The following is a 57,671-nucleotide window of genomic DNA, read 5'->3' on the forward strand; positions in this document are numbered from 1 at the left end:
ATGTATTTTTATACGTCAATGGATATAGTAATAATCAGATTATAGAGAAGAGTTTGTGATTAAAAGTAAGAGGGATTGTTATGTGATATTTGAATTTTCGTAATATAATACATGTTATTAGCGCTAGATGATTGAAAAGGGGATGAAGTAAATGTCTGTATGTCATAAACATTCAGTAATAGGTGTGCTAGATTCGGGAGTTGGGGGATTAACAGTTGCGAGCGAAATTATAAGACAATTGCCTAAAGAAAGCATTTATTATATTGGTGATAATAAGCGTTGCCCGTATGGGCCAAGAAGTGTAGAGGAGGTGCAATCTTTCGTATTTGAAATGGTTGAGTTCCTCAAACAGTTTCCATTAAAAGCGCTAGTCGTAGCATGTAATACTGCTGCAGCTGCTGCATTGACTGCGCTGCAAGAAGCACTTTCCATTCCAGTTATTGGCGTTATACATCCAGGAGCAAGAGCGGCAATTAAAGTGACAAAGAAAGGAGGAATCGGGGTAATTGGAACTGTAGGTACGATAAAATCTAATATGTATGAAAAAGCATTACACGAGCTGGATACATATTTGGAAGTGCATAGCTATGCTTGCCCGACTTTAGCCACAGTTGTAGAAAATCAATTAGAAGATACAACATATGTCACGCAGCAAGTGAAACAAGCTTTACTTCCATTAACGAAAGAAGATATAGATACGTTAATTCTTGGATGTACGCATTATCCACTTTTAGAGTCCTATATAAAAAAGGAACTAGGAGAAGATATAACGATTATTAGTTCTGCAGAAGAAACGGCGATAGAGTTAAGCACCATTTTACAGCACAAAGGAATTTTGTCTGACAATCTGAATCCGAAACATCGTTTTTTTACAACGGGATCTGTTTTATCATTTGAACATATTGCTGAGCGATGGCTAGGGTATCAAATTTCTGTAGAATGTGTACATTTGCCTATGAAAAATGCGTGTATGCATAATTAAGATTTAGTAAATTACGTTTTTAAATAAATCAGGTTCGTTTCATAAGAAGGAAAGAATAAGCTTTTAATTGAAATGATTAAGGTCATTTTAATTAAAGGAGAGGTTTGGTTATGGAATTATCAAGATCTCAATTATTTGCTTTAGAGTATATTTCAAAATATGCAGAGAACGAAAAACGTGAGGCTAAAGCAACGATTAATCATATACTTAAAATGTCAAATATTACAGATGAAATATTTGAAGAGGCTGTCGCTAATTTAAAATCTCACGCAAGGATTGCTTTACACTTTCATCCAGACAGACTAGATTCGAGTAAGAAAAGTGTTGCTGAAGCACTATTTGAGCAAGGAGTATATAAAAGTCAGTTTGAAACATTGCTATCTAATGGAAGCGTATCTGCGTATCCTGGTGGTGAACGTGACCTTTGGGAAAAGAGAATATTTGGAGGGGCATATCAATTAGAAGGCGTAACGAATGAGCAACGTCCAAAATACGGAGCGTTAAATTTAATGTTACATCCAGATGGGCCGGCTCCGCGTTTTGGTTCCTGTTATTTTCTCTTATCTCCAAAAGTTTCTTCGCGTTCTACATATACATATTTAGATTCGCATCAAGATCCGAAAGAAAAGGGGACTTATGAGGAGTTTGATATGATTTTAGCTGCTCTTTTGGAAGAGACATTCGTAAGAGATTTTGCAATTGGTGAAGGAAATTTGACTCCAACAATATTAATTAATCATTTACTGGCTAATCTGAAAAGGCCGTTTATAGATGTAGTAAGCAAAGAGCCAGCCCGTAATCTTAATCATTATATTGAAGCGCAGATTCATGGAGAGATTTCTCTAAAAGAAGACGTGGAAGCGCTTGTTGCAGATCCTTCATTTAAGGGTACGGATGTAGGAAACGTTTTAGAAGAAATTTGCCTGAAGTATGCTATTGATTTGTATTGGCACATCGGTTTTGTACTTGCGGTAGACGAAGTTCCGATGGATTTTAGAGGTTCAAAAATGCCATCTTTAGCAAGGCGTATTGCACGGAATCATTGTATTGATGCAAATATAATTGGCTCTGCTGTAGTGGATTTGAAGTGCAATCCATTATCTTGGAGTGATCGTGGAACTTATGAAGAAGTGCTTCAGGAATTAAAATTATTATGGCATGTTTTAGTTCGATTTGGAAAACCAAATCAGAAGTAGAATGAAATACTCCGTTTTTCGGAAGTATTTATATAGAAAAGAAGCTGATCTATAAATAGATCAGCTTCTTTTTATAAGATTAAACTAAGTTTAATACAGTTACTTTTTCACGTGTCATAGACTCAAGGCTCTTACGAATACCTTGTGCGCCCATACCTGAACCTTTTACACCGATGAATGGGAAGTGGTCAGGGCCGCGCTCTGTGCGTCCGTTAATTTGAACAGAACCAGTTTCGATTTTGTTAGCAATTGCAAATGCTTTGTTAATGTCTTTAGTGAAGACACTTGCTTGCAGACCGAACTCTGATTTGTTAGCAATTTCAATTGCTTGTTCATCTGAAGAAACACGGATGATTGGAAGGATTGGGCCGAATGGCTCTTCCCAAGCAACTTTCATCTCTTCTGTTACGTGATCGATTAATGTTGGGTAAATTAAGTTACGCTCACGTTTGTTACCGATAACGATTGCAGCACCTTTTTCTACAGCGTCGTCAACTAAACCTTGAACGAAGTCAGCAGACTTGTCGTCGATTAATGGAACGATTGTGCTGTCTTGTTCTGGAGATCCAACTGATAGTTCAGCTACTTGCGCTTTTAATAAGCTAACAAGCTCGTCCGCTACGTTTTCGTGTACAAGTACACGTTTAATAGCTGTACAACGTTGACCAGAGTAAGAGAATGCACCGCTTACGATATGGTTTGCAGCATCTTGCAAGTCAGCATCTTCACGAACGATACCAGGATCTTTACCACCAAGTTCTAATACAAGTGGAATCATTGAAGCTTTTTTCGCTAAATGTTTACCTGTGTTTGTACCACCTGTGAACGATACCATATTGATGCCTTCGTGTTCTACTAAGTAGTCACCAATTACAGAACCGCGTCCTGTAGCTACGTTTACAAGACCTTTTGGAAGGCCAGCTTTATGAAGTGCTTCAACCATTTTAATACCACTAATTGCACCTTGAGTTGCTGGTTTGAAAATAACAGCGTTACCCATAATTAATGCTGGTGCAAGTTTTGCAGCAGATAAGTTTACTGGGTAGTTAAATGGTGCGATTGCTAATACAACACCAAGTGGTGCGCGTTGGATAATCGCAAGCTTAGATTTTGTACCGCCCGGGAAGCTATCGCCCATCATGCTTTCTCCGTGCATATGTAAAGCTTCTTCGATCGTGTAACGAATAAAGTCAGCTGTACGAACAACTTCTTTCTTCGCATCTTTATATCCTTTACCGACTTCTTTCATAATGATATCGGCAATTTCATCCTGCATATTTACGAGCTCATCAGCCCATTTATATAAGTATTTTGCGCGATCCTGTAGGGAAGCTTCGGCCCATGATTTTTGAGCTTCTTTTGCAGATGCAATTGCTTCATCTACTTCTCCGCGAGTAATTGCTTGTACTTGTCCAATTACTTCGTGTAAGTATGGAGATGGAATTTCGATTGTTTCTCCTGAAGAGCTTTCTCTCCATTCTCCGTTTAAATAAAATTTGTACGTATTGCTAGTTGTCATGATTAGTCCTCCTAAAATAGCAACTTGTAAGAGTGAGTATAAGGTGATTGTAGGGGGTTTGATAACATTTTTCAAATGAAATGTTTGTGAAAACGATTTCTTATTCTTTTTTTATTTTGTATGCCCTTTCTTATGGAATATTCCCTTATTTCAAATTAATTTATCGTATCATGCATCCTTATCATTTTTTATGATTGTCGTGTATTTTATATTATTTGTAAAAAAATAATTGACAGAATACTCAATAAAGTTGTAAGATTATAAATGGAAAATAAATGAAAGGGGTGTGCGTAATGATTGTAATCGTAAATGTAATGGGCTTAGCTCTGTTAAATGGCAGAAAACATTCATATCATTACGCAACCCGTACGGATATATAGGGCATCTTTGTCTTATAAAAAGCGTACGTTGCGTATATCGTAACGTACGCTTTTATGCATTCCTGTGCATATCGTCAAGCGGCGGTATGCTTTTTTTTGTTTATTTTCCCTTGTTTAGTTCCGATAAAAAACTTTGGAAGGTGGAAAAATGTGATGAGATTGTATGGGTTACGAAATGTAAATGTGATAGGTCTGGATAGTGGATAAAGAAATGAGAGGTAAACGAGAACGAGAAGGGAGAGGTTACATTGTTATCAGTATTACTAAAGCTAAAATGGTTTTTTAGGGAGCACTGGAAGAGATATAGTATTGCCATTGGAGCTCTTTTAATTGTGAATATAGTTGAAGTGATTCCCCCGAAAGTGTTAGGGGTTACGATAGATAACATAAAAACAGGAACGTTATCGAACGAAGCTATTATACAGTCTATTCTTATTTTAATAGGGGTTACGATCGTTGGATATGGCCTCACTTTCGTATGGCAACATCAATTGTTTGGCGGTGCATTCGTACTTGAGAAAACGATGCGCTCTAAATTTATGGGGCATTTACTTAAGATGACGCCGACTTTTTATCAAAAAAATCGTACTGGTGATTTAATGGCGAGAGCGACAAATGATTTGAAAGCAATCGCTATGACAGCTGGTTTTGGTATATTAACGCTTGTGGATTCTAGTTTATATATGCTTACGATTGTCTTTATGATGGGATTTACAATTAGTTGGGAGCTTACATTTGCAGCGCTTATTCCGCTTCCAATTATGGCGTATGCGATGAATATATATGGAAAGAAATTGCATGAAAGATTTACCGTTGCGCAAGATGCGTTTGGTGATATGAACGATAAAGTGCTTGAATCAATCGCTGGTGTGCGTGTTATTCGTGCATATGTACAAGAGAATGCAGACGAGGAAAGATTTCATCATTTAGGAGATGACGTCTACGAAAAAAATATGAAGGTAGCAAAGATTGATGCATTATTCCAACCAACTGTGAAAATGCTTGTCGGTCTTAGTTATTTAATCGGCTTAGTGTACGGTGCATACCTTGTGTTCCAGTCAAAGGTGACGCTTGGTGAACTCGTTTCTTTTAACGTGTATTTAGGGATGATGATTTGGCCGATGTTTGCAATTGGTGAATTAATTAATGTTATGCAAAGAGGAAATGCTTCGCTTGACCGTGTGAATGAAACGTTAGCGTATGAGCCAGATGTAAAGAATCCGAAACATCCAAAGCTTGTGCAAGAGCCGGATTATATTCAGTTTGATGATGTGTCTTTCTCATATCCTTCATCAACTGAAGAAAATTTAAAAAAGGTTTCTTTCACATTAAAGCAAGGAGAAACGCTAGGGGTTGTCGGAAAAACAGGAAGCGGGAAAACAACGCTTGTACGTCAGCTTCTTCGCCAATATCCGCTTGGAGATGGAGATATTGCAGTTTCTGATGTGACATTAGATAAAATGACGAATGAAAATGTACTCGGCTGGATTGGTTATGTACCGCAGGAGCATATTTTGTTCTCAAAAACAGCGCGAGAAAATATTTTATTCGGAAATAGGGAAGCGACTGAAGAAGAATTAGAGAAAGCAATTGAAATTGCTGCGTTTAAAAAGGATTTAGAGTTTTTACCAGAAGGGTTAGAAACGCTCGTTGGAGAGAAAGGTGTTTCTTTATCAGGAGGGCAAAAACAAAGGATCTCGATTGCACGAGCTGTTATTCAAAATCCAGAAATTTTAATTTTGGATGATTCTTTATCAGCTGTAGATGCTCGTACGGAAGCAGCGATTATTGAAAATATAAGAACGGAAAGAAGTGGAAAGACGACGATTATTACGACGCATCGTTTATCTGCAGTGCAACATGCGGATTGGATTCTCGTTATGGATGAAGGCGCAGTTATAGAAGAAGGTACGCATGCTCAGCTTATCCAGAGCGGAGGCTGGTATGCTGAACAGTTTGAAAGACAACAAGGTGAAAGTGAAAGTGAAAGTGCGGATAGTGGGGTGAAAATATGAGCGTTTCAAAACGGTTGTTTCAATACGCGATGAAAGTGAAAGGGACGATTTTTGCTGCGATGTTAATGTTATTTATTTTCGTCATCGCAGAGCTTGCTGGTCCTTTCGTTGCTAAAACGATGATTGATGATCATATCGTCGGGATAGAGAAACCTTGGTATGAAACAGAAAAGAGTGAAGAAGCTGTTTCGTATAATGGCGCTTTTTATAAGCGAAGTGATCGCTTTGAACAAGGCGAGACAAAAGGTAAAGAAGTACGTGTGATGCAAGTCGGTTTTCAATATTATTTTGTACCGAATAAAGTAAATGCGGAAGGGTCACGGACTGTAAAAGGGGATATGATTACCGTTCAAAATGGTAAGGCGGTGCAAGTTTATAAAGCGAAAGCATTAACAAAGGAAGAAGTATTTGCATTTTATAAGCCAGAAATAAACCGTCTATTATTACTTGGTGGTGGCTATTTCGCTTTATTAGTAGTCGTGTCATTATTTGCATACGGAAAGCAGTTCTTCTTGCAAAAGGCAGCGAACAAAATTATTCAAATTATGAGGGAAGATGTTTTTTCTCATATTCAAACGTTGCCAATTCGGTACTTTGATCATTTACCGGCGGGGAAAATTGTTTCGCGTGTGACGAATGATACAGAGGCCATTCGTGATTTATATGTAACGGTGCTGGCAACATTCGTTTCTAGTATCATCTATATTATTGGGATATTCGCTGCGTTATTTTTATTAGATGTGAAGCTCGCTTCATTATGTTTATTAATTATCCCAATTTTAATTGTTTGGGCGATTCTTTATAGAAAATACGCGTCTGTATACAATCATAAAATGCGCTCTCGTTTATCTGATATTAACGGAACAGTGAATGAATCCATTCAAGGGATGCCAATTATTCAAGCGTTCCGTCAAGAGCGTGAAACGAAAAAAGAATTTGAAGAATTAAATGGCGATTATTTTAAGTATCAAAATAAAATTTTAAATTTAAATGCAGCAACTTCGCATAACTTAGTAGCCGTATTAAGAAATATCGCTTTCACAGGAGTAATTTGGTATTTCGGCGGTGCGTCATTAAGTGCTACAGGTATTATTTCACTTGGGGTACTGTATGCGTTCGTCGATTATTTAACACGATTATTCTCGCCAATTACGAATATGGTGAACCAGCTTGCAAACTTAGAGCAAGCGCGCGTTGCATCAGAACGTGTCTTTGAATTGTTAGAGGAAAAAGGGGAAACGGTAGAAGAAGAACGTATGCCTCGTTTAAAAGGAAATGTAAAATTTGATAATGTATCATTTTCTTATAATGGAAAAGATGAAGTGTTAAAAAATATTTCTTTTGAAGCGAAACAAGGCGAGACAGTGGCACTTGTCGGTCATACTGGATCAGGAAAAAGTTCTATCATGAATGTACTCTTTCAATTTTATGAGTTTGAAAAAGGAAAGCTTACGATTGATGGTCACGATGTAAAAGAGATGCCGAAACAAGCAACTCGTGAGCATATGGGAATCGTACTGCAAGACCCGTTTCTTTTTAGCGGGACGGTCGCTTCCAATGTAAGCTTAGAAAATGAAAAAATTTCAAAAGAGCGCATTGTAAAGGCGTTACGTGATGTTGGTGCTGAAAGATTTGCGAACAATATAAATGAAGAAATTACAGAAAAGGGAAGTACGCTTTCCACTGGAGAACGTCAGCTTATTTCGTTTGCTAGGGCGCTCGCTTTTGATCCAGCTATTTTAATTTTAGATGAAGCAACGTCTAGTATTGATACAGAAACAGAGGCGATGATTCAACAAGCACTAGAAGTTGTAAAAAAAGGAAGAACGACATTTATTATCGCTCACCGCCTTTCAACGATTAAAAGCGCAGATCAAATTATTGTGCTCGATAGAGGAACCATTTTAGAAAAAGGCTCTCATGATGAACTCATGAAAAAGCGCGGGCGTTATTACGATATGTATAAAACGCAAATGGAAGGCAATCAGAGTGCTTAATATGCATGGAGGAGAACTTGTGATTTTCACAAGTTCTTTTTTATTGATGAACATGTCGACTCTTTAGCGAATTACGACAGTTAAATAAGAAGTATTGTTTTACCTTTTTCTCCATAAATGCTATATTAAAAAATGTTACTTATTTTTTGTATGTAGCGTTATTTTTCCCTTTTGTTTGATTATGAAGAAAAAGGATAAACTAAATAAGAACATTTTCATTGAAAAATTGTTCAAGATTGCATACAATCAATATAGTTTTTAAATTCCTATCAGAATACTTGGAGGATTACTATCATGAAGAAATTATTTTCAGTGCTTGCAGTAACTACATTAGCGATCGGGATTGTAGCCGGCTGCGGTAAAGAAGAGAAAAAAGATACAGCTAGTCAAGACGCGTTACAAAAGATTAAACAAAGCGGTGAACTTGTAATTGGTACAGAAGGTACATATCCACCATTTACGTTCCACGATTCAAGCAATAAATTAACTGGATTCGATGTTGAATTAGCAGAAGAAGTTGCAAAACGTTTAGGTGTAAAACCTGTATTTAAAGAAACACAATGGGATAGCTTACTTGCTGGCCTAGATGCAAAACGTTTCGATATGGTTGCAAACGAAGTTGGTATTCGTGAAGATCGTCAAAAGAAATACGATTTCTCTAAACCATATATTTCATCTTCAGCGGCATTAGTTATCGCAAAAGATAAAGATAAGCCTGCTACATTTGCTGATGTAAAAGGGTTAAAAGGAGCACAATCTTTAACGAGTAACTATGCAGATATTGCTAAGAAAAACGGTGCGGAAATTATTGGTGTAGAAGGATTTAGCCAAGCGGCAGAATTATTAGCTTCAGGACGCGTTGATTTTACAATTAATGATAAGTTATCAGCATTAAATTATTTAGAAACGAAAAAAGATGCAAAAATTAAAATTGTAGATACAGAAAAAGAAGCTTCAGAAAGTGGATTCTTATTCCGTAAAGGTAGCGATAAGCTTGTACAAGAAGTAGATAAAGCGTTAGAAGATATGAAAAAAGACGGTACGTATGACAAAATAACGAAAAAATGGTTCGGTGAAAATGTATCTAAGTAGTGCATTAGTTTCAGATCGATTGTCTACTTGGATAGATATTATGCAGACTTCCTTCATGCCTATGCTGAAGGAAGCTGTTTTTACAACAATTCCATTAACGCTTATTACATTTATTATCGGTCTTATACTTGCGACGTTAACAGCGCTCGCACGTATTTCAGGTAGTCGTATTTTACAATGGATTGCTCGTATCTATGTATCTATCATTCGCGGAACGCCACTTCTTGTACAGTTATTTATTATTTTCTATGGTCTTCCAACTCTTAATATTGAAGTTGAGCCATATACAGCAGCAGTTGTTGGATTTTCATTAAATGTCGGTGCATATGCATCTGAAATTATTCGTGCTTCTATCCTTTCCATTCCGAAAGGGCAGTGGGAAGCAGCTTATACAATTGGGATGACATATCCACAAGCATTAAAACGTGTTATTTTACCACAAGCAACGCGCGTATCAATCCCGCCGCTTTCGAATACATTTATTAGCTTAGTGAAGGATACTTCATTAGCATCGTTAATTTTAGTAACAGAAATGTTCCGAAAAGCGCAGGAAATTGCGGCGATGAACTACGAGTTTTTAATTGTTTATTTTGAAGCAGGTCTTATTTATTGGGTTATTTGTTTCTTGTTATCAATCGTACAACAGATGTTAGAAAAGCGTTCAGAACGCTACACATTAAAATAATCCTTTTACAAAAGGAGTTTTTGTTTTTATGATTTCAATTCAGCACTTACAAAAAAGTTTCGGAGATAATACCGTACTAAAGCATATAGATTTAACAGTTGAGAAGGGCGAGGTTGTTGTTATTATTGGGCCGTCTGGATCTGGTAAAACGACATTCTTACGTTGTCTCAATGTATTAGAAACGCCAAACGCTGGTAATATTCGTATCGGTAATAAAGAGCTTAACTTCTCTCAAAAAGTAACGAAGAAAGATATTGTTAATCTTCGTACGCAAACAGGTATGGTATTCCAGCACCATAATTTATTCCCGCATTTAACAGCACTTCAAAATGTAATGGAAGGGCTCGTTACAGTGAAAAAAATGGGGAAAGAAGAAGCGAAGAAAAAAGCAAACTATTTCCTTGAAAAAGTTGGTTTAGCAGATAAAGTGGATTTGTATCCGTTCCAATTATCAGGTGGACAACAACAGCGCGTTGGAATTGCGCGCGCGCTTGCGATGGAGCCGGAAGTGTTACTATTTGATGAGCCGACGTCAGCGCTTGATCCTGAACTCGTTCAAGAAGTTCTGAAAGTAATGAAAGAACTTGCTAAAGAGGGCATGACGATGGTTATTGTAACGCACGAAATGCGTTTTGCACATCAAATTGCGAACCGTGTTATTTTCATGGATGGTGGTGTCGTTGTCGAACAAGGTACACCAGAAGAAGTATTTACAAATCCAAAAGAAGAACGCACGAAGAAGTTTTTACAAATGTTGCAATAAATTAAGGAAGGTCTCAAGGCATATGCCTTGAGACCTTTTTGCCATATATATTTATTTGTGGAATCCGCCAAGGCTTTGCTCAGCCATTGCAACTAGACGTTTTGTGATTTCTCCACCAACTGAACCGTTAGCGCGAGCCGTAGAATCTGCTCCTAATTGTACACCAAATTCTTGAGCGATTTCGTACTTCATTTGATCGATTGCAGCTGTTGCACCTGGTACTACTAATTGATTTGAAGAATTTTGGTTTGCCATAGGAATATATCCTCCTTAGAGTTATAAAAGTTTTTTTGGTTGGACTAGCTGGAGTTGAACCAGATTATCGCCCCGGTTGGCGCTAATCCATCGGTAATTAAGTTTGTACTCATAGTATGGATGTTACCTAGAAAGATATACAAAATAATAATTTGTAAATTTTGTCAAAAAAACGTATTGATTTCGTAAATTATGAAATAAGAGTAATCGTTGTATTTTTAAGAAAACAGGCCAAACTAAGGAGGATATTAAATATAATTTTTTCATTGTAGCCTGCTACTTGTAGGCTAATTATCAGCTTCTTATTTATGATTTATTGAAATGAAATCGGTAGCAACTTCATAGTTCTATTTTTAAGTAGGGATGGAGTGACCGCTCCTATGGCTGGATAGGTTGCTCTCTTCAATCTAAAAAAGAGAGGCTTTAAACGATAACGTATGGAGGAATCATGATGGGGATTTGCCCGCTTTGCAACGCATTAGAATCACAAACATATTCTTGTCAAAATTGCCAAAGTATACTCCAAGATTATGGGAAGTCTGTAGATTATATAGACGATTATAGTGCCTATATGGATCAAGAATTATTAAGTGCAGTAGATGGTTTAACGCATAATAATTCAAATGAATATTGCAATCATATTTTTTATTGCGGAGTATGTAACGTGGAAACTGAGGTTGTAGTAAAACTTGTGTAAATAGAAAACTTCCACCTTATTATCTAGGTGGAAGTTTTTGTTTTTGTATTTGTGAGTGAATCATAGGAGAAGGGATATGTTCGGTGTTTGATGAAGCCCCTGATTTTATTTGAGACATTTTTTCTTTTGTATCACGTAAAGAATGTTCAGTTAAGTAGACGGCATATTCGTAAAATAACTGGCGCGTCAGTTCACTTTGCTCTTTTAATTTTTTATCTTGGAATACAGTTCGCCCAGGTTTAGAGTTGGCTTCAAAGAGCCACGGATTTTCCTTTGTGTCTAAACCGATATCAAAACCGATTTCTCCAATATTTCCAGTTACTTGTTCATCGAGCGCGTAACTTATTTGTAAGGCAGTATGTTTTAATTTATTTTCAATTTGAACTTGTTTCGTTGAATCTGGAAAAAGCTCTTGTAATAATCTTGTATCACCGCCACTATTTACGTGCGTTGTTAAACTGCCTTTGCCGGCGATTTTGGCGACGATTGCACTAACTATCCAATTACCGAAATGGTTTTTATTTGTATGAATGCGGAAATCAACAGGTTGCCCATCGAAGCGAAGTAACGAAATACCTTGCTGTACGATAAACTTTTTTAAATCATGTCCTTTTAATACATGGTTTAGAAGCGTTTCTAATGATTGATACTTTCTCAGTTTATTTTCTTCATTTTCGCGATAACGACAGTAGTAGCAATTCTCTGTTTGAGAATAAAATATTTGATGAATATTTCTACCAAAGCTCCCGTGTATTGGTTTCATGTACACTGATTTATACGTGCCAAGAAACCGTTCTACTTGTTCAAAATGCTGAAATGCTTCTGTATTTGGTAATAAGGGTTTAATTGATTCGTCTTTCATAAGAAGTTGATGAACTTCCCATTTATTGAAAAACCCTGGGTTAAACCATGGAATGCAGTAGTCTTGTTCTAATTTTCTTTTTGCCCTGACAATTGGTTTATAATTTTCCGCTTGCCGATTCGGTAATCGATCGTAAATGACATTTGGTAAAGGGACTTTTTTCTTTATCCATTGTTTCTCTTGAAAGAAATATCCTTCAATCGTTTCTTCTTCCCAGTGTATATGTTGAACGCCAAAGACGAATACGAACGGTCGTAATGAGAATGGTGGTGTTAACAACTCACTCAGAGCAATTGAACGATTTCCTAAAGGGTTAGAAGAATCATCATTAAAGCCAGTTGTAAAAATGCCGATTAATGGTCCGAAAATAATTGTTTGGTTTTGTGTAAATGCATGAATAGTAGTTGATTGAGGCAGTAAAAGTTTTTCGGCAATATGCTTTCCGATAATAATTTCGCGAGTAAAGGAATAATGAATTTTCACCTCTTCACTTGCAATATGACGTATGCCGAAGGAGAGAGATGTAATAGGCGGTGTAATAGAAAAAACGTAAGGTAAAGTAATGCTATTTGGATGTTCATCTGAAATGTTTAATGTATATATATGTTCTTTCAAAATAGGTTTACCTCCTTTCATTATGGTGTAAAGCGACTGAATTTAAGTGGTCCGTGAAATATCTTTTCAGCTAATGAATCACTATGACGAATGTATTGTTCGTAAGGAGGAATCGTGTTGACATACATAAGCCAAATTGCGCCTTTTTGATCCATAATTGTGGAAAGTTCTAGTTCGAATAATGAAGAATAAGACTGATCTAGTGTTTGGAATACTTCATTTATAATGTCGTGTAAAGCGTCTTGCAATAGTTGCACACCTGTACTAGATAGTACGTATTTAATTTTTGAAAATGAATGCAATGAATCATCGTCTGTTGCTGAAGGTAAAAGTTGATTAGGAAATGAACTTTTTTGTATAAATTGACCGATAATATTCCAAGTTTGTTCTTTGTTTTTTTGCAAAATAGTTCGAATGTGGAGTGGGTATGTTAATTGATTTGGTGGTTGTAGCATGGTATGCACTATGTAGCGTGATGAACGTATGTTAGATTTACACCAAGATATAAATTCATCTGTCCGCTTGATTGGAAGAGAAGTATGGTATTTTTCATTTACTGTATCGATATGAAACGTTTTATTTTTGTAAGCGACTCGATATAAGTTATCTTTAGAATGTATATTAGTGGGGCGTATAATAATATCTTTAGTTTTTAACAACAGTTTGAAAATGTTTTGTATCGTTGCCACTTCAAATTTGGGTATATAAGGAGACAGTTTTTTATTAGTGAGAAATAAATCATGTAGTTCACTTAAGTTAATAAGTGTGTTATTTAAAAAGGTAGTGGAAGGACGGTTGTGCAAAGAGTGAATAATTGATTTTGCTTTTTCAAAGTCTGTTTCCTCGTGAAAAGAATAACGATCATATATATAAGAAGGAATAGGGAATGTTTGCTCTTTCCATTTTCCTGTATCTGTATCGTAAATAAGACCAGAAACAAGGTCTGTTTTAGAATCAATACAAAATGGCGTAAACTGGGCAACGACATTATGATAAAGCCGAGCTCGTTTAGCGATTTCGGTGTAATACGTTTGCTCATAATGAAGTTTAGAAGTTAAAAGGCCGAGAACCAACGAAATCACTCCTTTACTACTATTTGCATAATAGGCGAAGCTATATATTGCAAATACGTTTTTATACCATTATACTTTTGTCCGTATGATGATATGCTATAGTTTTGGAGAAGTGAAAGGTTGATTGTAATGAATATATGGTTAAATATGTTAACGACGACAGGACTCGGAGCAATTATTGGGGGATACACGAATCATTTAGCGATAAAAATGTTATTTCGTCCTCATCGTCCTATTTATATCGGAAAGTTTCAAGTTCCATTTACACCAGGGTTAATTCCGAAGCGTCGTGATGAACTTGCTGTTCAATTAGGAAAAATGGTTGTAGAACATTTGTTAACACCAGAAGGAATTGGAAAAAAGCTAACAAATGAAGAGTTTCAAAAAGGTTTAATCCACTGGGCGCAAGTGGAAGTGGATAAAGTAATTACGAATGAACAATCACTGCGATATATGTTAGAAAAATGGAATGTAGCGCATGTAGAAGAAGAAGCGACTCGAAAAATCGAATATGTGATTACAGAAAAAATTTATGCATTTTTAGCAGAGTATTATACATATACATGGGAACAGGCTTTACCTCATTCTGTACATGAAAAGATAGAGAATGCGATTCCGAATGCCTCGGCGTTTATTTTAGAGCGAGGAATTAGCTTTTTTGAAAGTGAAGAAGGGAAAGCGCGTCTTTCAAAAATGATTGATGATTTCTTTGCTTCTCGTGGAACGCTACTTAACTTAGTTGGGATGTTTTTAGGAAATGTAAGTGTTGTGGATCGTGTGCAGCCAGAAGTTATTAAGTTTTTAGGGCAAGATGCTACAAAGCAGCTTTTAACTGACGTAATGCAAAAAGAGTGGGAAAAGTTAAAAGGAAGAGATGTAAAAGAATTAGAAGCATTTGTGGAGAAAGAAATGATTGTAAGCTCCGTGCTGTCAGCAGTTAAAGTAGAGGAAACAGTGAGTAAGTTTTTAAATCAATCTGTTCAGCAAGTATGTGAACCAGTTCGAGAAACAATTATTGAAAAAGTGGTTCCAAGTGCAGTAGCGAAAGGCTTAAAGTGTGGAACAGAAAATGTGGAGAGTATACTAAATAATCTACACCTTGCGGAAATTGTCCAGCAAGAAGTGTCTACATTCTCAACAGAAAGATTAGAAGACTTAGTTCTGTCTATTACGAAAAACGAATTGAAAATGATTACGTATTTAGGAGCGTTATTAGGCGGAATAATCGGGCTCGTACAAGGATTGTTACTATTGTTTCTTAGATAATAAGGTGAGTACATAGAAATAAAAGTGAAATTTCTTCACATCTCTTGCATAGTTTGATATGGTAAGAAGAGGTGCGTATGTAAATGCACGTAAAAGGCAGTGCGAGTGAAAAGCGCTAGCCTTCTAAAGGAGGAAAAATAAAATGACAAAGAACATTCATGATGTTGCATATGAATTACAAAAAGCAATCGCTGAAAACGAAGACTTCAAAACTTTAAAAGAGAGCTACGCAGCAGTTCAAGCTGACACAGCTTCAAAGAACTTATTCGATGAGTTCCGTACAATGCAACTTAGCCTACAACAGAAAATGATGCAAGGCCAAGAAATCACTGAAGAAGACAACCAACAAGCACAAGAAGTTGTAGCTCGCATTCAACAAGATGCTAAAATTACAAAACTAATGGAAACTGAGCAACGCCTAAACGTTGTAATCGGTGACGTTAACAAAATTATCATGAAGCCACTTGAAGAATTATATAGCGCGCAACAACAAGCGTAATAGTGGAAGACGCTCCTAGTTTAGGAGTGTCTTTTTTGTTGTAGAAAAAGGCTTATATTTGGAATAAGGGGAACTGTACGTTTTATATTATATATCCGAATAATTCATGTTCGGTAAAGCGTAATCAATTTTTGATGAAATATGAATAAACTTTCATTAGTATTAACTAAGGTTTTTCTTTAAAATTACATATTAGGACAAGGAGGAAGGTGAACTGTGAGGCGTTGTATCGAGTTATATCACTTTAAATATGAAATATCATTAAAAAAGTTGATACATGTGATAATGGAAAGTGATTTTTTATCAAAATTCTCAGCTAGTAGGAATTTTACTTATAAATGAGTCTGAAATTAGGATAAATAATATTAGTATTACAACTAACAAAGTAGAGATTTATTGAATGAATGATAAATTCTATCTAACAAATGTGAATGATAATGTGAAAGTTATTCTATATTAGAGGATAACTATATTTTTTGTGCTTATAACCGTTAAATGAAATGTGTATGCTTTAATTTATGATGACAAAATGTAGAAAATGGAGTTATTGCTGTAGTTAAAAAGGAGTTTTGTACAAAAGTGATTCGAGTATTTAAGTATGAATATCAATTGATTGTAACGTTACTATCGCTTAGTTTATTTAGTTATTTTGCAATCGAAATTATGTTATATCCTAGGGTAGGGATTGAGATAGAGCATCAAGAAAATCATTTGGTGATTAATAATATTGTGAAAAATAGCTGGGCAGCAGAACAAGATCTAGCAGTCGGGGATATTATTGAAAAAATAGATGGGATTCTCCCTGATGATAACTCTAATATTTCATTATATGGTGCTACTGAAAGGGTAAAGAAAATTACAATCAAGAAAGGGGGAACAATAGAAGAATATAAAGTAGAGTATAATCCGTACGATAAGCAATTGGTTTATCATCTTTTTTTACCAACTGTGTTTTATCTAACATGTTTTTTTGTGGCTACATATATTTTAATACGTGCTCCATACTTGAATGCAGGAACGAAAGATTTAATCTATTTTCTGCATTGTTTAGGAATGAGTTACATTAGTATTATGGCGGGATTACGAAAAGATTCAATAGCGTATATTGTAGTTGCTATTTCTTTAACGTACTCAGTTGTCTTTTTTATAAAATTTATGGACATGTTTACGAAAAACTTGAAGATAAGGTTTATAACAAAAACAAAATTAATCTACATAAATATAATAGCGTTTATTTTAGTTTGTTTAACCATTTTTATTTATTTAAAATATAATGATTTATCGACGAGTTATATTATATTGTTAAGTTCTGTTTTGTTTTTATTAACAGTATATGTATTGTTTAGATTTTATTTTAAAAGTAGAAAAAGTTATTATTTTAAGTTTATAAGAGTTATTATTATGAGCACAATCATATCAGCCATGCCATTTATATTCTTATTTTTAATTCCTAATTTGATAAATTACAAAGAAATAATAAGTGTCGAGACGACAGCGATCTTTTTTTTATTGGTACCAATTTGTATTTTTTATATGATTATTGAAGGGAAAATATTTGATTATAATTTTGTTATTCATAGAGTTCAATATTATGCTTTACTGTCGATATGTCTAACGGGTTTCATCGTTATACTAGGGATTTTAATTTTCCACAATACTAGCGATAACATATTAGATGTTATTCGATTTGCTGGTATCTTGTTTGTTTCGTTAATGCTTTCTTGCTTTATAAAGGATTATTTGGATTTTAAATTAAGGAAAAAATTATATCATTCTCAGAAAAATTATCAGTTTAGTTTACATAGATTTTTACATCAGGCAAAAAATGAATATAAGTTTTCAAACTTAATTGTTAGCATAAAGAGAGAAATCAATGATGTATTAAGAATAGAAGAAATATGCTGTATTGAAGTGAGTAAAGGGGATAATTCGCTCAAAATTATTAGGGATGGATATGTTTCTGAAGATGTGCTAAAGCAATTGAATGGATATCAGTTAGAGACATATACTGTTGGTTCCATTATACAATTAGAAGATCATTTTGTGTTTGTTTTGTCCATTTCAGCAAAAACAATGATTATATTGTTATGTAAGTCTAATAATAGGAGAGGTTTGAACATTCAAGAAATTGGATGGTTAGAGACATTGTGTAGTTATGCTGATTTATTATTAGAATGCTCATATCAAGTGGAAGAATTAGTGAATCAGTTGCAAACGATAAATGAACCGAAACAGCCTCCAATTTGGCTTTCAAAGTTACTATTTAATTTGTCTGAAAAAGAGCGGACAAATTTGGCGAGTGATATTCATGATGGTGTATTACAAGACCAAATACGCTTGTCTAGGAAATTAGAGGAATATCATAAAGATATTCCAGATGTCGATATGAAAAAAATAATTAACGAAGTATATGAAGATGTCTTAGATCATATTTATGTCATTCGTGAAACATGTAATAACTTACGTCCTCCATTTCTATATGAATTAGGTTTGAAAAAAGCATTATTAGATTTATTTAAACAAGTAAATCTTAAAGCTACATTTTTCTTCTATTATGAAATTCAAGATAATATTATTCTACCTAATGTAGAATATGAACAAGCAATTTATAGAATTATTCAGGAGTTATTAAATAATGCACTAAAGCATTCAAAAGCTTCTAAAGTTACAATTCGATTATATGAGCAAAATGGATATTTGAATTTAACTTATGATGATGATGGGATAGGAATGGGGATAGATTTAGACGAGTTAAATCATTCTTATAGTAGTTTAGGTTTATCCGGGATTGTAGCTAGAATTCATAGTTTAGGTGGAGAAATGTCAATAGATTCAAAGGTGAATAATGGATTAAAGATTAAAGTTAGTATGAAAATTGATTAATTGATTCAATCTTTAGATGTGGAAGGGATGAAAAAATGATTTCTGTTCTTGTTGTAGATGATCACGTTGCAGTTGGCCTAGGGACTAAAGCATTAATTGAAAGATATGATGATATAGAGGCTGATGTTTTCCATGATAGTGAAGAAATAAGAGAAGTTATGCATAATAAACAGTATGATGTATATTTAATAGATTTACAAATGCCAAAAATAAATGGTTTAGAGCTTTCTAAATATATACTTAGTGTGCAACCAGAAGCAGCTATTCTTATTTTTACAGGATTTGATGTGCTTGCACATTATAATTTATTAATAGATAACGGAGTACTTGGTGTATTAAGTAAAACTTCTTCTGAGAAAGAAGTGGTAAACGCAATCCGCCATGCAGTGAAAAAAGAAGTAGTTCTTTCTCATCAACTTGTAAGACAGTTAAGGATAGTAGAAAATGCATCTAATATAAATGTAGAAGGCGAAATGAAAAATATAATTTCTTTAAATGATGAAGAGAAGATGATTCTAGTTGAAGTTGGTAAAGGAAAAACAAATAGAGAGCTTGCTGAAATATTAAACTTAAGTCAAAGATCGGTAGAATATAAATTGACCGACATATTTCATAAGTTACAAGTTTCATCAAGAATGGAAGCAGTACAAAAGGCGAAAGAACTATGGTTTATTCCAACTATAAATTTTTAATGTAGCTCTTTATTAAATTGCGGTATTCACGCAAGAAAAAATGCGTGAGTACGAGAAGAATATTCGGTGATGTAAATGGAAGAATATAGTATAGTTATATTAAAGGCAGAATAAACTCGCGAGGACTAACAGCTTAATATATTGCCTTTTATTAGGATGTATAGTCGTATTCAAGTATATACTAATTAATAACAATCAATATAAATATAATTATTTGAAAGACAGTCAATTATTTTAAGACACGGTAAAAAATTGCTGTAATCAGTTATTAGTATTTTATTGTTAAAAGAGTAATTTAGGGTTGAGTTACTCCAATTGATAAAAATCCTATACTTTGTCAATATAGTGATTTTATCGTCCATTATTTGTTATTATTTTGCGTTTGTTGTTTTTGCTTGGCCTCCTTTAAGGAGGCCTTTTTTTATAGGAAACGGATGAAGTGCATCCTCAAACATTAAAAACCCCTTTCAAAATAGCCATTTTTTATTGGTTATTTTGAAAGGGGTATACTAATAGCAAGGTACTATAAAATTATTAATAATGTGAATAGGTGGAAGTATTTTTGTACATTTTTAGAAGAGATATAAAATGTTATTTTAAGATAAACGAAAGGTTGTAAGCGTATTCTTTAAATCTTGTCAAAATAATTTCAAACTCATATTCTTGGAAAAATAATGCATTTGTAATATAATGATAAATGATACTTCACCACATTAATTAACTAGGTGAAATTAAAATCTTTATTACACACATTATGAAATAAAGGGATGATTAGTTTTGAGTACAGGTGTAAAAGCAAACGACGTGAAGACAAAAACAAAGGGAGCAGATCTTGTTGTTGATTGTTTGATTAAACAAGGTGTTACACATGTTTTCGGTATTCCAGGAGCAAAGATTGACTCTGTATTTGATGTATTGCAAGAAAGAGGACCAGAGTTAATTGTTTGTCGTCATGAACAAAATGCAGCATTTATGGCAGCTGCTATTGGTAGATTAACAGGAAAACCGGGCGTATGTCTTGTAACTTCAGGACCAGGGACATCAAATTTAGCGACAGGTCTTGTTACTGCGAATGCGGAGAGTGATCCCGTTGTTGCTTTAGCTGGTGCAGTTCCGCGTACGGATCGATTAAAACGTACACATCAATCTATGGATAATGCTGCACTATTCGAACCAATCACAAAATATAGCGTAGAAGTAGAGCATCCTGATAATGTGCCAGAAGCATTATCAAATGCATTCCGAAGTGCGACTTCTACAAATCCAGGAGCAACTTTAGTAAGTTTGCCGCAAGACGTTATGACTGCGGAAACGACTGTAGAGTCTATCGGTGCGCTTTCTAAGCCACAACTTGGAATCGCTCCCACACATGATATTACATACGTAGTAGAAAAAATAAAAGCAGCGAAATTACCAGTTATTTTACTCGGTATGAGAGCAAGTACAAATGAAGTGACGAAAGCTGTTCGTGCATTAATTGCGGATACAGAGCTTCCTGTTGTTGAAACATATCAAGCAGCTGGTGCGATTTCACGTGAGTTAGAAGATCATTTCTTCGGCCGCGTTGGATTATTCCGTAATCAACCAGGTGATATTTTACTAGAAGAAGCAGACCTTGTTATTTCTATCGGTTATGATCCAATTGAGTATGATCCAAAGTTCTGGAATAAACTTGGCGACAGAACGATTATTCATCTTGACGACCATCAAGCAGATATCGACCATGATTACCAACCAGAGCGTGAATTAATTGGTGATATTGCCTTAACGGTAAATAGCATCGCGGAGAAATTACCGAAACTTGTATTAAGTACGAAATCAGAAGCGGTGTTAGAACGATTACGCGCAAAATTATCAGAACAAGCAGAAGTTCCAAATCGTCCTTCAGAAGGTGTTACGCATCCACTTCAAGTGATTCGTACACTTCGTTCTTTAATTAGTGACGATACAACTGTTACATGTGACATCGGTTCCCATTCTATTTGGATGGCGAGATGTTTCCGTTCTTATGAACCACGTAGATTATTATTTAGTAACGGCATGCAAACGTTAGGTGTTGCACTTCCTTGGGCAATCGCAGCTACTTTAGTAGAACCAGGTAAAAAAGTAGTTTCCGTATCAGGTGACGGTGGTTTCTTATTCTCAGCGATGGAGTTAGAAACGGCGGTACGTTTAAATTCTCCAATCGTCCATCTTGTTTGGAGAGACGGCACATATGATATGGTTGCATTCCAACAAATGATGAAATACGGCAGAACATCCGCTACAGAGTTTGGCGATGTTGATCTTGTGAAATATGCGGAAAGTTTCGGGGCGTTAGGTCTTCGTGTTAACACGCCTGATGAATTAGAAGGTGTGTTAAAATCCGCGCTAGCAGCAGATGGTCCTGTCATTATTGATATTCCAATTGACTATCGTGACAACATTAAATTAAGCGAAAAATTATTACCAAACCAATTAAACTAATGGAGGCAGATTTGAGATGACTGTTGCGCAATTAATTGATATTGATGCGAAAAAAACGAAAACGAGTAATGAAGTATATCAAACATCTACAATGCTTGCGCTATTAGATGGTATATATGATGGTGTAATTAGCTTTGAAGATTTGAAAAAACATGGTGATTTCGGCATCGGCACATTTGATCAATTAGATGGTGAAATGATTGCATTTGATAATGAATTTTATCATTTACGTTCAGACGGTTCAGCAGAAAAAGTAGAGCCAGAAGAAACAACGCCATTTGCGACTGTAACGTTTTTTGAAAAAGAAATGAGTTATACGGTAGAGCGTCCGATGAATCGTGAAGAAGTTGAAGCGTTATTACATGAATTAATGCCAAGTAAAAACTTGTTTTACGGTATTCGAATGGACGGTACGTTCCGTGAAGTAAGGACGAGAACTGTTCCAAGACAAGAAAAACCGTATACACCGCTCGTTGAAGTGACGAAATCACAACCAATCTTTTCATTTGAAGATACAGAAGGTACGCTTGCTGGATTTTGGACACCAGATTACGCGCAAGGTATTGGGGTAGCTGGATTCCACTTACATTACATTGATGATGAAAGAAGCGGGGGCGGACATGTTTTCGACTATGTTATAGAAAACTGTACGATCCAAATTTGTCAAAAAGCTCATATGCATTTAGCACTTCCAGAAACAGCTGATTTTATGGCGGCTGAATTATCAAGAGAAAATTTAGAGGATAATATTGCAACTGCGGAAGGTGCAGAGTAAGAGGGAAAGACTGTTCCATTTTGGAACAGTCTTCTTTTATTCGTAATGTTATTATTTGTCGATAAATCGATATTTCTTGTCGAACCGTTGATATATTGTAAGTTACGATAGATATATTCGAAAAATCGTTGATATATTGTAAGTTACGATAGATATATTTGAAAAATCGTTGATATCGCTTATTTTTTTGAAACAAACGGATGCCCCTCATAATAAAAACGCCACGGATAATGTACAGCTTCTTCTGCATAGTCGATATTAATACGAGGTCCTGCTGTTATTTTATATTGTGATGATATGTGTTCTTCTTTTGGAACTAATTCAATATGTAACGTATCATTTTGTAACGATACGCCGCGTTCTTTTAAAGTAATTCCGAGTGCACGGCATAGTTTGCCAGGACCATTTGTTAAGTTTTTATATTGCGCTTTTGTAATTTCGGTCTTATTGTAGCGCGCTAGTTTTATTTCTGCTATTCCATCTACTGGCTCAAGGGCTCGAATGAGAACACCTTGCGGGGTGCCCACTGGCGCTGTAATAACGTTAAAGCAATGATACATACCGTAAATTAAATATACGTAAGCATGCCCTGGTGCACCAAACATAACTTCTGTGCGATCTGTCCGTCTGCCTCCGTAACTATGTGCGGCCTTATCATCCGGGCCTTTATATGCTTCTACTTCTACAATGATTCCGCTTCGCTTTATTCCGTCTACAATATGAACAAGTTTTTGCCCGAGTAATTTTTTTGCGACTTCTAACGTATCGCCTTCATAAAAAGAAGGAGGTGCCTGCATTGTACTATCTCCTTTGCTGAGTGTATATGTATATAGTAAACCAAATTTTCAGTAGTAATTCTAACTCGTTCTATTTGCTACATTTATTTCATAAATTATGGATAGAGTACAACAGCGAAGAGGGGGAGTGCGACATGATTTATCGCTTACTAGCTCTTAATATAGATGGGACACTACTATACAACAATGGAAAAATTGCAAAAGGATTAAGAGAAACAATTGAATTTGTGAAAAGAAAAGATGTATACGTTACGTTATTTACGAGTCGTAATTTTCAATCCGCTCATAAAGTAGCAAAGGCGTTAAAATTAGATTCTATATTAGTGACACATGGTGGTGCTTTCGTTTCAGCAACGTTAGATAAGCCGTACGTTCAAAGAAGATTATCTGAAGAGAAGACTTTTAACATTGTGCAAGTGTTAGAGCACTTTGATTGTAACGTACGCATTTCTCATGAACGGTTTTCGATAGGAAATCGTGAGAGAAATACACCAAACTTAATTGCGCGCACTGTATTATCAAGCGCAGATCCTTTATTTTATCCAGTTCAATTTGTAGATTCGTTAGGTGACGCGCTTCGTGACCATCCGGTAGCAGCGCCAAAAATTGATGTTATTTTCCAAAGTAAAGGTGAAAAAGAAAGAGGACTGAACACATTAAGAAAAGCGTTCCAAGATGTAGAGTATGTTGAATGTGATTCAAAACGAATAGAAATTTTACCGCAAAATGTATCAAAATTACGTGGATTACAATTGCTTGGAGAGCATTTAAATATTTCGCTAAATGAAATGGTTGCGATTGGAGATAGTATGGAAGATTTAGAGGTTATTGAAAACGTGGGACTTGGGGTAGCGATGGGGAACTCGCCTGTAGAATTAAAGCAAGCAGCAGATTGGATTACACGTTCAAATAGCGAAAACGGTGTAGAGTATATGATTAAAGAGCATTTCCGTAAGCAATTCCCGCTTCCGTTTTTGAAGAATCATAAAAATACACCGAAACGATGAAAGAAAAACGTAGCTTTTTGGCTACGTTTTTTTGTTGAGCTTATTAAAAGGAATGGAAACGTTTTAAATTGTGAATTGTGTATGGGATTCATACAATTCACTTGAATCCTTCAGAAAACTAATGTAAAGTGGATGATGTTGTCAAAATAGTTACACCACATGAAATATTCTTCAGATTAATTTTATTGGGCTCCCATACGTAAAAGTATTTCCGCATGACAGTTTAGTTCACGTATTATTTCAAAAATGAATTGTAGTAATTTTATTAAGTAGTTGTAGCGTTCCTTTGTTGTATTTAAATGGATTATTTTAAGTTAATGTGAGTAAGACCTGGTACATATGAAATGTACTTCTTTTTGTGGTTTTAGGAAGTTTAAAAGGGGGAATGAATTTCTTGAGGAAATCATTTAATCAAAAAATTAAAAAGTTAAGTAGTAGTTTAATAGTTGTATTACTAATATGTATGAATTTTTTAATCCATTTACCATTTAAAGCAGAGGCAGCTACAACAGAATTAAAAGGTTTAGGTGATGTATCTTATTACAACGCCATCATTTTTGGAGATCATAGTGCAACGAGTGCGGATATTGAAGGTGCGATGGCTGTTCAGAAAAATATGAACGCATCAAGTTATACAGTCGTAGCGGCTGCAACTGGAGCAAATAACTTAGCTGGAGCAACTTGGGTAGATGAAGGATATCCATCATTATTACTAGGCGGTCAATTTACGAAAGCTGGAGCAGGACAGGTAATTATTCAAGATGGAACAGTGGCGATGACAAAAGACGGTGACCCAGATGGCGCAATGAAAACATCGTATGACCGTATCTCTTATAAAGAGCAAGCGGAGATTGATGCTAAGTTTAAAGAATTTAGAAAAGACGTTGATGGTGTAATTGGGGATGCAAGTAAACTACACACTGATAAGCCAAAACCTAATATGAGCTTTGGAATCGGTGAAGATGCAAACAACCCTAATATTTATGTCTCTTCAGGTCAGACGGGAAAGAAAGCATTCGATGTAAAAGACGTTTTTCTTCCGAATGTAGAGAATAAAGATTTTATTGTTATTTATTCAGATGCAGAAGAAGTGAGTTTTGGTGGCGGTGCAATTTTGTATGATACAAGAAATACTGGGATGGCGACGGATTTAATTAATACATCTCAAGCATATGACCCTAATTCATCTTTTACTGAGTTAGCTAGTAAGGTAATTTGGGTATTTCCTAATGCTACAAAGATAACAACTAAAGGTTATGGTGTAGTAGGTAGTGTGTTTGCACCTAATGCAGTTGTAGAAACAAAAGGTGGTTCTATTAATGGACAAGCCTATGTTGGAGGATTACACCAAAGAGATGGTTTTGAGGTTCATAACTTTAAATTTAACTGGCCAAAATGGAATAAACCAGCAGCTGAAAAAGGACATTTACAAATTAAAAAAGTTGATGAAAACGATGAAAACATTGTTTTAAAAGACGCAAAATTTGATGTTATAGACAAAGATAATAACGTTGTGGCTACTGTTACAACAAACGAAAAGGGTATTGCGGAAGTTAAAGATTTACCACTTGGTGACTATTTTGTAAAAGAAATAAATGCACCAGAAGGATATATAAAAGTTGATACACCAGTCAAAGTAACAATTGATAATACAAACGTAATTGAACTTGTTATGAAGAATACGAAAAAAGTAGAGAATGGCCAATTTAAATTATTGAAAAAAGATAGTGAATCTGGTCAACTTCTGCCAGGTGCAAAATTTGATGTTATCGATAAAGATGGTAATGTTGTGGAAACAATTGTTACAGGTGATAAAGGCGAAGCCTTATCGAAACAACTTCCAGTTGGAAGCTATACATTAAAAGAAGTAGAAGCACCGAAAGGATATGAATTATCATCTAGTTCAGTTTCTGTTGATGTAAAGGCTAATAAAGTAGTGACTGTAGATGTGGTGAATAAAAAGATCCCCGAAAAAGTAACAGGTCAATTCGAAATTGTGAAAGTAGATGCGGAAGATAAAACGAAAGTATTATCAGACGCAGAATTCGAAGTGTATAAAGACAGCAAGAAAGTAGATACGTTACGAACAGATAAAACTGGTAAAGTAATTTCTCAGAAATTAGAACCAGGAACATACACATTAAAAGAAACGAAAGCACCACAAGGATATAAATTGCTAAAAGAAGAAATTGAAGTCGTTGTGGAAGCAAACAAAGTAGTAGAAGTACAAGTAGAAAACGCAAAAGAACTAGGAAGCTTACAAGTAATCAAAAAGGATTCGGAGAGTGGAAAAGTTCTAGCAGGTGCAGAATTTAAACTGAAAAATGAAGCTGGTCAAGTAGTTGGAGAAGCGAAAACAACGAATAAAGACGGTGTTGTGAAATTCGAAAGCTTAGTGCCAGGAAAGTACACGTTAGAGGAAACGAAAGCGCCGGAAGGTTATAAAGCGCTAGAAGTGACAGTAGAAGTGAACGTTGTAGCGAACGAAGTAGTAAAACAAGAAGTCATGAATGAAAAAGTAATGGGTCAATTCGAAATCGTGAAAGTAGATGCGAATGATAAAACGAAATTGTTATCAGGTGCAGAATTCGAAGTGTATAAAGATGGTAAGAAAGTAGATACATTACGAACAGATAAAACTGGTAAAGTAATTTCTCAGAAATTAGAACCAGGAAAGTACACATTAAAAGAAATGAAAGCACCACAAGGATATAAACTACTAAAAGAAGAAATTGAAGTCGTTGTGGAAGCAAATAAAGTAGTAGAAGTACAAATAGAAAACGCAAAAGAACTAGGAAGCTTACAAGTAATCAAAAAGGATGCAGAGAGTGGAAAAGTTCTAGAAGGTGCGGAATTTAAATTAAAGAATGAAGCTGGTCAAGTAGTTGGAGAAGCGAAAACAACGAGTAAAGACGGTGTTGTGAAATTCGAAAGCTTAGTGCCAGGAAAGTATACGTTAGAAGAAACGAAAGCACCAGAAGGTTATAAAGCGTTAGAAGTAACAGTAGAAGTAAATGTTGTAGCAAATGAAGTAGTAAAACAAGAAGTTATGAATGAAAAAGTGAAAGAAGAAATTACAGGTCAATTAGAAATTACAAAGGTAGACGCTAATAATACAAATAAAATATTAGCAGGCGCAGTGTTTGAAATTTGGAAAGACGGAACAAAAATTGACACATTAACAACAAATAAGAGCGGTAAAGCAATTTCTCAGAAGTTAGAACCAGGAGATTATATTTTAAAAGAAATCCAAGCGCCAGAAGGATATACTTTATCCGATAAGGAAATGAAATTTACGATTTCTAATGAAAAAATTGAATTTGTAAAACTTCAAATTACAAATAAAAAAGATACAGAAAAAGGTCCGGAAAAACCAGGCGAAGGAACAGAGAAGCCAGGTGAAGGAACAGAAAAACCAGGTGAAGGAACAGAAAAACCAGGTGAAGGAACAGAAAAACCAGGTGAAGGAACAGAGAAGCCAGGTGAGGGAGTAGAAAAACCTAATTTACCAGAAAAAGGACAAGGTTCTTCTAATAATCAACAACTTCCAGCTACAGGACACAATACGAATTACGTTTCATTCATCGGTTTTATGCTTCTGTTACTAGGAATACGTTTAAGATTCATGGCTAAAAATAGTTAACGGATGTATAAAAGGCATCAGAGATATATAATCTCTGATGCCTTTTAAGTGAATACAGATAAAATGAAAATATCTATATGGAATGATAAATATGTTAAGCTTCAATTACGCTAAGCATTCTGTTTATAAATGCAGCTGCGTGAGCACGTTGTGATGGTCCTTTTGGTACGAATTGATTAAATTCATTACCTTTTACAATTCCATATCCATACACTCTTTGTACTTCTTCTTTAGCGTAAATTAAGTTTTGGTCTACGAATGGTAGTTCAACTTGTTTTGCAAAAATACCAGCGTGTTTTAGAGAACGATCGATCATAATAACAGCTTCTTCGCGTGTAATTGTAGTATTTGGATCAAATGTATTATCACCACGTCCGCGGATTATGCCTGCGCTTGCTGCACGATTAATACCGTCTCTTAAAGATGGGTGTACTTGTTCTAAGTCTGTGAAATTAGCATTTCCACTTGGTAATTGTAAAGCACGAGTAATTAATGTAGCAAATTCAGCACGCGTTACAAGACGTTCTGGGAAGTACTTGCCGTTCCCTTCTCCTTGCATAATGCCTCTAGCTGCTAATTGACGAATGTCTTGTTCATACCATCCACCTGTAATGTCATCAGTTACGGGATTTTTTTGGTTTTCCTTATAGTATGTTTCAGTTCCTTTTAAGAAAGCATCCCATTGTCCGCGTTGAATCATAAACGCAGGGCAGTTTTTTCCTGACCAAAATTGGTGTTTTTGGACCTTATCTAGAGAAATATTTAAGTCGTTCATTAAATAAGCTGCCAATTTACGCGCATTTTCTACCGCTTTTTCATAGTTTCCATCTTGATTAACGGCAATTTCAATTCCGATAGATTCATAGTTTCCAGTTTTATTTCCAGCATGCCATCCAACTTCATTTACTGGAAGATGTTGATAAATTTCTTTATCATCTACTGTGAAATGCCAAGATGCAGCGCGATCAGCTGTTCCGCGTGCTTGATTATCTAAGAATTTTGCATGATTCAGAGCATTAGCACCTTTCGCTGTATTAGCCGTTTCGTGAATCGTAATATATTTAGGCACCATCGGGTAGCCAGGGCGAATATCGTCATTTCCTTTTGGGACAATCATTTCTTTAAATGTAACGCCATAAATATTGTTTGTTTGTAGAGCTTCTGGCGATCTCAATAAACTATTTTTAGCAGTACGACTGTTTTTTAATAATGAAGCTTTTGTACCTTCAAATGTAGCAGAAGGTGCATAAATCCATTTTGCTGTTTCATTTATTTGGACTTTAAACCAATTTCCAGCTTGTTCAGTAGGAGTTATGACTTGTGGCTCTAGTTTTCCTTCTTCTTTAAACGATTGGAACGGAAGTGCATGTATGGAAGCTTCTTCTTTTACGATTAATTTTTGGTTAGATAGTTTATGAATCTCTTGAACTTCTAAGCTATTATCATTGTTATCTATCCATCCAGCGCCAGTTGACGTCGTTATGTAATAAGCATTTCCTTTTTTCTTTGTCGCCGTTACGACTTGTTCTGTAATCTCGATATTTGATTTGTTTTTTAAATCATTCGCGGTATATAATGAATGTTTTTTTGAAGTGTATAGTAGGAATTGGCCAGTAACCTCGATATCTTCTTCATGAGTACTATGCTCATTAACATGTTCTTTAATACTTTTAAAAACTTGATCCTCCGTATATACTTCGGCAGATTTTTCAGCACTCTCTGCAAATGAATAAGTAGGTGCAAGAACAGTTTGTAATGCAAGAGAGAGAGTTAAAACACTATAAAATTTCTTTTTCATATTTGTTTTTAACACATTAGATTGTGGAATCTAGTGTTAACAGTCCTCCTTTTTATATTATATTTTCACTATGTATCGATTTTAACACTAATAAATTTTAACAAGAGAAAATCATGATGTCTATATACATGAGCAATATTCATAAAAAGAATTATTTGAAAAAATGTAAGAGAAACAGGTAAAACCTTCTGTATTGACCTGTAAACGCCCTTCAAGTAAACTAAAGAGAGTTTGCAAATGAAAAGGTGATAATGTTGTTAATTTCAATTAAAACGTTACAAGATGATCGTTTTTTACGTCCGCTACAAAATATTGGCGGCTTATTTTTTGAAGATAGTACGATTGGATTTGAACAAGAGGAAGCAAATCTGATCGTTGATATACACATTGAGGATAATGTGAAAGCATCTGCTCAATTGACGGATGTTAGCACAGGAAATGTGTATGAAGAAACATTCTCGAAAGATTTATCTGCTTTCACAGATGAAAAAGAGCGTATGAAGCAAGTGAAGCACGTTGTTTCTTATGTATATCTTTCTGTTCTTCAGCAGTTAACTGGTATTGAACAAAGCTGGGGTATTTTAACGGGAGTGCGTCCGACGAAACTTCTTCATAAAATGCTTCAAAATGGTATGTCAAAAGAAGAAGCGCATCAAGAACTTCGTGAAAGTTATTTAATTCATGAAGAGAAAATTGAACTTCTTCAGCGCATTGTTGATTGCCAATTAGCAGTTGTTCCGGATTTATACCGTTTGAAAGAAGAAGTAAGTATTTATATCGGTATTCCGTTCTGTCCAACGAAATGTGCATACTGTACATTCCCGGCTTATGCGATTAATGGACGCCAAGGGTCTGTTGATTCGTTCTTAGGTGGTTTACATTATGAAGTTCGTGAAATTGGTAAGTTTTTAAAAGAAAAAGGTGTAAAAGTTACGACGATTTATTATGGCGGCGGTACACCTACAAGTATTACAGCAGAAGAGATGGATATGCTGTATGAAGAAATGTATGAAGCGTTCCCAGATGTGAAAAATGTGCGTGAAGTAACAGTTGAGGCAGGTCGCCCAGATACAATTACGCCAGCAAAGCTAGAAGTGTTAAATAAATGGAACATTGACCGTATTAGTATTAATCCACAGTCATACCATCAAGAGACACTAAAAGCAATTGGACGTCATCATACTGTAGAAGAAACAATTGAGAAATACCATTTAGCTCGTGAAATGGGAATGAACAATATTAATATGGACTTAATTATTGGTCTTCCTGGTGAAGGGTTAGATATCTTCAAGCATACGTTAGATGAAACAGAAAAGTTAATGCCAGAATCATTAACAGTTCATACGTTATCATTTAAACGTGCTTCTGAAATGACGCAAAACAAACGTAAATATAAAGTAGCAGGTCGCGAAGAAATTACAGCGATGATGCACGAAGCAGAAGAGTGGACGCAAAAGCATAATTACGTACCATATTACCTATATCGTCAAAAGAATATTTTAGGTAACTTAGAGAATGTTGGTTATGCAATGCCGACGCAAGAAAGTATTTACAACATTGTCATTATGGAAGAAGTACAATCAATTATCGGACTTGGTTGTGGTGCATCAAGTAAATTTGTTCACCCGAAGACGGGAGCAATTACGCACTTTGCGAATCCGAAAGATCCAAAATCATATAACGATGGCTTTGTGAAATATACAGAAGATAAACTGAAAATTTTAGAAGAGCTATTTGCATAAGAAGAAAGAGGTTGTTCCGAGTCGGAACAACCTCTTTTTTATCCTGCAGTAACGGGCGGTCCGATTATATCTTGTCAGTTTTTGTCGGTAAGTTGATATATTCGAAAAATCGCTGATATAAATTGAGTTGTGGTTGATATATTTTGAAAGTCGCTGATATATTTCAAGTTATGATCGATATATCCGGAAAATCGCCGATATAATTTCATTTACCGTCTAGCGGTACCGTATGTAAAACTATGTCGATAATAATCAGAAAAATTAGTCAAATCATTAGAGGACAATGTCTACTTATGGACGAAATGATAGATTTATGAAAGAGAAAAGGGGGAAATTGTTGGCATGTATATGACGATAGGGAGAATTTTTGATTTATCAGTTGGTAAGTATCCAAATAAAGAGGCGTTAGTGGAACCTGAAAAAAATATTCGCTGGACGTATAAACAGTGGGATGAACAAATAAATAAAACGGCACACGCTCTATTAGAAGAAGGGGTAAGAAAAGGAGATACGGTATCTGTTTACTTATATAACTGCCATGAATTTGTAAACGTTTACTTAGCCTGTGCGAAAATTGGAGCGATCTTTAACCCGATTAACTTCCGCTTAAAGGCGAAAGAAGTATCTTATATTCTTCAGGACGCATCCTCGAAAGTCGTTGTCTTTGAAAAAGCAGTTGAGTCAACTGTTGCTATAATTGAAAGAGATTTTCCAAATACATCTTTTTGGTCTATAGAAAACGATAAACCTTCCTATGCAAGTTCCTACCATGAAAAAGTGAATGAAGCATCTTCTGAGAAAGTAAATATCGAAATTGATGAAATGGATTATTGTTCAATGCTTTATACGAGCGGTACGACTGGGCATCCGAAAGGCGTATTACATCGTCATCGCGAAATGACTGAGCATAGTATGATTTGTACGTATTTCCTTAAATATAATAGAGATAGTGTTGGGCTTGTCGTGGCGCCTTTATATCACTGTGGTGAATTAAATGCCGGAATCATACCACGCATTCAAGTTGGCGGAAAGAATGTTATTTTGCATCATTTTGATACAGAAACAGTATTACATACGATTCAAGAAGAAAAGATTACGACGTTCTTTGCAGCGCCGACGATGTGGAATATGTTGTTGCAAAAAGATTTAGCTCAGTATGATTTAACGTCAATGAAAATCGGTATATATGGCGGAGCAGCAATGGCACCGGCGTTAGTGAAGGAATGTAAAGAACGTCTTTATATTGATCTTGTTCAAATATACGGAATGACAGAAATGGGGCCAGTTGTTGCGTTTCTCGTAGAGGAGGATCAAATTACGAAAGCTGGTTCAGCAGGCACGCCATGTTTTAGCCATGAAGTTCGTATTGTGAAACCGAACGAGGATGCACCGGCAGAACCAGATGATGTATTACCTCCTTATGAAGTGGGAGAAATTATTTTACGCGGCCCAACTATGATGGCTGGCTATCATAATCGTGAAGAAGCGAATAAAAAATCGATGTATAAAGGATGGTATCATTCTGGTGATCTAGGCTATTTTGATAAAGACGGTTATTTATTCGTTGCTGATCGCGTTGATGATATGGTAATTAGCGGTGGCGTAAACATTTATCCTCGTGAAATTGAAGATTTCCTTCATAGTCATCCAGGTATATTAGATGTGGCGGTACTTGGTGAGCCAGATGAATTATGGGGAGAGCGTGTTGTGGCAGTTATTGTGAAGAAAGATGAAACAATAACAGAAGCTGATTTAGAAACGTATTGCAAAGAAAGTGATGAACTAGCAGATTATAAACGTCCGCGTCATTATTTATTTGTAGATGAACTCCCTCGTAATGCGAGCGGGAAGTTGCAGAAGTTTGTACTGAGGGAGTCGTTGAAAGGTGCGAAAAAATAGAAAATGCAGGATGCCCCATATCTATGGGGTATCCTGCATTTTTCTGTATTAAACAGAAGAAACAATATCTTTGTTAATTCTCATTTCTTCTTGGTGAAGGTTAATTAGCGCATTTGAAATAAGGTGGAAAAACAAAAGGGATGTAATGCACAAAAAGAAAAGACACCCTAAGGTGCCTCTCTCCGACTTGAACCATTTCATTTCATACGAATCGGAATCTATCCGTATTACCATTACCCCTTTGTTATGAGTGTAAACACACACTATAAAGCAGAATCGTCTATATACACTAGATTGTTAGTTCACAAAAGACAAGAGATTTGAGATCAATATCGAAGTGACGCCACATCCCCTATAATAATTGATATGTTACGCCTTTTAAAAGAATCTGCTTTATAGAACGTGCCCACAAGTTATATTTTACTACATGTAATATTCATTTAGTGTATTTTTTGATGAATATGTATAATTACATAAACTGTATGAAAAAAAAGAGAGTATACTCTAATATTGTGTAATAAAGATGAAGCCCGCCTACGAATAGGGGGCTTTTCTTACTTTTTATAAATATTTATTCCAATTATATTATCAGATGAGTCTAAACGAATATAAACGTCAGCTGATAAAAGGTGTGCATTATATATTCGTTGTTTATATGTTGATATCTCGAAGCGTTTTCCATTTAATTCACATTCTAGAATAATCATATCGCCATGTTCTTTCCAAGTTATTAATTTAGCAGTTGTATTCATATAAACCTCCTCTGAATCATTTTATGAAAATTAATAGAGATAGTGTGAGAAAGGAGTTTATATAACAAAAAAAGACACCTTAAGTGTCTTCTTTGATTACTATAAAAGTCGTTGAATGAAATAGGTTTCTATTTTTATTTGCGTGAAAAGCCTTCTTCATCAAGGTATTCCGCAGCTTCTGGATAAGAGTTGAATGTACCGTCTAAGTTTACACCAGCGTACACGTTCCACATGTCATCCTCTGAAATAAGAGTAAGAATATGACCATCTTCGTTCTGCCATTCTTCTTCTTTCGCAGGTTCTACAGGTGCTACTACTTCTTCTTGTGATAGAAGGTCAATTGATTTCTCAATTACTGAACGTAACTCCTCTGCTGAAAACTCACGGATGTTAACCATGCCTTTATCATCTGTTTTATAACCTTTAATACCGCTTGCATATACAAATCCATTTCCATTTGGGTGTAAATGAAATACAACGTTCTTTTTATCTAAACGACTTTCTTCAAAGTGGAAGTTTACACGTTTTAATGATACGTTCTTTCTTTCTAGTTCTGGGAAAGATTCAATAATCGATAATTTTTCTTCAAAAGTTAGCATAGTGCCTCCAAGTATATAGTAAAAGATTTAATTTGTTCATTATAGCATAGTTGCAATTGTTTCCAAAGATAAGGGGAAAACTTTTCGTTGAATACGTTTACGTCACGAGAATGTAAAAAGTGAGCTAACGAATGTATCTTTTTAGGTGTACAATGGAACATGGACTTTATACAAAGGTGGTTTTTTTATGTTTCAAAAAATAGCAAAGGAATGTTTGGCAGGATTTACTGTTGCGATTGTTGCGTTACCACTTGCGATTGCATTTGGTATTGCCGCGACAGGAACGTCTGAGGGAGCGCTTGTTGGATTGTATGGTGCGATTTTTGCAGGTTTATTCGCAGCGTTATTTGGCGGGACACCTGGGCAAGTAACAGGACCAACTGGACCAATTACCGTTATTGCAACAGGAGTTATTGCGACGCACGGGTTAGAGGCAAGTTTTATTGCCTTTATGATGGCAGGGTTATTTCAAATTTTATTCGGTGTATGTAAGCTCGGTTCTTACGTTCGATATATTTCGTATCCTGTCGTTTCGGGATTTATGAATGGTATTGCATTAATCATTATTTTAGGCGAAATAAAGCACGTACAAAATAGTTTTTTACTTGTTGTGTTAACGATTATTGTAATGATTGTTTCTGGTAAATGGATTAAGGCGATTCCGTCTAGTTTAGTAGCACTAGTCGGTGTGACAGCTTTGCTTCCTTTATTTTCTTCCTTACTCGAAGGACTTACAGTAAAGTTACCGATTATCGGAAATCTTTCACTAAATAAAGTAATTGAAAAGATTGGAACCATTCCAGAAGCGATGCCTACGCTTCATATTCCATCTTTAAGTGGAACAGGAATAGCAGCACTTATTTTGCCAGCGCTTAGTATTGCTTTATTAGGATCGATTGACTCGTTGTTAACATCGGTCGTAATGGACAATGTGACAGGTACACGTCATAAAAGTAATAAAGAACTGGTCGGACAAGGTATCGGTAATATGATGAGCGGATTGTTTGGCGGATTAGCAGGTGCAGGTGCGACTGTAAGGTCTATCGTGAATATAAGAAGTGGCGGTAAAACGGCACTTTCGGCATGTATGCATAGTGTTATCTTATTTATTTTTATTATGGGTCTTGGTTCGGTCGTACAATATATTCCACTTGCTGTATTATCAGGTATTTTAATTTTAACTGGTATTGGAATGTTCGATTGGGGAAGCATGAAAAAGATGCATGTCGCTCCTAAAGGTGATGTCGTTGTTATGCTCGTAACGATGATTGTAACGGTGAAGTTCGATTTAATGATTGCTGTTGCATTCGGTATTATTCTTTCGTTCATCATATATATGGTGAAATGTAAAGAACGCAAAACTTCTATCGTAAAAGAAAAAGAAGAAACGTACACAATTCAAGGACCGCTCTCTTTCCTATCAGTAGATCGTATTTTCTCTACTTTACAAGATGTGAAGTCACCGGTTGTTTTACGTATGAAAGATGTGCGTTATATGGATGTATCAGGAGCTATGGCATTATTAAATTTTGTTGAGCAATCAAATAAAGTAGGAGCAAGTGTAAAGCTTGAGCAAGTACATCCGAGTATTGAAAAAACAATCGCAGTAATGGCAAGCGATGAACAGAAAGAGCAATTGAAAATCTTAAGTGTTTAGATGGTAATTAGAATATCTCACAATCTTACATAAATTATAATGTAGAGTTGTGGGATATTTTTATAATGTTTTTAGTAATATGTATCGCAGTGATAGGGAGGAAGGGCTCTTTTTGCGTAACAGAAACGGTTATAGTGTGTACACATATAATGGAAGGAATTAGAAAAAATATTGTGAAGAGACAGGCTTAAATGGGTTCTCTTTTCTATTTTGAAAAAAAAACCAAGTATTCAACCTATAATAAATTTGTTATGATAACCAATGGGATAAAGTGAATTCCTATCGTTTAAAACAATATGTTTGAGAGTATATGTATAAAAGAAAAGAGAAAAAATATGAATAAAACATTTGTAAAAGGAGCAGCAATTTTAACCATTACAACTTTTTTGTCGAAATTGCTGGGTAGTTTTTTTCAAATTCCATTACAAAATATTGCAGGAGATGAAGTGCTCGGTATTTTCCGCCTTGTTTTTCCTGTATATATGATTGCTCTTACATTATCGGTAGCCGGAGTTCCACTTGCAATTTCGAAACTAATTGCAGAGTTGAACGAAAAAAATAAGCAAAAGGAAATTGCGAAATTATTTAAATCAGCGTCAATTATTGGGATAGCATTTGGCGTTTTCGGCTGTTTAGTCATTGTATTATTTTCTATTGAAATTGCAAATATGCTTGGTGGACAAGAAACTAGAATGCCGTTGCTTATTACTTCATTAGCGTTACTCATTGCGCCATACATGGCGGTGTATAGAGGGTATTTTCAAGGTTTCGGTGATATGAAACCAACAGGGGTATCACAGGTCATTGAGCAATTTGTACGTGTGTTTTTTATGTTAATAATTGCTTACATACTAGTATCATGGGATAAGAGTAATACTGTTATTACTAGTGGTGCGATGGTTGGCTCTTTTCTTGGAGTCATTAGTTCGCTTATATATTTGCGTATAAAATATAATAGAAGTCCATACTACAATAAAAGCAATTCCTATTCGCTCCGAGATTTAAGAGAAAACGGCAAAAAGATATTGCGGGTATCGATCCCAATCGCTATTGGAGCTTTATCAATGCCACTTTTAAATTTAGTAGACTCGCTTACAATACCGCATGTATTACAAGGATCATCAACAGAAATTCAAGAACAATTTGGAATATACAGTCGCGGTTTTGCATTCACGCAAATAATTGTTATTTTTGCAAGCGCAATTGTATTTCCGTTAATACCACTCTTAACTTCCGCATTGGCCAAAAGAGATATAAATTTGGCGAAAATAACAATTCAAAATACAAATCGACTAGCGCATGTTTTGACAGCACCGTTAACAATATGGTTGATGGCATTAACAGTACCGTTAAATGTCGGATTGTTCACAGATGTAAAAGGCAGTAGTATGTTAACAGTTATGATTGGCAGTTCGTATTTTACTGCGGTTATGGTATTATCAATAGGTGTTTTACAGGGCATTAACCGTTCTGCACAAGCTGCATGGATTGTTATTGGTGCGAGTTGTGTGAAAGTCGTGTTAAACATAATGTTCGTGCAGAAGTTTGGCATAGATGGAGCGGCGTATAGTACATTAATTACTTACGTATTGATTTGTATTGTAAATCATTTGTATATTCGAAGCTATATTGCCTATTCTATTCATTTAAAAAGCTTTTTTGGTGTGCTAGCAATAGCATGTATTTTGGGACTAGGATTGTATGAATTATGTAATGTGATAAATATTACATCTTCAAGAATTATGACGTTATTATTCAGTGGTATAGCATTAAGTATTACAACCATTTTGTATGGTGTATGTGCTTTGAAATTAAAATGGATATCAATAAACAAAATACCATTTTTAAAAAGATAAATATAGAAATTTAATTTTTTATTATAATTCATATGAACTGATAAAGAGGAAACTATGTAGGGTATCAAGTGTTTAGGTAAGGAATGGGTACTAGTTTATGTTAGATGAAATAAACGGTTACCTAGTTTTGGAGGAGATTTAGGGTGCGTTTAGTCTTATCAGGATATTATGGTTTTTATAATGTTGGAGACGAGGCGATTCTACAATCAATTATTGAATCGTTAAGTAAAGAGAACCCGGATATAGAACTAGTAGTACTATCAAATGATTCTAAATATACAAAGGAAATGTATGGTGTAGAATCGGTAGATCGCTGGGATATAAAAGCTGTTTATCATGCAATCAAAAACAGTGATGGAGTTATTAGCGGTGGCGGGAGCCTTCTTCAAGATCAGACAAGTACGAAGAGTATTCTATATTATACGGGTATTATGGGACTCGCTCGATTATTAAAAAAGCCGTATTATATTTATTCACAAGGAATAGGTCCAATTACAAAAGGATATAATCGTCTATTAGTAAAATGGAACTTGTCAAAAGCTTCCTATGTATCAGTTCGAGATGAGGATTCGTTTTTATATTTAAAAGAACTTGGCATAAAAAACGATATTGAAATTGTTCCAGACCCTGTTTTAACATGGAAACGGACAAAACAATCGGATTGGTTGCAAAAGCATTCGATACATGGAAAAGTAATTGCGGTTAGTGTGCGTTATTGGAATGCAAAAGAAGATTATATAAAAAAATTAGCTGCGGCATTAAAAAAATTAAAGCAAGAAGGATACCAAATTCTATTTGTTCCAATGCATGAGCCATTTGATCAAAAAGCTTCGCGTGAAGTAGTAGACTTAATGGGAGAAGAGACGTATATGCTTCCATATAAAATGGATATCGACGAGAAAATATTCATTTTATCACAATGTTCATTACTAATTGGTATGCGGCTTCATGCACTAGTTTTTTCTGCTGTAGCCAAAACTCCAATGGTCGGGATTTCATACGATCCGAAAATTGATTCGTTTTTAAGTCAAGTGAATCAGCCAGTTATAGGAAGTGTGGATGGCGAATGGAGTGCTGAATATTTATATGAAATTGCGAAAAAGCAATTAATGCAACAAGGAACTGTGCAGCAAGAGTTACAATTGACAATAGATGAGCTTCGGTTGCAAGGCAAACAGGCAACAAAGAAACTCATTGATCATATGGAAAAAGGCACTTTATTAAAAAAGTAAAGTGTCTTTTATTTCGTTTTGAATATAATGAAAATTCAAATTAAAAAACGTTTTATTTTAATTCCTATTTATTATGCTAAAATGATTGTGATTATTATATAATCAAATTTGTGATAATAAATTCGTAGATTACGAGGAGGATAACCTTGAAGACTTTTTCAAAAGGTATAACAGCAGTGGCATTAACGGGATCATTACTTTTAACTCCTATTTCAAGTTATGCGGCAAATGATGATATTACAGGACATATGTTTGAGACGAATATGCGCTCACTTATTACTAAAGGAGTTTTAATGGGGTATGGAGACAATGTATATGCGCCTGATAAATTAGTAACAAGAGCAGAGTTTGCTACATTCATAGCGAGGGCTTTAAATTTACCGAAAGCTGATTCGAATTTCGAGGATGTGCCGAAGACTTACGGTTTATATGATGGTGTAAGTAGAGCATATGGAGCGAAAATTATTAATGGTCGTACGAACGAGACGTTCTCACCAAATGATGTGATTACACGTGAAGAAATGTCGATAATGGTAAAGCGAGCGTTAGACTATAAAAATATTAAAGTAGCTGTAAGTCCGCTTACCTTTACTGATAAAGATAGTATTAACTATAAAGAGCATGTGCAAGTTATGGTGGCTACTCAAATTATTAAAGGGTATCCAGAAGATAATACATTTAGACCACATTTATCAGCTACAAGAGGGATGGCTTCAGCTATGTTGGATCGCATGCTTCAGACGATTGAAAAAAACGGAAATAGCAATCCTGTAGAAACTAAGAAATATGTCGTGACAAATGTAAGAGAAAACGGAACAGAGCAAGAAGTAGAGCGCTATAATACGTATAAAGAAGCGGTTACGGCTGCTCAAAATAAAGGTATGAATGCGGTAAAATACGAGAACGAATTTTTATGGATTAAAGATGGTTTTGCAAGTGCGAAAAGAATAACTGGGCAAAACATCATTAATATTTATGATGAGAATTTAGCAACAGTATATACGTATATTCAGTATGGAACAGAATTGAAAGTGTTAGAAGTTGGCGAAGATCGTGTGAAAGTTCAACTTTCTGGTTTGACAGGTTATGTGAAGAAGAATGAAATCACTTTAATTCCTACAAATGAAATGAAACAGTCGTCTTATTATGTGAAATCAGATGGATATTTATACCATAAATATTATACATATAATACAAGTTCACCTGGATATACAGAATTTAGATATGGTGTGGCACCTTCTTTCATGAAGCAAGGACAGCAAATGTATAGTGTAGATGGAAAGACATTCGGAGACGAAACTTTCTATCAATATTTCAATTATTTATCATTACGTTCGAAAACAGATTATACAGCTGAACAACTAGATAGTTATGTGAAATCGATTAAGCCAGACTCTCCATTAATTGGTTTAGGAAAGAAATTTAAAGAAGTAGAAAGCAAGTATAATGTAAATGCATTATTCTTATATTCATTAGCAATTCATGAAAGTTATTATGGAACAAGCGCTCTTGCAAAAGACAAAAATAATTTATTTGGTTTAAAAGCAACAGACGATAGTCCATATGGTAACGGAGAAGCATTCAATTCAAAAGAAGATTGTATTGAACATGCAGCAAAATTATACATGAATGAAGGATATTTAAATCCAGGACATTGGCGTTATACAGCAACATATACAGGTGATAAAGCTGCTGGTTTAAATGCGAAATATGCATCTGATGCGAACTGGGGTAAAAAAGTAGCGGGGCATATGAACCGTTTTGATTCTTATTTAGGTAAAAAAGAATACAACAAGTACAAACTTGCACGTGTGATGAATAACGTGGAAGTGAAAAAGAATCCTAGTATATCAAATGAGCGACTGTATCGTTTAAATACAAATGTAGTTGTCACAGTTACTGGTGAAGAGATAATAAATGGAAAAGCGTGGGTTAAAGTTATTTCAGATAATCCTACTGTAACAGAAGCGTATATTGCAAAAGAAAGTTTAGAATACGTAAAACATTAATTAAATAAAAAAGAAGGTGCTACTAATATTTCGTAGCACCTTCTTTTTATTCAATTTCAAAATCAACAATGATATAAGCGAGTATAACAACGAAGAAAATACTAACGGCTGGTGCTGTTAATACGTGGCCAGACATAAAGCCAATGCCAAGTGATAGAACGAGTGTGCTCGCTAATAGCATATACTTTACGCTCATGATTTTCTTAAAGTTTGTGATCATGCGGATAAATAATTTAATACCAAAGTATAGAAGAGGTATTAAGTAAATAAGGAAACCGACAATTCCAAAGGCGAAAAATAGGTCATGGAAGTCCATTTCAATTAATTTAATTTTATCTGTGTAGTTACCAGCGTAACCCATTCCGAATAGTTTTTGTGAAAGCGGTGCGTCTTTATAGTATTGTTTGTATGTTTTTAAGAATTTGTCGCGATCACTGTAAATTAAACTTTTTACTTCAGAATCTGTAAGTTCACCTTTTGCATGTTTTTTTGCATCTTCTGGATCTGCTTTAATTACTTTTCCTTCTTTTCGATCTTTCTCTTCTTGTACTGATTTTTTGTATTCGTATATTTGCATGTGAATGCCCATATTTTTTGCGATAGGAGTATGCGGTGTAAGAGCAATTAAACCTCCTAGTATAACTGCGACAACAACGGTATTTACAATATGTGTGAATCCTTTTCCTTCTTTTTTACGATTTATCATATATTCAATGAATGAGAAGAAAAGTGCTACGCCTAATGTAATAACAATTGCGCCATATCCGACTTTCGTTCCGACCATAATACTTGCATACATCGCAAGTATTGTTGGAATCCAGTAATATATTTTCGAGAAAGAAGTTGTTTTATGAATCGAATATAAGACAATGATTGGGAACATAATGGCGAAAAGAGAACTTAAATCATTTCCAGCGAAGAACCAACCTCTTGAACCGATTTTTGAGTGAGGATAGCTTGGGAAATCCGTTCCAGTTTGCATTGCGACAATCATTGTAATGCTTAAAATTAAAGTTGCATATAAGAAATATGTAATGATTTTATGAAATACATACTCTTTATTTTTTAGCTCTTTAAAGGCGATAATATATCCAAACAGTAGCACAATTGGATATACGCTCTTTAAGATGAATTTAACTTCTTCTCCAAATGAAACTGGAGATTTAACCATCACATTATTTACAAGACCGATTGCGAGTGCGATTCCGAGTAAGCATAAATAGAGGATGTACTTTTTCGCATCTTGTTGTTTGTGATGAAGAAGTAGGTACCCTAATGCAAGAAGCATAAAGACGAAACGGACTACAACTCCAACTGTTGCGCTCATGTGTAGTATATAGATTGAAAAAGATGTTAATAAATCTAAAATTGGTTGAAACACAATGAATAGCAATAGGAAATGTGGGAAGTAGTTATCCGTTTGTTTCAACTTATTAACCATATGTTCCTCCAGTTCTTCATTCCTTTATTACAACACCCAAAAGATGGGTATAAAGCCTTTTTTACATAGTAAGGCGAATGAATTTCAATATTTGTTTTTTATCCCGCTATTTGCCGGGCAGTAAGACCCCGCCTCAAAATACAATACAGCGGAAGCAAAGAAGTTAGGTGGGGATCAACTGCCCGTAAAAGCCCGATTGGTGAGGACTAATAATCAGTGGGGGATGAACACCCCCCACTGATTAAAGTCTCACTTTATCAAACTTAAGAATACACCATTTCATTGTAATGGTAAATAGATGAAAAGCATGGATAAACCGACTTTAATTTCTATATTTTTCAACGGAATTGTATGTTTTATACGGTATATGTACAAATTGCGAGATTATTAGACAGAAAATTGAGAAAAAAGAAGGATTTTTCAGTGGTTTTCTATAATTATATAAGTATAATCTTTATGGAGAAAAGAGGGGTATATATAATGGAAATAACAAGTAAAACAGAATCTGTCGTTGTGAAATATGAAGGGCACGTTGCAACGGTTATGGTCAACCGCCCAGAGGTGTTAAATGCGTTAGATGAGCCGACCTTAAAAGAGTTATTACAAAAGTTGAAAGAAGTAGCGGAAAGTTCTGCGCATATCGTTGTGTTATGCGGGAACGGTCGTGGTTTTTCTGCGGGTGGGGATATTAAATCGATGCTTTCAAGTAATGATGAAAGTAAGTTTGATGGTATTATGAATACCATTTCTGAAGTTGTCGTGACATTATATACGATGCCAAAGCTTGTTATTAGTGCAATTCATGGACCAACTGCAGGTCTTGGATTAAGTATTGCGTTAACAGCTGATTATGTAATGGCGGATATATCATCTGTTATTGCAATGAACTTTATTGGAATCGCTTTAATTCCAGATGGAGGCGGTCATTTCTTCCTTCAAAAGCGTGTCGGTGAAAATATGACGAAGCAAATTATTTGGGAAGGTAAGAAATTATCAGCGACAGAAGCGCTTGATATCGGCTTAATTGATGAAGTAATCGGCGAAGATTTCCAAACGGTTGTGAAGCAGAAGATTAATGAATGGTCACAAAAACCGATTAAAGCAATGATTCAAACGAAGCAAATTTTGTGTGAAGTAAATCGCTCTAATTTAGAGCAAACATTGCAATTAGAAAAGCGTGGTCAATATGCAATGAGACAAACAGCGGATCATAAAGAAGGTATTGCCGCGTTTTTAGAGAAACGTTTACCAGCATTTAAAGGGGAATAAAGTGAAGTGTGGATTTTGTCCATTCCTCACTGATTATTAGCTCGTTAATTCGGGATAAAGGGGAGAAAGTGCTAACACATTTTAGTATAATTGTGTTAGCACTTTTTTTTAGGAGTAATACATGAAGAAAATAATCGGTGTTATCACTATTATTTTGCTTACATATTCTGCTTTGCATAGTACACCATCTTTGGCAGTTCGGACTGCGTTATTTTTTGAGGGACATCCAAGTGTTGCATTTTCTGACGGGGTGACGAAAGAAAAAGATGTGAAAAAAGAAGCGATTCCAGATCAGTACCAAACTCTATATGGTAAGGAAGAAGACTTAGAGCACTATTTCTTTCCGCATGTAAGAGCACATGGATCAGAAATTGATATGTTAAGTGCATGCGTGAAGAAAAAATGGTTTTTCTATAAAGCAGAGCTCGGATGTTATTAAATATAGGAGGATGAATGATGTCAGCATATAACAAGTTAGTAAGAGATCGTGTTCCAGAGAAGATTTTAATGTCTGGAAAAACATATACAGCACAAAAATTAACAGGTCAAGCCTACATACAAGCTTTAGCGAAAATTGGAACGGAAGAAATTCGTGAATTTGCTTCTATGAAAGAACGCGAACATGCGCTAGATTCTCTTGCAGATGCGCTAGAGGTTATCATTTCATTAGCACGTGCAGAAGGTGCATCGATTGAAGATGTGGAACGCCTTCGTAAGCAAAAAGAGATAGAGCGCGGTGGATTTGAAAGAGGGATTTATTTATTAGATGTTTCAGAAGAATAGTTTTATAGGAAAAGCATAGCGTTAATGAGTAACGCTATGCTTTTTTGTTGCAATGAAGCTAATAATGAAGAAGATAGTTGTTAATATCCAGCCGATTGTAATAGAAGTAGTAGTATGAATGGCATAAGAGATTTGTAAACAAAATAATGATGCTAAAAACCAAATGAGTGCAATGTGTATATATTTTTTTGATATATTCATATTTCAGGACTCCTTTTGTATACTAAAAAGAATTTTACTACAATTTAGAAAATTAAGCTATATAAGTAGAGGTTTTCTGGCGAATTTTGTATACTGAATAGTAGAGAAAATGAGGAGGAAACGACAATGGCACATCATACGAAAGAAACGATGGAACTGATTAAGGAGCTTGTCTCTATTCCGAGTCCGTCTGGAAATACAGCAAAAATTATTAATTTCATTGAAAACTATGTCAGTGAGTGGAACGTAGAAACGAAACGTAATAATAAGGGAGCTCTTATTTTAACGGTAAAAGGGAAGAATGATGCGCAGCACCGCTTATTAACGGCACACGTTGATACGTTAGGTGCGATGGTGAAAGAAATTAAGCCTGATGGTCGCCTGAGTCTTTCTATGATTGGTGGATTTCGCTGGAACTCTGTAGAAGGAGAATATTGCGAAATTGAAACATCAAGTGGCAAGACATATACAGGAACGATTTTAATGCATCAAACATCTGTACATGTATATAAAGATGCAGGTGAAGCAAAACGCGATGAGAAAAATATTGAAGTTCGTATTGATGAGCGCGTATTTTCAGCTGATGAAGTACGCGAATTAGGAATTGAAGTAGGAGACTTCGTTTCATTTGATCCGCGTGTTCAAATTACAGAGAGTGGATACATAAAATCCCGTCATTTAGATGACAAAGTAAGTGTTGCGATTTTATTAAAATTAATTAAAAGATTACAAGATGAAAACGTAACATTACCATATACGACGCATTTCTTAATTTCTAATAATGAAGAGATTGGATACGGTGGTAATTCTAACATTCCTGAAGAAACTGTTGAATACTTAGCAGTTGATATGGGAGCGTTAGGTGATGGACAAGCATCTGATGAATATACAGTATCTATTTGTGCAAAAGACTCTAGCGGCCCGTATCATTACGCACTGCGTAAACATTTAGTAGAGATTGCGAAAACGAATCATATTGAATATAAAGTAGATATTTATCCATACTACGGATCTGATGCATCAGCTGCGATTCGCGCGGGATTTGATGTGAAACATGCTTTAATTGGAGCGGGTATTGATTCTTCTCACGCATTTGAACGTACACATGAAAGTTCTATTGCGCATACAGAAGCATTAGTGTATGCATATGTAATGTCTAATTTAATTGAAGAATAATTTCATAGATAATAGAGAGCTGATTAAAGATATTATTTTTAATCAGCTTTTTATTTGGCAAAGCGATTAGGAGACATGTTCTAATCGCTTTTTTATCCCGCTATTTGTGAGCTGATTAAAGTTTTTTTATATACATTCATTATAAGTTATATATATGCGATTTTTGTTATACGGCCGGAAACGTATTTACTATAGATATATAATGTTATACACTATGAAAGGAATTAATTAATAGTTAATATTTTTTAGTTAGCTTGATTAAAAAAATTGTATGAATATGAAGTTTTGAGAGGAGATTTATTTTTCATGAAGTACAAAGCAATAGCCGCAGGTTTATTAGCAGCAAATTTACTAGCACATCCAATTAGTAGTTTAGCAGAAACGAAGAAATTTCCTGATGTTTCAGATAGTGCGTGGTCAAAAGACGCAATTTATTATTTAGTAGAGAGAAATGTAATTAACGGTATGCCAGATGGTAACTTTATGCCATACGGAAATTTAACACGTGCCCAGGCAGCAAAGATTATCGCAACAGCAATTGGTGCTAAAGTAGATCCAAATGCAAAGCCGTCTTATAATGATGCAAAAAATAGTTGGGCAGCTTCATTTATTGCAGCCATGGAAAAAGAGAATATTATTAAGGGACGAGAACCAGGAGTATTTGATCCAGAAGGAAAAGTAACTCGTGCTGAAATGGCAGCTATGCTTGTAAGAGCATATAATCTGAAGAGCAAAGTAACAGGACCAGTTCCTACAAAATTTGCTGATTTAGAGAATCATTGGGGTAAAGAAGAAGTTAATATTTTAGTAGAATTAAAACTTTCTTTAGGTACAGAGAATGGCTGGAAACCGAATGATTCTATTACGCGTGAACAAGCAGCTCAGCTTACTGCGCAAACAGATAAATTTAGCAAGAATAGTGATCGTCCAGTAGAAACAAAGAAAATGTACATAGATAGAAAATTCATTACATATCACGCGCCATCATTAAGTTCTGGGATTAGTGCAAATCAGCATAATCCACAAATGGTTGAAATTAAAGAAGAACGAGATGGATGGATCAAAATTGCAACAAGTAACGGTGATAAATGGACACCTTTAGTAGAGAAAACAGAAGTTATTAATGAAGGATTCACTACTTATGCAGAAGCTTCTTCTTCGTCAAAAGTAATGGGAACACATAACGCACAGCAAGTAACTGTTATTGAAGAGAGCGGCAGTTGGATTCGTATCCGCATGGGCGCTGGTTTCCAATGGGTTAATAAAAATCAATTAAATCCAGTGAAGCAAGGTAACTTCTTAGAAGGAAAAGCGATTATCATTGATCCAGGTCATGGTGGAGTTGATCCAGGTCATTCTGGTGTGAAAATGGATGAAAGTGCTATTGTATTAGATACATCTTTACGTGTACAAAAACTATTTGAACAAAAGACACCATTTACTGTCTTATTAACACGTAATGATGATACGCGTCCGGGAAATACCCCTGGTGAATCTTTGAAAAAACGTGTAGAATTTGCACAAGAAAATAAAGGTGATATTTTCGTAAGTATTCATGCAAACGGGTTTAATGAACAAGTAGAAGGAACAGAAACGTTCTACTACAGATCAGCAACAAATCCAAACTCAGAAGAAAGCCGTGTACTAGCAGAAAAAGTACAAAAACGTTTAGTACAAGCACTTCAATCAAATGATAGAGGTGTAAAGACAGAAAACTTCTATGTAGTGAAATACAATACAATGCCTGCTATTTTAGCTGAACTAGGTTTTATCGATGCTAAAGGTGAAGGTGAAAAACTAGCTACTGAAGAATGGAGACAACGTGCAGCGGAAGCTATTTATCAAGGTATTTTAGATTACTATGAAGAAATGGGTAACAACGTGTCTTCTTTCCGTTAATAAATAATAAGAGATTGCCATTGGCAGTCTCTTTTATTTATTAACGTTTCTCTTTATTTCCGGCATATGATATCATTTAATTTTATATACAAAAGTATTTGAGTAATTGTAATTAGAACAATTTTAAACGATAGAGGATGATAATAGATTGAATAATCATAGTAAAACACCTGCCTGTATATATACGTATGCATTTCGTGAGGAGGAGCGTGCTTTATGTTACTTGGAAATGCGCTCGTTCTTTGGAATGGAGTCCCACGTTAATATTTTAAAAAGTGATGTCAAAATTGACCCTAGTAGAAGTGCGTTTATGAAAGAGCGAATTGAAGTTATGTATGAAGGGGACGACTTAGAAAGCATTTTAAAACAAGTGGAACAAATTGATTTGGCGGGAGCGACATTTAAAGTTATCTTCGTTAAAATCAATGACCTCGTTGGGGAGAATAAAATTGAATATGGAGAAAGACGTCTTATTGAACGAGACCTTGGCATGCATATTGAAGGAGAAGCGGATGTTCGTAATCCAGAGCGTGTATTTGGGATTGTTCCTCTTGGAGGACGCTGGTACTTCGGGCACTATGTAGAAAGCGAACCAGTTTGGTATCATCACATAAAAAAACCGCATAGCTATTCGACATCACTTAGCACACGTGTTGCGAGATCAGTTGCAAATATCGCTGTACCAAATCCAGAGGGAGTACGAGCAATTGACCCGTGCTGCGGTATTGGAACAGTAGTAGTAGAAGCACTTTCTATGGGGATTAACATCGTTGGTAGAGATATAAATCCACTTGTAGTTCTTGGAACGAGAAAAAACATCGCACATTTCGGATTTGAAGGAACAGTAACAAAAGGTCCAATCGAGGAAATTACTGAGAACTATGACGTTGCCATTATCGATATGCCGTATGACTTATTTACGCATGCCACACCAGAAGACCAGCTCTCCATTCTTTCAAGTGCGCGCCGCATCGCTAAAAAGGTAGTCGTTGTAACGATGGAGACAATGGACGACATGATCCATGAAGCAGGATTTGAAATTACAGATCGCTGTATTACAAGAAAAGGATCATTTACTAGACAAATTCTTGTTTGTGAATAGAAAGAGAAAGGTCACCCGTTTGGGTGACCTTTTTCTATTGTAGTTTGATGTGTGATTGGTTGGTGGTTTAGGTAGATGAATTAGCGAAATTTGTCGATAAGTCGATATTACATGTCGAATCGCCGATACCGTTACATTAGAATGTTACTGTTCTTTTAATTTCTCTTGTTGTGCGATTAATAAATTGCGTAATATGTGTCCGCGGTAACTTTCTAGTTTTCGTCCTTCATGATAGCGTACGCCTAATTTTTTTAGTTCAGCTACGTACCAGCCCTTTGTTCCGTAATACATGGGATCACTTCCTTTTTGCTTTTGAACAGTATATGTTGGGGAGCGAAGTAACTTTACATTGAAAATAATAAGACTGGTTGTATCAAGGGGGCCCCATAACATAGCCTCTGGACAGTGTATAAAAAAATAGACAGTAGTGTATGTTTTTCTAAACAATGCATACAAATTTATCCCCTATGCGTTGGCATGATATTTGCAATGAAAAGAGTATCAACGTATAGGGGAGAGATAGAAATGAAGGTTAGTAAAATATATACAACGATTGATGCACACGTAGCTGGGGAGCCGCTTCGAATTATTACGGGCGGAGTGCCAGAAATAAAAGGAGAAACGCAGCTGGAAAGACGCGCCTACTGTATGGAACATTTGGATTACCTTCGTGAAGTTCTTATGTATGAACCGAGAGGGCATCACGGGATGTATGGTTGTATTATTACCCCGCCTGCAAGTGCCCACGCTGATTTTGGTGTTTTATTTATGCACAATGAAGGATGGAGTACGATGTGTGGTCATGGCATTATTGCTGTCATTACAGTTGGAATTGAAACAGGCATGTTTGAAGTAAAGGGTGAAAAACAAAAGTTCATTATTGATAGCCCTGCTGGGGAAGTTATTGCGTATGCAACATATAACGGGAGTGAAGTAGAATCTGTATCATTTGAAAATGTTCCTTCATTTGTATACAAAAAAGACGTTCCTATTAAAATAGATAACTATGAATTTCAAGTAGATATTGCGTTTGGCGGAGCGTTTTACGCTGTTGTAGATTGTAAAGAATTTGGTTTGAAAGTTGATTTTAAAGACTTGCCCGCTATTCAAAAGTGGGGCAGTAAAATTAAACATTATATAGAGAGCAAAATGGAAGTGAAACATCCACTTGAAGAAGGATTGAAAGGAATATACGGCGTTATCTTTTCAGATGAACCGAAAGACAAAGGTGCTACGCTACGAAATGTAACGATTTTTGCTGATGGGCAAGTAGATCGTTCTCCTTGCGGTACAGGAACTTCAGCGAGAATCGCAACTCTTTTTGAAAAAGCTACCTTGCAAAAAGGAGAAGTATTCATCCATGAATGCATTACTGATGGGAAATTCCAGGGAGAAGTATTGTCGGTAACAGCGGTAGGTACATATGAAGCTGTCGTTCCGAAAGTAACGGGACATGCATTTATTACAGGGTTTCATCAGTTCGTTGTAGATCCGAGAGATGATTTGAAACGGGGATTTTTGTTAGGATAGAAGGAGGAGGTGGAAAGATATGCTAGTTATAAGCGCGAACGAACAAAGAAACTTAGTAAATATGAATGAAGTTATTGAATACGCGGCGCTTGCTTTAAAAGAATTTTCCGCAGAAAGAACGATTACACCAATAAGAGGCTCATTACCATTTGCGAACGAGCAAAATACGGCATTAATTATGCCTTCAGTAGCGGAAGGGCTTGAGGCGCTTGGAGTAAAAATAGTAACGGTAGTCCCGCAAAATAAACAGATAGGAAAGAAAACGATCAACGGGATTGTGATGCTATCAGACTTTCAAACGGGAGAACCGCTCGCACTTTTAGAAGGATCGTACTTAACGATGATCCGAACAGGCGCCTTATCAGGAGTAGCGACAAAATATTTAGCTCGTCATAACGCAAAAACTTTATGCATTATCGGCACGGGTGAACAAGCGAAGGGAATGGCCGAAGCAATATTTGCGGTTAGAGATATTGAAAAAGTCATTTTATACAATCGCACAGAAGAAAAAGCGTATGCATTTGCGCAATATATGCAAGAGAAATTTGGTAAACCAGCTTACGTTTACAGGGATCCAAATGAAGCAATACGTGAAGCAGACATTATCGTCACAACTACGAATGCATCCACACCAGTCTTCTCAGAAATCTTGCAAAAAGGCGTCCACGTAAACGCCGTCGGCTCATTCAGACCGAGCATGCAAGAACTACCATCTCACGCCATCACAAGCGCAAACAAAGTAGTAGTTGAATCAAAAGAAGCAGCACTAGACGAAACAGGAGACCTTCAATTTCCGATAAAAGAAGGTCTATTCAAAGCAAACGCCATTTACGCTGAACTTGGTCAAATTATAAGCGGAGAAAAAGCTGGCCGCGAAAATGATGAAGAGATTACTATTTTCAAATCAGTTGGTTTGGCGGTAGTAGATATTATCGTTGCGAAGTATTTGTATGAGAAAGCGGTGGAGCAAGGGATGGGGAATAAGATTGAGTTTTGAGACTGCCTTTTGGTGGTCTTTTTTTCAATTCATCAAATGTCATGATAACCTCCTAAATGTGTTTTTTGTCTTTAATCCCATTCTACAGTTCCGAGTATATATAACAATCATTTTAGAGGGGTTTTCTGTAAGTTGATAGTTTTTTAACTCATTTTATGAGGCTACTTATTCGTGGTCTTTTTATTTTCTCCTCCGCATAAATATAGTTTATCGCAAGAATGCATTAATAGATTACAAACTTTCTACCTTTGCGAAAAAGTTTGACAATACATACCGGTAGTGGTAATTTAAAACCTATAAGAAAACTCGGTATTAATTCCGAGTTTTCTTATAGGTGTAAATAGTCGAGAGGGGTCGAAATATGAAGAAGAAGTTGTTTGTATTACCATTTGTCCTACTATTATTTATTGCATTAGCTGCTTGTTCAGGGGAAAAAGATTCGAAGCAAGCGGGCACTAGTAAATCAGGGACTCCGAAAGATGGAGGAACGTTAACGATTGGTGTTAGCGATAATCCAGATACGATGAATCCGCTTTATGCGAATGATCGTGTGTCATTAACTGTGCAGCAAGCTTTATATGCACCGCTGTATCATATGGAAGACGGTAAGAAAAAGTTTGTTCTTGCTGAGAGCTTTACGCCTTCAGAGGATCAATTAACATGGACTTTAAAACTAAAGGATAATTTGAAATGGCATGACGGTAAGAAGATTACATCAGACGATATAGCATTTACATTTCAATCTATTTTAGATGAGAAGCAAAATAGTTCAAGCCGTGAAAACTTTATTTTTAAAGGAAAGCCGCTTGAGGTGAAAAAAGTGGATGAGCTAACGACTCAATTCGTCTTACCACAAGTAAGCGCATCTTTCGAAGGTGTGATGAATGATTTCTTCCCAATTCCGAAACATGTATTTGAAGGGGAAGCAGATTTAGCGAAGAGTAAGAAAAACTTACAGCCTGTAGGATCAGGGCCGTTTAAGTTTAAAGAGTATAAATCAGATGAGTATGTTGCATTAGATCGATTTGATGATTATGTAGGTGGGAAAGCTAAGTTAGACTCTATCGTATACCGCGTTGTAAAAGACCGTAATACAGCAAATGTTTCACTGCAAAATGGTCAAATCAACATGAAGATGATTGAGCCGCAAGACTTTAAGAAATTGGATAGCACTGGGAACTTCTCAATGGTGACATTCCCTGAAGGTAGATTATTCTACTTATCTTATAACATGAATACTGATCTTATGAAGAAAAAAGAAGTGCGCCAAGCAATTGCGCATGCGTTAGATAAAAAAGAAATGATTAACTCAGCATTCGTTTCAGGTGAATTTGCAGAACCAGCAAATTCAATCTTAACGCCAGACGCTATGTATTATGCGAAAGATATTAAAGACTATAAGTATGATAAAAAAGAAGCGAAAGATTTATTAGCAAAAGCTGGCGTGAAAGATAAAGAAAAAGTACGCGTGATGTATGTAACGAATAATAAAATCATGGAAAGCTTAGCGTTATATACACAACAAAAATTAAAAGAAGTTGGCTTAGAAGTTGAACTAAATGCATTAGATGCTAGTGCAGCAAGTGAAAAAGGCTTAGATAAAGAGAATAAAGAATATGACATTACATTTGGTGGTTACATAATGGGACCTGAGCCAGATTCATATAAGAGCTTATTCTTAAGTAATGCAGAATACAATTATGCACGATATAAAAACGCTGATTTCGATAAGTTATGGGAAGAAGCTGCAGTTGAAACAGATAAAACAAAACGTGCAGAGCTATACCATAAAATTCAAGAGACAGCTAGAGAAGACGTACCTTATCTACCAATTGCGTATCCGAAAGCAGTTATTGCAGTAGATAAAAAGTTTGATGGATTAAAAGAAGCGAAAGCAATTCCTGTTACAATGTTTGAAGATTTATCTAAGATTTATGAAGTGAAATAAGAAACAGTAAAGAAGCTGGTGGAAATCAGCTTCTTTAGCTTGAGGGGGGAAGTTTGTGTATAAAGTAATTGCGAAGAGGCTTTTAAATGCAATTCCGCTTTTATTTGTTATTTCTATTATTTCTTTTCTATTAATAAAGCTAGCGCCGGGGGATCCTGTTCGAAACTTTGTAACGCCAAATATGAGTCCAATTGATGTGGAGCGTATTCGCAAAAGTTTAGGACTAGATCAACCAATTTACGTGCAGTATATTTTATGGTTAAAAAATATTTTAACAGGAAACTTTGGTTACTCACTTCAAAATCATCGTCCTGTTTTAGATCTTATCGCAGAAAGATTACCCGCAACAATTGGGTTAATGGGATCATCTTTACTCGTCTCATTCGTAATCGCAATACCACTTGGACTATTTACAGGTGTGAAAAAGAATTCATTCTTTGACCGCATTGTAAACTTTATTTCATACGTTGGTATTTCTATGCCGGTTTTCTGGTTTGCACTACTATTAGTCTACTTATTCTCTTTAAAATTGAACCTACTTCCGAGTATGGGTATGCGCACCGTAGGTAAAGATTCTGTCTGGGATATTGTGCAACACGGTATTTTACCTTGCATGGTGTTAGCGTTCCAAAACGTATCTGTTTATATGAGATATATTCGTTCAAGTACGATTCAGCAATTAGAAGAAGAATATGTACAAATTCAATATGCGTACGGCGCTTCAAAGAAAACAGTTTTATTTAATCACGTACTTCGAAATGTATTAATACCGATCATTACAATTTTCGGATTATCGATTCCAAGTTTAGTAGGCGGAGCGTTCATTACGGAAACAGTATTTTCATGGCCGGGTCTTGGTTCACTTGGGGTAAATGCTATTTTTAGATTTGATTATCCGATTATCATGGCAATTACATTACTATCATCATTCATGTTAATTCTCGGTAACTTAATTGCTGATATTTTATATGGCGTAGTAGATCCGCGCATTCGAATGAGGGGGTGATTTGGAATGAATAATAGGAGATTTCAAACGATAAAAAGTAGTTTTACGAAAAATAAGTTTGTACTAATGGGAGTTATAATACTTGCGATTTTAACGGTTGCATCAATATTCGCATTCGTATCGCCGTACGATCCTAGCAAAATGTCGATTCCAGATCGCTTACAAGAACCGAGTATGAGTCATCCTTTCGGAACGGATGATTACGGAAGAGATTACTTAACGAGAGCGTTATATGGCGGACGAGTTTCGCTTGCGGTCGGTTTCCTTGCGATGGTTGTTTCTATTACAATCGGTACTGCAGTTGGAACAATTAGCGGGTATTTTGGCGGAAAGTTAGACAACTTTTTAATGAGAGTTGTTGAAGTGCTTATGTCAATTCCATCATTCTTTTTAATGCTACTATTAAATGCGTATTTAAAACCAGGAATTACGACGTTAGTTCTTATTATCGGATTACTAACATGGATGGACACCGCCCGTATTGTAAGGGCAGAAACGTTATCTGTAAAAGAGCGTGAGTACGTTTTATACGCAAAAGTATCAGGACAAAAATCACTTATGATTATTGTAAGACATATCATTCCTAACATTTTATCAACCATTATTATCGCTGCGACATTAACAATTGCGACATCGATTTTAATGGAATCATCACTTAGTTTCTTAGGATTAGGTATTAGAGAACCAGATTCTTCTTGGGGCAGCATGCTAAACAATGCGCAAGGATATATTGGTGAAGCTTGGTATTTAACGCTCTTCCCAGGATTCCTTATCCTTTTAACGGTACTTAGTTTTAACGTAATTGGTGAAGCGTTGAAGAAAGCTTTTGCACCAAAAGGAGCCGGACATGAAAACTAAAGTGTTAAGTGAAAGGAGTGAGAAGCGTGTCTGAAAAACTACTAGAAGTGAAAAATTTAAAGACTTCTTTTTTCATAGAAAGTGGCGAAGTTGAAGCGGTTCGAGGCGTTACATTTCGCTTAAATAAAGGAGAAGTAGTCGGTATCGTTGGGGAATCTGGAAGCGGAAAGAGTGTAATGGCGAAGTCCGTTATGTCTCTCGTTACATCACCAGGAAAAGTGAAAGAAGGGGAAATCCTTTTTCATAATGAAAACATACTTTCTAAATCTGAAAAAGAATTGCGTTCTATTAGAGGAAATCAAATTTCACTTATCTCTCAAGACCCAATGTCAGCGCTAAATCCGGTCGTGAAAATTGGAAAACAAATGACGGAAGTAATTATACGTCATCAAAAAGTGAAAAAGAAAGAAGCAGAGCAAATCGCAATCAACTTGTTAAAACAAGTCGGTCTTTCTTCGCCAGAAGAAAGGGTGAAACAATATCCGCATGAACTAAGCGGAGGTATGAAGCAGCGAGTTATGATCGCAATGGCGATGTCTTGTAACCCTGACCTTCTCATTGCGGACGAACCGACGACAGCACTTGATGTAACGATACAAGCACAAATACTAGATTTAATGAAAAACTTAAAAAACGAAACGAACATGGCGTTACTTCTTATTACGCATGACTTAGGAATAGTCGCACAAAACTGTACACGCGTTATCGTTATGTATGGCGGACTTATTATGGAAGAAGGACCTGTACTTGATATTTTCCAATCGCCGAATCATCCATATACGAAAGGGCTATTAAACTCTCTGCCAAAAATCGCAAACGGCGTAAAAGAAAGACTTGCTCCCATTCAAGGTGTAACGCCAAACTTATTAAACCCACCACAAGGTTGCCCGTTCGCAGAGCGTTGCCCGCATGCGATGGACATTTGTGAAAAAGAACGTCCGCCATATTTTGAAATCGGAGACGGAAGGCGTTCCATGTGCTGGTTAAATGATAGGGCGGTAGGTGATTTTCATGTATGAAGAAAACTTAATTGAAGTTCGGAACTTAAAAAAGTATTTTCCTATTAAAAAAGGACTATTCGGCAGAAAAACAGAGCAATTAAAAGCAGTCGATGATTTAAGCTTCACTATTAAAAAGGGTGAAACATTCGGGTTAGTAGGAGAATCTGGATGCGGAAAATCAACGACAGGAAGAAGTATCATTCGCTTACACGATGTCACTTCAGGTAACGTTTTATTTGATGGAAAAGATATCGCAAGTTTAAAGGAAAGTGAACTAAAAGAATATAGAAAACGAATGCAAATCATTTTCCAAGATCCATACGCATCATTAAATCCGTCGATGAACGTATTCCAAATTATTAGTGAGCCAATGAACATTCACGGTTCCTACGAAAAAGAAGAACAAAAAGAAATCATTTTAGACCTTCTGAAAAAGGTAGGATTAAAAGAAGAACACTTATATCGCTACCCGCACGAATTTAGCGGGGGCCAGCGCCAGCGCATTAGCATCGCGCGTGCATTATCTGTAAAACCAGACTTTATCCTATGTGACGAACCAATCTCAGCACTCGATGTCTCAGTCCAAGCACAAGTCGTAAATATGCTGCAAGACATCCAAGAAGAAACAGGAGTCACATACTTATTCATCGCACATGACCTATCGATGGTAAGGCACATATCAGACCGCATCGGAGTCATGTACTTAGGAAACATAGTAGAAATTGCCGACAGCGAAGACTTATACACAAACCCGGCA

At 35.7% G+C, this 57,671-nt stretch carries 46 protein-coding genes (1 of these 46 only partly in view); 35 read left to right on the top strand and 11 right to left on the bottom strand.

Annotated features, from left to right (window positions below):
- The first annotated feature begins 151 nt into the window (after positions 1–151).
- Both racE and ACTFP3_RS00745 read left to right on the top strand, forming a co-directional pair.
- The gene (gene racE, locus ACTFP3_RS00740; protein WP_098770727.1) at positions 152–982 is read left to right on the top strand and encodes a glutamate racemase; all 831 of its coding nucleotides are present in this window, start codon (positions 152–154) and stop codon (positions 980–982) included.
- Between the two features lie 110 nt (positions 983–1,092).
- Entirely contained in the window at positions 1,093–2,178 is a 1,086-nt protein-coding gene (locus tag ACTFP3_RS00745) for a DUF3626 domain-containing protein (RefSeq protein ID WP_324655600.1), read from the top strand.
- A 79-nt stretch (positions 2,179–2,257) separates the two neighbouring features.
- Here the strand turns inward: ACTFP3_RS00745 and gapN are convergent, their stop codons facing one another.
- Positions 2,258–3,697 (bottom strand): NADP-dependent glyceraldehyde-3-phosphate dehydrogenase, encoded by a 1,440-nt coding sequence (gene gapN, locus ACTFP3_RS00750; RefSeq protein ID WP_086411387.1) that lies wholly within the window; start codon positions 3,695–3,697, stop codon positions 2,258–2,260.
- A 628-nt stretch (positions 3,698–4,325) separates the two neighbouring features.
- On the opposite strand from gapN, the gene ACTFP3_RS00755 reads away from it, so the two are divergent.
- From ACTFP3_RS00755 to ACTFP3_RS00775, 5 genes are all read left to right on the top strand, one after another.
- Positions 4,326–6,092, top strand: a complete 1,767-nt coding sequence (locus ACTFP3_RS00755) for an ABC transporter ATP-binding protein (RefSeq protein ID WP_098213060.1) — start codon at positions 4,326–4,328, stop codon at positions 6,090–6,092.
- Entirely contained in the window at positions 6,089–8,089 is a 2,001-nt protein-coding gene (locus ACTFP3_RS00760; protein ID WP_326035720.1) for an ABC transporter ATP-binding protein, read from the top strand. The genes ACTFP3_RS00755 and ACTFP3_RS00760 overlap by 4 nt, the downstream gene beginning before the upstream one ends.
- Positions 8,090–8,383: 294 nt before the next feature.
- Positions 8,384–9,181 (top strand): amino acid ABC transporter substrate-binding protein, encoded by a 798-nt coding sequence (locus tag ACTFP3_RS00765; protein WP_440009063.1) that lies wholly within the window; start codon positions 8,384–8,386, stop codon positions 9,179–9,181.
- Positions 9,168–9,866 (top strand): amino acid ABC transporter permease, encoded by a 699-nt coding sequence (locus ACTFP3_RS00770; RefSeq protein ID WP_000281501.1) that lies wholly within the window; start codon positions 9,168–9,170, stop codon positions 9,864–9,866. Before ACTFP3_RS00765 ends, ACTFP3_RS00770 begins: the two co-directional genes overlap by 14 nt.
- A 28-nt stretch (positions 9,867–9,894) precedes the next feature.
- Positions 9,895–10,629: an amino acid ABC transporter ATP-binding protein gene (locus ACTFP3_RS00775; protein WP_000623610.1), complete on the top strand. Its 735-nt coding sequence runs from the start codon at positions 9,895–9,897 to the stop codon at positions 10,627–10,629.
- A 51-nt stretch (positions 10,630–10,680) separates the two neighbouring features.
- Here ACTFP3_RS00775 and sasP read toward each other — a convergent pair whose 3' ends face one another.
- Positions 10,681–10,884: a small acid-soluble spore protein, SasP family gene (gene sasP / locus ACTFP3_RS00780; protein WP_000013338.1), complete on the bottom strand. Its 204-nt coding sequence runs from the start codon at positions 10,882–10,884 to the stop codon at positions 10,681–10,683.
- A 451-nt stretch (positions 10,885–11,335) separates the two neighbouring features.
- On the opposite strand from sasP, the gene ACTFP3_RS00785 reads away from it, so the two are divergent.
- Positions 11,336–11,581 carry a hypothetical protein gene (locus tag ACTFP3_RS00785; protein ID WP_000510474.1) on the top strand — a complete coding sequence of 82 codons (246 nt, stop codon included), beginning with the start codon at positions 11,336–11,338 and terminating at the stop codon, positions 11,579–11,581.
- Between the two features lie 19 nt (positions 11,582–11,600).
- Here the strand turns inward: ACTFP3_RS00785 and ACTFP3_RS00790 are convergent, their stop codons facing one another.
- Positions 11,601–13,058, bottom strand: a complete 1,458-nt coding sequence (locus ACTFP3_RS00790; protein ID WP_440009065.1) for a YheC/YheD family endospore coat-associated protein — start codon at positions 13,056–13,058, stop codon at positions 11,601–11,603.
- A gap of 20 nt (positions 13,059–13,078) precedes the next feature.
- Positions 13,079–14,131 carry a YheC/YheD family endospore coat-associated protein gene (locus ACTFP3_RS00795; RefSeq protein WP_000242827.1) on the bottom strand — a complete coding sequence of 351 codons (1,053 nt, stop codon included), beginning with the start codon at positions 14,129–14,131 and terminating at the stop codon, positions 13,079–13,081.
- A gap of 129 nt (positions 14,132–14,260) precedes the next feature.
- On the opposite strand from ACTFP3_RS00795, the gene ACTFP3_RS00800 reads away from it, so the two are divergent.
- The 6 genes from ACTFP3_RS00800 (at position 14,261) to alsD (ending at position 22,712) form a co-directional block, all read left to right on the top strand.
- A complete protein-coding gene (locus ACTFP3_RS00800; RefSeq protein ID WP_440009066.1) occupies positions 14,261–15,397 on the top strand; it encodes a DUF445 domain-containing protein in 1,137 nt (378 codons plus the stop codon).
- 142 nt (positions 15,398–15,539) lie between these two features.
- Complete coding sequence (locus ACTFP3_RS00805) at positions 15,540–15,896, top strand: YlbF/YmcA family competence regulator (RefSeq protein ID WP_000164614.1); 357 nt, start codon at positions 15,540–15,542, stop codon at positions 15,894–15,896.
- 579 nt (positions 15,897–16,475) lie between these two features.
- A complete protein-coding gene (locus tag ACTFP3_RS00810) occupies positions 16,476–18,779 on the top strand; it encodes an ATP-binding protein (RefSeq protein WP_410988267.1) in 2,304 nt (767 codons plus the stop codon).
- Positions 18,780–18,814: 35 nt separating this feature from the next.
- Positions 18,815–19,471, top strand: a complete 657-nt coding sequence (locus ACTFP3_RS00815) for a response regulator transcription factor (protein WP_000626498.1) — start codon at positions 18,815–18,817, stop codon at positions 19,469–19,471.
- Between the two features lie 777 nt (positions 19,472–20,248).
- Entirely contained in the window at positions 20,249–21,937 is a 1,689-nt protein-coding gene (alsS, locus tag ACTFP3_RS00820) for an acetolactate synthase AlsS (protein WP_000103510.1), read from the top strand.
- A gap of 16 nt (positions 21,938–21,953) precedes the next feature.
- Positions 21,954–22,712, top strand: coding sequence for an alpha-acetolactate decarboxylase (gene alsD, locus ACTFP3_RS00825; protein ID WP_088345689.1), 759 nt, complete (start codon positions 21,954–21,956; stop codon positions 22,710–22,712).
- A gap of 179 nt (positions 22,713–22,891) precedes the next feature.
- Here alsD and ACTFP3_RS00830 read toward each other — a convergent pair whose 3' ends face one another.
- Entirely contained in the window at positions 22,892–23,509 is a 618-nt protein-coding gene (locus ACTFP3_RS00830) for a DNA-3-methyladenine glycosylase (RefSeq protein WP_001148783.1), read from the bottom strand.
- A gap of 134 nt (positions 23,510–23,643) precedes the next feature.
- On the opposite strand from ACTFP3_RS00830, the gene ACTFP3_RS00835 reads away from it, so the two are divergent.
- Positions 23,644–24,516, top strand: a complete 873-nt coding sequence (locus ACTFP3_RS00835) for a Cof-type HAD-IIB family hydrolase (RefSeq protein WP_000640415.1) — start codon at positions 23,644–23,646, stop codon at positions 24,514–24,516.
- Positions 24,517–24,901: 385 nt separating this feature from the next.
- On the top strand, positions 24,902–28,159 hold the full coding sequence (locus tag ACTFP3_RS00840; protein ID WP_440009071.1) for a SpaA isopeptide-forming pilin-related protein: 3,258 nt from the start codon (positions 24,902–24,904) through the stop codon (positions 28,157–28,159).
- A gap of 94 nt (positions 28,160–28,253) precedes the next feature.
- Here ACTFP3_RS00840 and ACTFP3_RS00845 read toward each other — a convergent pair whose 3' ends face one another.
- Positions 28,254–29,957 carry an S-layer homology domain-containing protein gene (locus ACTFP3_RS00845; RefSeq protein WP_044307491.1) on the bottom strand — a complete coding sequence of 568 codons (1,704 nt, stop codon included), beginning with the start codon at positions 29,955–29,957 and terminating at the stop codon, positions 28,254–28,256.
- Positions 29,958–30,208: 251 nt separating this feature from the next.
- Between ACTFP3_RS00845 and ACTFP3_RS00850 the strand changes: the two genes are divergently transcribed.
- Both ACTFP3_RS00850 and ACTFP3_RS00855 read left to right on the top strand, forming a co-directional pair.
- Entirely contained in the window at positions 30,209–31,699 is a 1,491-nt protein-coding gene (locus tag ACTFP3_RS00850; RefSeq protein ID WP_002164625.1) for a coproporphyrinogen III oxidase, read from the top strand.
- 342 nt (positions 31,700–32,041) lie between these two features.
- Positions 32,042–33,598, top strand: coding sequence for a fatty acid--CoA ligase (locus ACTFP3_RS00855; RefSeq protein WP_000281993.1), 1,557 nt, complete (start codon positions 32,042–32,044; stop codon positions 33,596–33,598).
- A gap of 554 nt (positions 33,599–34,152) precedes the next feature.
- Here the strand turns inward: ACTFP3_RS00855 and ACTFP3_RS00860 are convergent.
- Together ACTFP3_RS00860 and ACTFP3_RS00865 are read right to left on the bottom strand one after the other, a co-directional pair.
- Positions 34,153–34,350 carry a hypothetical protein gene (locus ACTFP3_RS00860; protein ID WP_001098262.1) on the bottom strand — a complete coding sequence of 66 codons (198 nt, stop codon included), beginning with the start codon at positions 34,348–34,350 and terminating at the stop codon, positions 34,153–34,155.
- Positions 34,351–34,484: 134 nt separating this feature from the next.
- On the bottom strand, positions 34,485–34,949 hold the full coding sequence (locus tag ACTFP3_RS00865) for a hypothetical protein (protein ID WP_000954998.1): 465 nt from the start codon (positions 34,947–34,949) through the stop codon (positions 34,485–34,487).
- A gap of 187 nt (positions 34,950–35,136) precedes the next feature.
- On the opposite strand from ACTFP3_RS00865, the gene ACTFP3_RS00870 reads away from it, so the two are divergent.
- From ACTFP3_RS00870 to ACTFP3_RS00885, 4 genes are all read left to right on the top strand, one after another.
- Complete coding sequence (locus ACTFP3_RS00870) at positions 35,137–36,606, top strand: SulP family inorganic anion transporter (RefSeq protein WP_440009074.1); 1,470 nt, start codon at positions 35,137–35,139, stop codon at positions 36,604–36,606.
- A gap of 335 nt (positions 36,607–36,941) precedes the next feature.
- Positions 36,942–38,462 (top strand): putative polysaccharide biosynthesis protein, encoded by a 1,521-nt coding sequence (locus ACTFP3_RS00875; RefSeq protein ID WP_006919753.1) that lies wholly within the window; start codon positions 36,942–36,944, stop codon positions 38,460–38,462.
- Between the two features lie 143 nt (positions 38,463–38,605).
- Complete coding sequence (csaB, locus tag ACTFP3_RS00880; RefSeq protein WP_001241591.1) at positions 38,606–39,694, top strand: polysaccharide pyruvyl transferase CsaB; 1,089 nt, start codon at positions 38,606–38,608, stop codon at positions 39,692–39,694.
- Positions 39,695–39,840: 146 nt separating this feature from the next.
- Entirely contained in the window at positions 39,841–41,703 is a 1,863-nt protein-coding gene (locus tag ACTFP3_RS00885; RefSeq protein WP_000847503.1) for an S-layer homology domain-containing protein, read from the top strand.
- Positions 41,704–41,749: 46 nt separating this feature from the next.
- On the opposite strand, the gene ACTFP3_RS00890 is transcribed toward ACTFP3_RS00885, so the two are convergent.
- Positions 41,750–43,144 (bottom strand): O-antigen ligase family protein, encoded by a 1,395-nt coding sequence (locus ACTFP3_RS00890; RefSeq protein WP_440009077.1) that lies wholly within the window; start codon positions 43,142–43,144, stop codon positions 41,750–41,752.
- Positions 43,145–43,600: 456 nt separating this feature from the next.
- Between ACTFP3_RS00890 and ACTFP3_RS00895 the strand changes: the two genes are divergently transcribed.
- The 3 genes from ACTFP3_RS00895 to ACTFP3_RS00905 all read left to right on the top strand — a co-directional run bounded on the left by ACTFP3_RS00895 (position 43,601) and on the right by ACTFP3_RS00905 (position 45,196).
- A complete protein-coding gene (locus ACTFP3_RS00895; protein WP_334271271.1) occupies positions 43,601–44,413 on the top strand; it encodes an enoyl-CoA hydratase in 813 nt (270 codons plus the stop codon).
- Positions 44,414–44,534: 121 nt separating this feature from the next.
- Positions 44,535–44,852, top strand: a complete 318-nt coding sequence (locus tag ACTFP3_RS00900; RefSeq protein ID WP_006919759.1) for a hypothetical protein — start codon at positions 44,535–44,537, stop codon at positions 44,850–44,852.
- Positions 44,853–44,869: 17 nt separating this feature from the next.
- Positions 44,870–45,196: a nucleoside triphosphate pyrophosphohydrolase gene (locus tag ACTFP3_RS00905; RefSeq protein WP_001277350.1), complete on the top strand. Its 327-nt coding sequence runs from the start codon at positions 44,870–44,872 to the stop codon at positions 45,194–45,196.
- Positions 45,197–45,217: 21 nt separating this feature from the next.
- On the opposite strand, the gene ACTFP3_RS00910 is transcribed toward ACTFP3_RS00905, so the two are convergent.
- Positions 45,218–45,397, bottom strand: coding sequence for a hypothetical protein (locus tag ACTFP3_RS00910; RefSeq protein ID WP_006919761.1), 180 nt, complete (start codon positions 45,395–45,397; stop codon positions 45,218–45,220).
- A 126-nt stretch (positions 45,398–45,523) separates the two neighbouring features.
- Between ACTFP3_RS00910 and ACTFP3_RS00915 the strand changes: the two genes are divergently transcribed.
- From ACTFP3_RS00915 to ACTFP3_RS00925, 3 genes are all read left to right on the top strand, one after another.
- Positions 45,524–46,573, top strand: a complete 1,050-nt coding sequence (locus ACTFP3_RS00915) for a M42 family metallopeptidase (protein WP_086411651.1) — start codon at positions 45,524–45,526, stop codon at positions 46,571–46,573.
- Positions 46,574–46,879: 306 nt separating this feature from the next.
- Positions 46,880–48,472 carry an N-acetylmuramoyl-L-alanine amidase gene (locus ACTFP3_RS00920; RefSeq protein ID WP_017674480.1) on the top strand — a complete coding sequence of 531 codons (1,593 nt, stop codon included), beginning with the start codon at positions 46,880–46,882 and terminating at the stop codon, positions 48,470–48,472.
- Positions 48,473–48,620: 148 nt separating this feature from the next.
- On the top strand, positions 48,621–49,574 hold the full coding sequence (locus ACTFP3_RS00925; RefSeq protein ID WP_001059319.1) for a TRM11 family SAM-dependent methyltransferase: 954 nt from the start codon (positions 48,621–48,623) through the stop codon (positions 49,572–49,574).
- Positions 49,575–49,718: 144 nt separating this feature from the next.
- Here ACTFP3_RS00925 and ACTFP3_RS00930 read toward each other — a convergent pair whose 3' ends face one another.
- Entirely contained in the window at positions 49,719–49,967 is a 249-nt protein-coding gene (locus ACTFP3_RS00930) for a YflJ family protein (RefSeq protein WP_336745685.1), read from the bottom strand.
- Positions 49,968–50,099: 132 nt separating this feature from the next.
- Here ACTFP3_RS00930 and ACTFP3_RS00935 point away from each other — a divergent pair, with 132 nt between their 5' ends.
- The 7 genes from ACTFP3_RS00935 to ACTFP3_RS00965 form a co-directional block, all read left to right on the top strand.
- Positions 50,100–51,104 carry a proline racemase family protein gene (locus ACTFP3_RS00935; protein WP_440009081.1) on the top strand — a complete coding sequence of 335 codons (1,005 nt, stop codon included), beginning with the start codon at positions 50,100–50,102 and terminating at the stop codon, positions 51,102–51,104.
- Between the two features lie 19 nt (positions 51,105–51,123).
- Positions 51,124–52,101, top strand: a complete 978-nt coding sequence (locus tag ACTFP3_RS00940) for an ornithine cyclodeaminase family protein (RefSeq protein WP_103621566.1) — start codon at positions 51,124–51,126, stop codon at positions 52,099–52,101.
- A 361-nt stretch (positions 52,102–52,462) separates the two neighbouring features.
- The gene (locus ACTFP3_RS00945) at positions 52,463–54,049 is read left to right on the top strand and encodes an ABC transporter substrate-binding protein (protein ID WP_000727701.1); all 1,587 of its coding nucleotides are present in this window, start codon (positions 52,463–52,465) and stop codon (positions 54,047–54,049) included.
- Positions 54,050–54,104: 55 nt separating this feature from the next.
- A complete protein-coding gene (locus ACTFP3_RS00950) occupies positions 54,105–55,055 on the top strand; it encodes an ABC transporter permease (RefSeq protein ID WP_000278787.1) in 951 nt (316 codons plus the stop codon).
- A 6-nt stretch (positions 55,056–55,061) separates the two neighbouring features.
- A complete protein-coding gene (locus tag ACTFP3_RS00955; protein WP_001065302.1) occupies positions 55,062–55,913 on the top strand; it encodes an ABC transporter permease in 852 nt (283 codons plus the stop codon).
- A gap of 26 nt (positions 55,914–55,939) precedes the next feature.
- On the top strand, positions 55,940–56,932 hold the full coding sequence (locus ACTFP3_RS00960) for an ABC transporter ATP-binding protein (RefSeq protein WP_061456843.1): 993 nt from the start codon (positions 55,940–55,942) through the stop codon (positions 56,930–56,932).
- A protein-coding gene (locus tag ACTFP3_RS00965) for an ABC transporter ATP-binding protein (RefSeq protein ID WP_440009085.1) crosses the window boundary here: on the top strand, positions 56,925–57,671 show its 5' portion. 225 nt of this gene lie beyond the right edge of the window; 747 of the gene's 972 nt are visible here — the first part of the coding sequence; it begins with the start codon at positions 56,925–56,927; its stop codon lies off the right edge, out of view. Before ACTFP3_RS00960 ends, ACTFP3_RS00965 begins: the two co-directional genes overlap by 8 nt.

It is taken from the genome of Bacillus cereus group sp. MYBK5-2 (assembly GCF_051915685.1).
Lineage (GTDB): Bacteria > Bacillota > Bacilli > Bacillales > Bacillaceae_G > Bacillus_A > Bacillus_A cereus.

Coding starts and splice junctions, on each gene's coding strand:
- ACTFP3_RS00895 (WP_334271271.1), top strand. CDS start 43,601: ATGGAGAAAAGAGGGGTATATATAATGGAAATAACAAGTAAAACAGAA.
- ACTFP3_RS00855 (WP_000281993.1), top strand. CDS start 32,042: ATGTATATGACGATAGGGAGAATTTTTGATTTATCAGTTGGTAAGTAT.
- ACTFP3_RS00870 (WP_440009074.1), top strand. CDS start 35,137: ATGTTTCAAAAAATAGCAAAGGAATGTTTGGCAGGATTTACTGTTGCG.
- ACTFP3_RS00905 (WP_001277350.1), top strand. CDS start 44,870: ATGTCAGCATATAACAAGTTAGTAAGAGATCGTGTTCCAGAGAAGATT.
- ACTFP3_RS00775 (WP_000623610.1), top strand. CDS start 9,895: ATGATTTCAATTCAGCACTTACAAAAAAGTTTCGGAGATAATACCGTA.
- ACTFP3_RS00900 (WP_006919759.1), top strand. CDS start 44,535: ATGAAGAAAATAATCGGTGTTATCACTATTATTTTGCTTACATATTCT.
- ACTFP3_RS00850 (WP_002164625.1), top strand. CDS start 30,209: ATGTTGTTAATTTCAATTAAAACGTTACAAGATGATCGTTTTTTACGT.
- ACTFP3_RS00915 (WP_086411651.1), top strand. CDS start 45,524: ATGGCACATCATACGAAAGAAACGATGGAACTGATTAAGGAGCTTGTC.
- ACTFP3_RS00830 (WP_001148783.1), bottom strand. CDS start 23,509: ATGCAGGCACCTCCTTCTTTTTATGAAGGCGATACGTTAGAAGTCGCA.
- ACTFP3_RS00770 (WP_000281501.1), top strand. CDS start 9,168: ATGTATCTAAGTAGTGCATTAGTTTCAGATCGATTGTCTACTTGGATA.
- ACTFP3_RS00920 (WP_017674480.1), top strand. CDS start 46,880: ATGAAGTACAAAGCAATAGCCGCAGGTTTATTAGCAGCAAATTTACTA.
- sasP (WP_000013338.1), bottom strand. CDS start 10,884: ATGGCAAACCAAAATTCTTCAAATCAATTAGTAGTACCAGGTGCAACA.
- ACTFP3_RS00945 (WP_000727701.1), top strand. CDS start 52,463: ATGAAGAAGAAGTTGTTTGTATTACCATTTGTCCTACTATTATTTATT.
- ACTFP3_RS00940 (WP_103621566.1), top strand. CDS start 51,124: ATGCTAGTTATAAGCGCGAACGAACAAAGAAACTTAGTAAATATGAAT.
- ACTFP3_RS00955 (WP_001065302.1), top strand. CDS start 55,062: ATGAATAATAGGAGATTTCAAACGATAAAAAGTAGTTTTACGAAAAAT.
- alsD (WP_088345689.1), top strand. CDS start 21,954: ATGACTGTTGCGCAATTAATTGATATTGATGCGAAAAAAACGAAAACG.
- ACTFP3_RS00860 (WP_001098262.1), bottom strand. CDS start 34,350: ATGAATACAACTGCTAAATTAATAACTTGGAAAGAACATGGCGATATG.
- ACTFP3_RS00845 (WP_044307491.1), bottom strand. CDS start 29,957: ATGAAAAAGAAATTTTATAGTGTTTTAACTCTCTCTCTTGCATTACAA.
- ACTFP3_RS00815 (WP_000626498.1), top strand. CDS start 18,815: ATGATTTCTGTTCTTGTTGTAGATGATCACGTTGCAGTTGGCCTAGGG.
- ACTFP3_RS00745 (WP_324655600.1), top strand. CDS start 1,093: ATGGAATTATCAAGATCTCAATTATTTGCTTTAGAGTATATTTCAAAA.
- ACTFP3_RS00935 (WP_440009081.1), top strand. CDS start 50,100: ATGAAGGTTAGTAAAATATATACAACGATTGATGCACACGTAGCTGGG.
- ACTFP3_RS00930 (WP_336745685.1), bottom strand. CDS start 49,967: ATGTTATGGGGCCCCCTTGATACAACCAGTCTTATTATTTTCAATGTA.
- ACTFP3_RS00865 (WP_000954998.1), bottom strand. CDS start 34,949: ATGCTAACTTTTGAAGAAAAATTATCGATTATTGAATCTTTCCCAGAA.
- ACTFP3_RS00840 (WP_440009071.1), top strand. CDS start 24,902: ATGAATTTCTTGAGGAAATCATTTAATCAAAAAATTAAAAAGTTAAGT.
- ACTFP3_RS00760 (WP_326035720.1), top strand. CDS start 6,089: ATGAGCGTTTCAAAACGGTTGTTTCAATACGCGATGAAAGTGAAAGGG.
- ACTFP3_RS00910 (WP_006919761.1), bottom strand. CDS start 45,397: ATGAATATATCAAAAAAATATATACACATTGCACTCATTTGGTTTTTA.
- ACTFP3_RS00800 (WP_440009066.1), top strand. CDS start 14,261: ATGAATATATGGTTAAATATGTTAACGACGACAGGACTCGGAGCAATT.
- ACTFP3_RS00890 (WP_440009077.1), bottom strand. CDS start 43,144: ATGGTTAATAAGTTGAAACAAACGGATAACTACTTCCCACATTTCCTA.
- ACTFP3_RS00765 (WP_440009063.1), top strand. CDS start 8,384: ATGAAGAAATTATTTTCAGTGCTTGCAGTAACTACATTAGCGATCGGG.
- ACTFP3_RS00785 (WP_000510474.1), top strand. CDS start 11,336: ATGGGGATTTGCCCGCTTTGCAACGCATTAGAATCACAAACATATTCT.
- gapN (WP_086411387.1), bottom strand. CDS start 3,697: ATGACAACTAGCAATACGTACAAATTTTATTTAAACGGAGAATGGAGA.
- ACTFP3_RS00875 (WP_006919753.1), top strand. CDS start 36,942: ATGAATAAAACATTTGTAAAAGGAGCAGCAATTTTAACCATTACAACT.
- ACTFP3_RS00835 (WP_000640415.1), top strand. CDS start 23,644: ATGATTTATCGCTTACTAGCTCTTAATATAGATGGGACACTACTATAC.
- racE (WP_098770727.1), top strand. CDS start 152: ATGTCTGTATGTCATAAACATTCAGTAATAGGTGTGCTAGATTCGGGA.
- ACTFP3_RS00805 (WP_000164614.1), top strand. CDS start 15,540: ATGACAAAGAACATTCATGATGTTGCATATGAATTACAAAAAGCAATC.